Raw genomic sequence first — 57671 nt, forward strand, 5'->3', positions numbered from 1 at the left:
CGGCTCCTGGCCCCGTCCCGGGTCCCACCCCGAGCTCGCGAGGGGTGGGGAGGACGGGGTCACCCTCGGCTCCTGGCCCCGTCCCGGGTCCCACCCCGAGCTCGCGAGGGGTGGGGAGGACGGGGTCACCCTCGGCTCCTGGCCCCGTCCCGGGTCCCACCCCGAGCTCGCGAGGGGTGGGGAGGACGGGGTCCTTCTAGGCTGATCGCCGTGGCCTCCGAACCGTTCCCCGTGCGCTGCCACGTCGTGACCGGCAAGGGCGGGACCGGCAAGACGACGGTGGCCGCCGCCCTCGCCCTCGCCCTGGCCGCCGACGGCCGGCACGTGCTGCTCGTCGAGACCGAGGGCCGGCAGGGCATCGCGCAGCTGTTCGACACCCCTCCGCTGCCCTACGAGGAGCGCCGGGTGGCGGTGACCCGCGGTGGCGGCGAGGTGAAGGCGCTGGCCATCGACGTCGAGGAGGCGCTGCTCGAGTACCTCGAGATGTTCTACAACCTCAAGCGGGCCGGCCGGGCACTGCGCAAGATGGGCGCCATCGACTTCGCCACCACGATCGCCCCGGGCCTGCGCGACGTGCTGCTCACCGGCAAGATCAAGGAGGCGGTGACCCGCCGCCGCGACGGCCGCCGGGTCTACGACGCCGTGGTGGTCGACGCCCCGCCGACGGGCCGGATCACCCGGTTCCTCGGCGTCACCGCCGAGGTCGCCGGTCTGGCGCGATCCGGGCCCATCAAGACCCAGAGCGACGGCGTGATGGCGGTGCTCAAGTCGCCGCAGACCGCGGTGCACCTGGTGACCCTGCTGGAGGACATGCCCGTGCAGGAGACCGCCGACGCCATCGCAGAGCTGACCGAGGCCGGCCTCCCCGTCGGCTCGGTGATCGTCAACATGGCCACGGAGCCGCTGCTGCCGGAGGGGCATCTGGAGCGTGCGGCCACGGCCGGGTTGACCGGCGCGGACCTCGCCCCCGCCCTCACCGCCGCGCACGTGCACGACGGCAGCGCGCTGGCCGACGCGCTGGCGGCCGAGGCGGTCGAGCACGCGCGGCGCTGGGCGGCGCAGGACGATCTGCGTGACGAGGTGGAGGCCCTGGGCCGGCCCACCGTGGAGCTGCCCCTGCTGCCCGGTCCCATCGACGTCGGGGCGCTGTTCGAGCTGGCCGGCCGGCTGGAGGAGCACCTGCGGGCCGAGGTGGCGGCGTGAGCGAGGCCGCCGGGACGACGACCGGCGAGCGGCACCGCCACCCGCGCCCCACCGCACCGCCGCCGCCCGAGGCGCTCCCCCTCGACCTGGCCGAGCTGATCGCCGACCCGGCCACCCGGATCGTGGTCTGCTGCGGCGCCGGCGGCGTGGGCAAGACGACGACGTCGGCCGCGCTGGCCCTGGCCGCGGCCGAGTCCGGTCGCAGCGTCGTCGTCCTCACCATCGACCCGGCCCGCCGGCTGGCGCAGTCCCTGGGGCTGGTGGAGCTGGACAACGAGCCGCGGCGGGTCGACGTCCCGGGGGCCAAGGGCGAGCTGCACGCGATGATGCTGGACATGAAGCGCACGTTCGACGACGTCGTGTGCGCGCACTCCACGCCGGAGCGGGCCGAGCAGATCCTGGCCAACCCCTTCTACCAGGCGCTGTCGTCCTCCTTCGCCGGCACGCAGGAGTACATGGCGATGGAGAAGCTGGGCCAGCTGCGGGCCAGCGAGCAGTGGGACCTCATCGTCGTCGACACCCCGCCGTCGCGGTCGGCGCTGGACTTCCTCGACGCCCCGAACCGGATGAGCCGGTTCCTCGACGGCACGATGATCCGGCTGCTGACCGCGCCCGCCCGCGCCGGCGGCCGGGCCGGCATGCGGCTGGTGGGCGCCGGCTTCCTGGTGTTCAGCCGGATCATCAGCAAGGTCCTCGGCGGGCAGCTGCTGCGCGACATCTCCGCCTTCGTCTCCGCGCTGGACACCATGTTCGGTGGGTTCCGCGAGCGCGCCACCGCCACCTACGAGCTGCTGCGCCGGCCGGGCACCTGGTTCGTCGTCGTCGCGACGCCGGAGCCCGACGCCCTGCGCGAGGCCTCCTACTTCGTCGACCGGCTGTCCTCCGAGCAGATGCCCCTGGCCGGGCTGGTGCTCAACCGCACCCACCCGCCGGCCACCACCGGGCTGACCGCCACCCGCGCCGACGCGGCCGCCGAGGAGGTGCTGGAGGCCGGCGGGGAGGGCGCCGAGCTGGCCGCCGGGGCGCTGCGCGTGCACGCCGACCGCATGAGCGCCGCGGCCCGCGAGCAGCGGCTGGCCGACCGGTTCACCAGCGCCCACCCGCAGGTCGCCGTCCGCACCGTACCGGCCGCCGCCGGCGACGTGCACGACCTCGACGGGCTGCGGGTCATGGCCGACGCGCTGACCGGTCCGGACGCCGACACGCCGACCGGCGTCCCCCGTAGCAGAGTGCTGCCCGCGCGCCGTCGCTGACGGCGACGTCAGGAGCACGTCGGCACGTACATTTGCTCGCGATGTCTCCCGCCGCCCCCGCCCGCGCCCGGGTCCTCGCGAAGCTCGCCGCGACGATCGTCCTCGCCGGAGCACTGCTCGCCGGCATGCTGCTGCCCTTCGTCGGCGGTGGCGGTGTGGTGGCGCGGAACTCCGCGTCGCTGCTCGACGCCCTCCCGGTCGAGCTCACCGACGCCGCCCCGGCCGGCAACACCCGGGTGCTCGCCGCCGACGGGTCGCTGATCACGACCTTCTACACCAACAACCGGACGCCGGTGGAGCCCGACCAGATCGCCGACGTGATGAAGCAGGCGCTGGTCGACATCGAGGACTCCCGCTTCCAGCAGCACAACGGCCTGGACGTGCAGGGCACGCTGCGGGCGCTGGTGACCAACGTGGCCGCCGGGTCGGTGCGGGAGGGCGGCTCGACGCTGACCCAGCAGCTGGTCAAGCAGACCCTCGCCGAGACCGCCGCGACCCCCGAGGAGCGCCAGGCGGCCACCGAGGAGAGCCTGGGCCGCAAGCTCAAGGAGGCCCGGCTGGCCCTCGCCCTGGAGGAGAAGTACTCCAAGGACGAGATCCTCACCCGCTACCTGAACATCGCCTACTTCGGGCAGGGCGCCTACGGCATCCAGGCCGCGGCGCAGAAGTACTTCAGCGTGGACGCCGCCGACCTGACCCTGCCGCAGGCGGCGATGCTCGCCGGACTGGTGCAGAGCCCGGCCAACGACGACCCGATCGCCAACCCGGAGAACGCGCAGGTCCGCCGCAACCAGGTGCTCCAGCGCATGTTCGACCTCGGGCACATCAGCCAGCAGGAGCTCGACGAGATCTCCGCCTCGCCGGTCGACGTCCAGGAGGGCGTGTCGCCGCCCAACGGGTGCGTCAACGCCGCGCTCGGCGGCTTCTTCTGCGACTACCTGTACGGCTACCTGACCGGGGTCCTCGGCCTCGGGGACACCGAGATCCGCAACGGCGGCTGGACGATCCAGACGACGCTGCGCCCGGACATGCAGGCCGCCGGCGACCAGGCCGTGCTCAACACCCTCGCCATGGGCGACGAGCTGGTCGGCACCTACACCGCGGTGGAGCCCGGCACCGGCCACGTGCTGGCCATGTCGGTCAACCGCCGGTACGGGTGCGGGGAGGCCGACTGCGAGTCGGTGAACTTCAACGTCGTCCCGAGCAAGGGCGCGGGGTCGACGTTCAAGGTGTTCACCGCCGCCGCCGCGCTGGAGGAGGGCTACTCCAAGCACTACACGATCACCACCGGCGACCGGTACACCTCGCGCGTCTACAAGGACGGACGCCGGCCCTACTCGGTGCCCAACGCCGGCCGCTACCCGGCGACGCTGGACATGACCCGGGCGCTGTACATGTCCTCCAACACCTACTTCCTCGCCCTGGAGGACGCGCTCGGCAGCGTCGAGGGCCCGGTGCGGATGGCCGAGCGGATGGGCATGCACTTCGACGCGCCCAACCAGTTCCCGGCCGAGACGATCATCGCCGAGAACCGCGGCTCGTTCACCTTCGGCGCCGACGCCGTGAGCCCGCTGGACCTCGCCAGCGCCTACAGCACCCTCGCGGCCAGCGGCACCCGCTGCGACCCGACGCCGGTCACCGCGATCCTCGACCGCCACGGGCAGCCGCTGACCCGCGACGGCGAGCCGGTGGTGCAGGACGACAACTGCACCGAGGGCGCGGTCCCCACCGGCGTCGCCAACACCCTGAACCAGATGCTGCGCGGCGACGTCGAGCCCGGGCACCCCGGCCAGACCGCCGAGCGGGCCTACATCCCGGGGCACCAGATCGCCGGCAAGACCGGGACGATCAACAACAACGCCTCGGTGACGTTCGTCGGATACACCCCCGAGTACGCCGCCAGCGTGATGGTGTTCAACTCGGTGGCCGACCGCAGCGTCGGCGGCTTCGGTGGCGGCAAGGGCGCGACGATCTGGCACGACGCGATGCAGCCGATCCTGAGCGGCCGGCCGGCGGCGGAGTTCCCGCCGGAGGACGCCGTCGTCGCCAACGGCAACACCCGCGAGGTGCCCGCCTGCTCGTCGGAGGACGAGTGCCGCGGTGCGTTGCAGGCCGCGGGCCTGGACGCCACCACCGTCGCCGTGGACAGCGACCAGCCGGCCGGCACGCTGCTGGGCACCGATCCCGGCGCCGGGAGCCGGATCACGCCCGAGCAGGTCGTCTCCATCCTGGTGAGCAACGGCTCCGGGCCCGTCGCCCCGGCACCGGACGCCGGGGGCGCCGCGCCGCCCGCACCGGACGGGGCGGCCCCGCCGGCCGGCGGGGCTCCGCCCGGCAACTGACCGCCCCATGACGTCCCCGGCGACCGCTCCCGGCCCGGGGACGTCGCACGTCCGGGGCCGGCCGCGGTGCGCGGCGGCCCCAGCGGGTCGGCCGGGCCGTTCAGCCCAGCTGGCGGCGGACCTCGGCGGCCACCCGGCCACCCTCCGCCCGCCCGGCCACCTGGCCCTGCACGGCGCCCATCACCCGGCCCATGTCCTTCATCCCGGTTGCCCCGGTGCGGGTGATGACGTCGGCGACGAGGGCGGCGAGGTCGGCGTCCTCCAGCTGGGCGGGCAGGTAGGCGCCGACGATGTCGCCCTCGGCCCGCTCCCGCTCGGCCTGCTCGGTGCGGCCGGCCGCGGCGAAGGCCTCCGCGGCCTCCCGCCGCTTCTTCGCCTCCCGGCGCAGCACGGCCTGGACCTCGTCGTCGGTGAGCTCGCGGGCCTCCTTGCCCGCCACCTCCTCCGCGGTCACGGCGGTCAGCACCATGCGCAGGGTCGCGGTGCGCAGCTCGTCGCGGGACTTCATCGCGGTGGTCAGGTCGGCGCGCAGCTGTTCCTTGAGGTCGGGCACGACCTCAGCCTGGCACGGCGGTCGCCGCGGCCGCGCCCGTACCCTGGACTCCCGTGCGCGCGACCACCGTCGTCCCCTCCGCCGTCCTCGCGTCGGCGACCGCGGGGATCGCCTACGCCTCCCTGTACGAGCGCAACCGCTGGACGCTGCGCCGCTTCGACGTCCCGGTGCTCGCGCCGGGGTCCGAGCCGCTGCGGGTGCTGCACCTGTCCGACCTGCACATGACCGCCGGGCAGCGGTCCAAGCAGGCCTGGGTGGCCTCGCTGGCCGACCTGGAGCCGGACCTCGTGGTCGACACCGGGGACAACCTGGCCGGGCACGACGCCGTCCCCGGCACGCTGCGCGCGCTGGAGCCGCTGCTGGAGCTGCCCGGCGCCTTCGTCCTGGGCAGCAACGACTACTACGCGCCGAGGCCGAAGAACCCGCTCAAGTACTTCAAGCGGCACCACAAGCGGGTGCACGGCGACCCGCTGCCGTGGCGGGACCTGCGCGAGGGCATGACCCGGCGCGGCTGGCTGGACCTCACCAACGCCACCGGCGAGCTCGTCGTGCGGGGACGCCGGATCGTGTTCGGTGGCGTGGACGACTCGCACATCCGGCGGGACCGCTACGACCGGATCGCCGGGCCCGCCGACACCGGCGCCGACCTGCGGCTCGGGCTGGCCCACTCCCCCGAGCCGCGCGTGCTGGACCGGTTCGCCACCGACGGCTACGACCTGCTGCTGTGCGGCCACACGCACGGCGGGCAGCTGCGCATCCCCTTCTACGGCGCGCTGGTCACCAACTGCGGCATCGACCGCGACCGGGTGCGCTGGCTGCACCGGTGGGCCGAGCCGGCGCCGGACCACCCCGCCGGGACCTGGCTGCACGTCTCCGCGGGGCTGGGCACGAGCCCCTACGCACCCGCCCGGTTCGCCTGTCCGCCGGAGGCGACGCTCCTCACGCTGACCGCCCGTCAGAGCTGAGGACGGCGTCGGTTAGACTTCTCGGGTACCTCGGGGTGTGGCGCAGCTTGGTAGCGCGCGTCGTTCGGGACGACGAGGTCGCAGGTTCAAATCCTGTCACCCCGACCAGTGCTCAGGGGCCGCCGCGAGGCGGCCTCTGAGTCGTTCCCGGGGCCGGTTCCCCGGCGCCGGGGGTTCGGCAGCCCACCCCCGGGGCACCGGGGGTGGCGATGACCGAGTGGCTGCTCCTCCTCGCCGCGGTGGCGCTGACCGCGCTGACCGGCTTCTTCGTGGCCGCCGAGTTCTCCCTCACCACGGTCGACCGTGGCAGGGCGGAGGAGGCGGCGGCCGGTGGCGACCGCCGGGCGCGCGGGGTGGTGACGGCGCTGCGCTCGCTGTCCACCCAGCTGTCGGCCGCCCAGCTCGGGATCACCCTGACCACGCTGGTCGTCGGCTACCTCGCCGAGCCGGCACTGGGCCACCTGCTGCGCGGCCCGCTGGAGACCGTCGGCCTGCCCGCCGGTGCGGTCACCGGCGTCTCCTACGGCGTGGCCCTCGCCCTGGCCACCGTGCTGCAGATGCTGCTCGGTGAGCTCGGGCCCAAGAACCTCGCGATCGCCAACCCGCTGGCCGTGGCCGCCTTCGTCGCCCCGGGCATGCGCGCGTTCACCCGTGTCTCGGGCGTGGTGGTCACGGGCCTGCAGGGCCTGGCCAACGCCATCGTGCGCCGGCTCGGCATCGAGCCCCGCGAGGAGCTGGACTCCGCCCGCGGGGCCGACGAGCTGGCCGCCGTGGCCCGCCGCTCCGCCGAGGAGGGCGACCTGTCCCCCGTGGCGGCCCGCCTGCTGCAGCGGTCGCTGGGGCTGCGGCAGAAGCTGGCCACCGACGTCATGACCCCGCGCACCCGCCTGTGGAGCCTGCCGGCCCGCGCCACCGCGGCGGACGTGATCGCCGCGTCGGTGGAGTCGGGCAACTCCCGCTTCCCGGTGTACGGCAGCGACCTGGACGAGGTCGTCGGCGTCGTGCACGTCAAGCACGCCGTCGCGGTCCCCGAGGCGGAGCGGAGCACCCGCACCGCCGGTGAGCTCGCCTCCCCGGTGCTCGCCGTCCCCTCGTCGCTGCAGCTGGAGCGGCTGCTGGACCTCCTGCGCGAGCAGGGCCTGCAGATCGCCCTGGTCGTCGACGAGTGGGGCGCCACCCACGGCGTGGTCACCCTGGAGGACATCGTGGAGGAGCTGGTCGGCGAGATCTCCGACGAGACCGACCGGCCGCTGCGCACCCTCCGCCGGGCCGACGACGAGACCTGGCTGCTGTCCGGGCTGCTGCGGCCCGACGAGGTGCGCGACCGCACGGGGGTGCCGGTGCCGGAGGGCCGCTACGAGACGCTGGCCGGGTTCCTCGCCGAGCGGCTGCAACGACTGCCCGAGGTGGGCGACACCGTGGCGCTGGAGGGCGCCCGGCTCACCGTGGAGACCCTGGACGGACGGCGGGTGGCGCGGGTGCGCGCCGAGCGGGTCGAGGCGCCCGTCGAGGGGATCGCGGCATGAGCGACGTCGTCAGCCTGCTGGTCCTCGTCGCGCTGCTGCTGGGCAACGCGTTCTTCGTCGCCGCGGAGTTCGCGCTGGTCTCCGCCCGCGTCGACCAGATCGAGCCGCGCGCCGCGGCCGGCTCGCCCCGGGCGCGCAAGACCCTCGCCGCGATGCGCAACGTCTCCCGGATGATGGCCGGCGCCCAGCTGGGCATCACCCTGTGCTCGCTGGGGCTCGGTGCCGTCGGCGAGCCGGCGGTGGCCCACCTCATCGAGCGGCCCATGGCGGCCCTCGGCGTCCCCGAGGGTCTGCTGCACCCGATCGCGCTGGTGATCGCCCTGTCGATCGTCACCGTGCTGCACATGGTGCTCGGCGAGATGGTGCCCAAGAACATCACCATCGCCGGCCCCGACCGCGCCGCGCTCGTGCTGGGCCCGCCGCTGGCCACCCTCGTCCGGCTCCTCGCGCCGTTCATCTGGTTCTTCAACACCGTGGCCAACGGGTTCGTCCGGCTCTTCGGCGTCCAGCCGACCGACGAGGTGACCGCCAGCTTCGACGAGGCCGAGATCCGCTCGATGATCACCCAGTCGCGCAAGGAGGGCCGTCTGGGCGACGAGGTCGGCGAGCTCGCCGCCGGCGCGCTGACCTTCGAGCAGCACGACGTCGAGTCGGTGCTGCTGCCCCTGGACCGCGTGGTCACCGTGCCGCGGTCGACGACGCCGCGGCAGCTGGAGGCGGTCGTCGCCGAGCACGGCTTCAGCCGCTACCCGGTGCGCGGCGAGGACGGCGCCCTGCGCGGCTTCGTGCACGTGAAGGACGTGCTGGGGGTCGACGGCGACCACCGCGACCGGCCGATCGACGAGGAGCACATCACCCCGCTCGTGCCGCTGGTGGCGCACTCGGGGCTGCCGGACGTGCTCTCCGAGATGCGCACCCAGGGCGCGCACCTCGGCCACGTCGTCCGGGACGGCGCCACCGTCGGCGTGGTCGCCCTGGAGGACGTCCTCGAGCAGCTGATCGGCGACGTCCGGGACGCGGCGGTGGACCACCCGGGTGTCGGCGCGGGAGCCGGTGCCGGGGGAAGATGACGCGGTGAGTGCCCAGCCCGCCGAGTCCGGCGTGATCACCCCCGCGACGCCGACGCCCTACGCGGCGGCCCTCCCGCCGGAGGTCACCGCCCGGTGGCAGGCCCGCTTCCGCGCCCCGCGGGTCAGCCTCCCCGACTGGGCCCGCGACGCGCCGCACCGCTGCCTGTACTCCTCCGACGTGAGCGGCGTGGTCGAGCAGTACGCCTGGGACCGCACCACCGACGCCCACCGGCAGGCCACCGACCGGGCCAACGGCACGCTCATCGGCACGATCAGCCCCGACGGCGAGACCATCTGGTGGTTCGCCGACACCGACGGCGACGAGTTCGGCGTCTGGATGGTGCAGCCCTTCGCCGGTGGCGACGACCGGGTCGCCGTCCCCGAGGTGGGGCCGGCCTACCCGGCGGGGCTGGAGATCGGCACCCGGCTGGTCGCGGTCGGCCGCTCCACCGACGACGGCTCGGAGCTGTGGCTGGCCCCCGCCGGCGGGTCGCCGCGGGTGGTCTACCGGCACGAGGACCCCGCCTCGGTCGACGCGCTCACCCACGACGAGGACCTGCTGGTCGTCTCGCACTCCGAGCACGGCGACCCGCGCTACCCGGCGCTGCGGGTGCTGCGCACCGCCGACACCACGCTCGAGGCCCCCGCGGTCGTCGCGGAGAAGTGGGACGGCGAGGGCCGCGGTCTGCACGCCCTGGAGTTCGCCCCGCTCCCCGGCGACCGGCGGCTGCTGGTCGGCCACGAGCGGCGCGGGCGGGAGGAGCTGCTGATCTGGGACGTCGGCACCGACACCGAGACCGAGATCGTGCTCGACCTGCCCGGCGACGTGACCGCCGGCTGGTACCCCGACGGCTCGGCGCTCCTGGTGGGCCACGACCACGCCGCCCGCAGCGAGCTGTACCGCTACGACCTGGCCACCGGGTCGCTGGAACGCCTGGACACCCCGCGCGGCGTCGTCCGCGGCGCCACGGCCCGCCCCGACGGCACCGTGGAGCTGGCGTGGTCCAACGCCGAGCTGCCGCCGGTGATCCGGCGGGCCGACGGGCCGGTCGTCCTCGCCGCGCCCGGGGAGGAGCCACCGGCGGCCTACCCCGTGGAGGACCGCTGGGTGCCCGGGCCGGGCGGCGACATCCACGCGCTGGTGGTCCGGCCGGCCGGCGAGCCGCCCCACGCCACGGCGTTCCTCGTGCACGGCGGCCCGGAGGCCGCCGACGACGACTCCTACCGTGCCCGCCGCGCCGCCTACGTCGACGCCGGCTACGCGGTCGTGCACGTGAACTACCGCGGCTCCACCGGCTACGGCAGCACCTGGCGGGACGCGCTCACCGGCCGCCCGGGCCTCACCGAGCTCGAGGACGTCGCCGCGGTCTACGACGCCCTGGTCGCCGAGGGGGTCGTGGACCCCGCGCGGGCCCTGCTGTCCGGCGGGTCGTGGGGCGGCTTCCTCACCCTGCTCGGGCTGGGCACGCAGCCGGAGCGCTGGGCCGCCGGGATCGCCGAGGTGCCGGTCGCGGACTACCTGGCCGCCTACGAGGACGAGATGGAGGGGCTGCGGGCCTACGACCGGGCGCTGTTCGGCGGGTCACCGGAGGAGGTGCGCGACGTCTACGTCCGCTCCTCGCCGATCACCTACGTCGACGCCGTCCGCGCTCCGGTGCTCGTGGTGGCCGGCGCCAACGACCCGCGCTGCCCCATCCGGCAGATCGACAACTACCTGACCCGCCTCGAGGAGCTGGGCAAGCCGCACGAGGTGTACCGGTTCGACGCCGGCCACGGCTCGCTGGTCATCGAGGAGACCATCCGCCAGGTCGAGGTCGCGCTCAGCTTCGCCCTGCGCAACGTGCGGCCGTAGGCGCCCGCCGGCCGATCACCGCGGTCACGCCGACGGGAGGACGGAGTCCTCCCCGAGGTGGGACGGGAGCCGGCTCAGCGCAGGCGGGGGACGGCACGTGGCCGCGGTGTGACCCGGAGGGTCACCGTGATGCAGCGATGAGCTCGGCGATCTGGACGGTGTTGAGGGCGGCGCCCTTGCGCAGGTTGTCGTTGCTCACGAACAGCGCGAGGCCCCGGCCGTCGTCCACACCCGGGTCCTGCCGGATGCGGCCGACGTAGCTGGGGTCCTGCCCGGCCGCCTGCTGCGGGTTGGGGACGGCGGTCAGCTCCACGCCCGGCGCGCCGGTCAGCAGCTCGGTGGCCCGCTCGACCGACAGCGGCCGGGCGAACTCGACGTTGAGCGACAGCGAGTGCCCGGTGAAGACCGGCACCCGCACGCATGTGCCCGACACCCGCAGGTCCGGGATCTCGAGGATCTTGCGGCTCTCGTTGCGGAGCTTCTGCTCCTCGTCGGTCTCGAACGTGCCGTCGTCGACCAGCGAGCCGGCCATCGGGAGCACGTTGAACGCGATCGGCCGCACGTACTTGACCGGCTCGGGGAAGGTCACCGCCGCGCCGTCGTGGGTCAGCTCGGCGGCCTTGTCGACGACCGCCTTGACCTGGGTGTCGAGCTCCTCGACGCCGGCCAGCCCGCTGCCGGAGACCGCCTGGTAGGTGCTGGCCACGATGCGCACCAGCTGGGCCTCGGCGTGCAGCGGCTTGAGGACCGGCATCGCGGCCATCGTGGTGCAGTTCGGGTTGGCGATGATCCCCTTGCGCATCTCGCCGAGGGCGTGCGGGTTCACCTCGGCGACGATCAGCGGGACGTCGGGGTCGCGCCGCCACGCCGAGCTGTTGTCGATCACCGTCACGCCGGCCTCGGTGAACCGCGGCGCCTGCACGCGGGAGGTCGTGGCCCCGGCGGAGAACAGTGCGACGTCCAGCCCGGTGGGGTCGGCGGTGGCGGCGTCCTCGACGGTGATCTCGCCGTCGCCCCACGGCAGGGTGCTGCCGGCGGAGCGGGCGGAGGCGAAGAAGCGCAGCTCGCTGATCGGGAACTGCCGCTCGGCGAGGATCTGGCGCATGACGCCGCCGACCTGGCCGGTGGCGCCGACGACGCCGACCCGCAGGCCGTCGCCCGTGCCGAGTCCGCTGGACAGCGTGCTCATCGTCCCGTCCCTCCGTAGACGACGGCCTCGGCCTCGTCGGTGCCGAGGTCGAAGGCGTCGTGCACCGCGCGGACGGCGAGGTCCACGTCGGTGTCGCGGCACACCACGGAGATGCGGATCTCCGAGGTGCTGATCAGCTCCAGGTTGACCCCGGCGTCGGCGAGCGCGCCGAAGAACCGCGCCGACACCCCGGGGTGCGAGCGCATGCCCGCGCCGACCAGGGACACCTTGCCGATGTGCTGGTCGAAGCGGATGTCGGTGTAGCCGACGGTGTGCTTGACCTTCTCCAGCGCCGCCAGCGCGGCGGGGCCGTCGCTCTTGGGGAGCGTGAAGGAGATGTCGGCGAGCTTGCTGGCCTCGGCCGACACGTTCTGCACGATCATGTCGATGTTGACCTCGGCGTCGGCGAGCACGCGGAACAGCTGCGCGGCCTCGCCGGGCCGGTCAGGGACCCCGTAGACGGTGACCTTGCCCTCGGAGCGGTCGTGCGCGACGCCGGTGATGATGGCCTGTTCCACCGTGAGGTCCTCCATCGAGCCGGTCACGATCGTGCCGGGGAGCTGGGAGTAGGAGCTGCGGACGTGCACCGGGATGCCGTAGCGGCGGGCGTACTCGACGCAGCGGAGCATGAGCACCTTGGCGCCGGAGGCGGCCAGCTCGAGCATCTCCTCGTACGTCACGGTGTCCAGCCGCTTGGCGTTGGGGACGATCCGCGGGTCGGCGGTGAAGACACCGTCGACGTCGGTGTAGATCTCGCAGACGTCGGCCTGCAGCGCGGCGGCGACGGCCACCGCGGTGGTGTCGGACCCGCCGCGGCCGAGCGTCGTGACGTCCTTGGTGTCCTGGCTGACGCCCTGGAACCCGGCGACGATGACGATCGCGCCCTCGTCGAGGGCGTCGCGCAGCCGGCCCGGCGTGACGTCGATGATCCGCGCCTTGCCGTGGCTGGAGGTGGTCAGCACCCCCGCCTGCGAGCCGGTGAACGACCGCGCCTCGTACCCGTGGGTGTTGATGGCGATGGCCAGCAGGGCCATGGAGATGCGCTCACCGGCGGTGAGCAGCATGTCGAGCTCGCGACCGGCCGGGTCGTCGGTGATCTGCGCCGCGAGGTCGAGGAGCTCGTCGGTCGTGTCGCCCATCGCGGAGACCACGACGACGACGTCGTCGCCCGCCTTCTTGGCCGCCACGATGCGCTCGGCGACGCGCTTGATGTGCGCGGCGGAGGCGACGGATGATCCGCCGTACTTCTGGACGACGAGGGCCACGGGTCCACAGGCTACCGACGTCCGTGTCCGGTGTGGTTGCGTGCCCCGGGACGGCGGGATGTGATCACCGCGTGGACGATCCCGAGCAGTGGCTGCTCACGGCCGAGGAGCGGGGCAACCCGGCCACGACCCTGCCCGCGTACACCGAGGGCAACCTCGCCGTGCCGCTCGTGCACGGGGCGGCCTACTTCGACCGGCTCGTCGAGTGCGTGGAGGCCCTCGACGAGGGTGACCACCTGTTCTTCACCGACTGGCGCGGCGACCCGGACGAGCAGCTGCGCCCGGGCGGCCCGACCGTCGCGCAGCTGTTCACCGAGGCCGTGCGCCGGGGGGTGACGGTGCGCGGGCTGGTGTGGCGCTCGCACATGGACCGGCTGTCGTTCAGCAAGGAGGAGAACCGCGCCCTCGACGCCGAGGTCGAGCACGGGGGCGGTGAGGTGATCCTCGACCAGCGGGTGCGCCGCTTCGGCAGCCACCACCAGAAGTTCGTCGTCCTCCGCCACGACCAGGACCCGACCCGCGACGTCGCCTTCATCGGCGGCATCGACCTCTGCCACGGCCGCCGGGACGACGCCACGCACGCCGGCGACCCGCAGCCGCTGCCGATGGCCGCCGCCTACGGTCCCCGGCCACCGTGGCACGACGTGCAGCTGATGCTGCGCGGGCCGGCCGTCGCGGTCCTGGACACGGTGTTCCGGGAGCGCTGGGACGACCCGACCAGCCCCGACGCCGACCACCCGATCGCCTGGGTGCGCGACAAGCTCCACCACGCCCGGCTCAAGGGGGACCCCCTCCCGCCGCAGCTGCCCCCGCCGCCACCGTGCGGGCCGGCGATAGTGCAGAACCTCCGCACGTACCCGGCCATCCGGCCGCCCTACGCCTTCGCGCCGGCCGGCGAGCGGTCGGTGGCCCGCGGCTACTCCAAGGCGATCAAGCGGGCCCGGCGGCTGGTCTACCTGGAGGACCAGTACATGTGGTCCGCGGAGGTGGCCCGGCTGTTCGCCCAGGCACTGGCCGACAACCCGCGGCTGCACCTGGTGGTGGTGGTGCCGCGGGTGCCCGACCAGGACGGCGCGGTCGCCCAGCGGTCGCAGTACGTGGGCCGCTGGCAGGCCCTGGAGATGTGCCGCCGGGCCGGCCGCCACCGGGTGCACGTCTTCGACGTGGAGAACCACGACGGGACGCCGGTCTACGTGCACGCGAAGGTCTGCGTGGTGGACGACGTGTGGGCCAGCGTGGGCAGCGACAACTTCAACCGGCGGTCGTGGACCCACGACAGCGAGCTGTCCTCCGCCGTCCTCGACACCACCCGCGACCCCCGGGAGCCGCGGGACCCGGCCGGCACCGGCGACGGCGCCCGCGTGTTCGCCCGGGACCTGCGGCTGGAGCTGGCCCGGGAGCACCTGGACCGCGCCCCCGACGGCAGCGCGGACGCCGACCTGCTCGACCCCGAGGACTTCGTGGCGGCGCTGGAGTCCTCGGCGGCGGCGCTGGACGCCTGGCACGCCGGTGGCCGGCGGGGCCCGCGCCCGCCCGGCCGGCTGCGTCCGCACCGGACCGACCGGCTGTCGCTGCCGACCCGGCTGTGGGCCACGCCGGTCTACCGCCTCGTCGACGACCCCGACGGCCGTCCCCTGCGGATGCGCCTGACCAAGCGCTTCTGACCCGTCTCCCGGCCCTCGCCGACCGACTCCGGCCGGCCCGGCCGTCGGACCCCGCGCCGCCGGCCGACCGCGGCTCGGGAGCCGACCACTTCCTCCCCGGGAGCTCGTGCTCTGCCCAGGACCGCGGGCAGAGCACGAGTGGCGACCCCGTAGTCGACCCCTCCCGGGGCTCGTGCTCTGCCCAGCAGCGTGGGCAGAGCACGATGGGCGACCCCGTAGTGCACCTCTCCCGGTGCTCGCGCTCTGCCCAGGCCTGTGGGCAGAGCACGAGCTTCCACAGACGGAGGTGTCCGCTCCCCCGCGAGGCGCGGCGCGGCGAGGCTCGCGTCCATGAGCGGGACCGACCTCGGCGGCCTGCTGCGCCGCATCCGCCGTCTGGCCGACCTCTCGCAACGTGAGCTGGCGGCCCGGATCGGCGTCTCGAAGTCCGCGGTGGCCGCAGCCGAGAGCGGCCGCTCCGGCCTCGACGCCCGCGTCCTGGCGCGCGCGGCCGAGGCCACGGGGCTGCGCCTGGTGCTCCTCGACGCGCAGGGGCGGGAGGTGCCGGGCATGGACCCCGACGCCGTCCGGGACACGGCCGGTCGGTTCTACCCGGCGCACCTCGACACGCGGTACGGCGACGAGGGCTGGTGGCACGACGAGCACCGCTACGGCCGCGACCGGGTCTGGTACACGTTCGACCGCACCTGGGACCGGCGCGACGTCCGCCGTGGGCGCAGCGGCACGCCCGACGACCACCAGCTCCCGCGGGCCGGCGACGCGCCGTGGGTGCGCGCGGCGGCGCGGCGGCAGGCGCAGTGGGAGGAGCGGGCGGCCGAGCGGCAGCGGAGGTTCCTCGCCGGTGGGCTGAGCAGCATCGACGTGGGCTTCGACTGCACCTGCCCGCCGGAGTGCGACGAGGTCGACGACGGCCACGGCACGCCGGTGCACGCTCCGGACTGTCCGTGTGGCTGCGACCTGGCCTGACCCGCTGCTACCGTGGGGGCGTGCGCGGCTGCCTCCTGCTTACCCGCCGCGGCGAGGCCCTCTCCTAGGTCGGCCCCCTCGCCGCGGAGTCCGCGCGTCCCCGGCGCCTGCTGACCGCCCCACCGGAGCTGAGTCCAGCCCGCGCCAGAGGAGCGAACCCCGTGAGCAGGAGCATGAGCGACAACCACCCGCACGTCCGGCACCCCCAGCAGCCCTCGGGCATGCCGATCCACCGCTACGCGCCGTTCACCCCGGTCGTGCTGCCCGACCGCACGTGGCCCGACACGGTCACCACCGTGGCGCCCCGCTGGTGCGCCGTCGACCTGCGGGACGGCAACCAGGCGCTGATCGACCCCATGACGCCCGACCGCAAGCGGCGGATGTTCGAGCTGCTGGTCCGCATGGGCTACAAGGAGATCGAGGTCGGCTTCCCGGCGGCCAGCCAGACCGACTTCGACTTCGTCCGCCAGCTCATCGAGGACGACCTGGTACCCGACGACGTCACCATCCAGGTGCTGACCCAGGCCCGCGACGAGCTGATCGAGCGGACCTACGAGTCGCTGCGCGGCGCCAAGCAGGCGATCGTCCACCTGTACAACTCGACCTCCACCCTGCAGCGGCGGGTGGTGTTCGGCTCCGACCGCGCCGGCATCGTCGACATCGCCGTCCACGGCGCGCAGGTGGTCCGCAAGCTGGCCGAGCAGATGACCGGCACCGAGATCTTCTTCGAGTACTCGCCGGAGTCGTTCACCGGCACCGAGCTGGACTTCGCCGTCGAGGTCTGCAACGCCGTCACCGACGTCTGGGAGCCCACCCCCGACCGGCCGACGATCATCAACCTGCCGGCGACGGTGGAGATGGCCGAGCCGACCGTCTACGCCGACCAGATCGAGTGGATGCACCGCAACCTGGGCCGCCGCGACGCCGTCGTGCTCAGCCTGCACCCGCACAACGACCGCGGCACCGCCGTCGCCGCCGCCGAGCTGGGCTACCGCGCCGGCGCCGACCGCATCGAGGGCTGCCTGTTCGGCAACGGCGAGCGCACCGGCAACGTCGACCTGGTCACCCTGGGCCTGAACATGTTCAGCCAGGGCATCGACCCGCAGATCGACTTCTCCGACATCGACGAGATCCGCCGCACCGTCGAGTACTGCAACCAGCTGGGCGTCCACGAGCGACACCCCTACGGCGGCGACCTGGTCTACACGGCCTTCTCCGGCTCGCACCAGGACGCGATCAACAAGGGCTTCAAGGCGCTGGAGGCCGACGCGCGCGCGGCGGAGAAGCCGGTCGAGGACATGCCCTGGGCGGTGCCGTACCTGCCGATCGACCCCAAGGACGTCGGCCGCAGCTACGAGGCCGTGATCCGGGTGAACAGCCAGTCCGGCAAGGGCGGCGTCGCCTACATCATGAAGACCGAGAACCACCTCGACCTGCCCCGCCGGCTGCAGATCGAGTTCAGCGCGGTCATCCAGCGGCACACCGACGACGAGGGCGGCGAGGTGACCGCCCAGCAGATGTGGACCGCCTTCTCCAGCGAGTACCTGCCCGACCCCGACGCGCCGTGGGGCCGCTTCGCCCTGGCCGGCCACCGGCACACCGCACACGGTGAGCAGCTGGACGACATGGTCGTCGAGCTGGTCGACAACGGCGTCCCGGTGACCGTCGAGGGCCGCGGCAACGGCCCGATCGCCGCGTTCGTCGACGCGCTGCGGTCGGTCGACGTCGACGTCCGGGTGCTCGACTACGCCGAGCACGCCATGTCCGCCGGCGGCGACGCCCGCGCCGCCGCGTACGTCGAGTGCGCCGTGGGCGACCGGGTGCTGTGGGGCGTGGGCATCGACCCGAACATCGTCAGCGCGTCGCTGCGTGCGGTGGTCTCGGCGGTGAACCGGGCCCAGCGGTAGCAGGAGGGTCCGGGTGGGGGCGTCGGAGAACGCCGCGCCCGGACGACGGAGGGGTGTGAGCAGCAGCCCGAGGTCGCGCGCGGGGACACCACCGCCCGGTCCCGGGCTGCTGTCGCTCTACGACCGCGCGCTGCCGGAGGTCTACGGCTACCTGCTGGCCCGGTGCGGGCAACGGGCCCTGGCCGAGGACCTCACCGCGGAGACCTTCCTCGCCGCCGTCCGTGCGGAGGCCGCAGGCGGTGGGCCCACCACCGTGCCGTGGCTGATCGGCACCGCCCGGCACAAGCTGGTCGACCACTGGCGGCGGCAGGAGCGCGAGCAGCGCAGCCTGCACCTGCTCTCCGGGGAGGAACGGGCCGAGGACCCCTGGGACGCCCGGCTCGACGCGCTGCGGGCCCAGCAGGTGCTCGAGCAGCTCAGCCTCCAGCACCGGGCCGCGCTCACCCTCCGCTACGTCGACGACCTGCCCGTGCCGCGGGTCGCCGCCCTCCTCGGCCGGACCGTGCACGCCACCGAGGCGCTGCTGGTCCGCGCCCGCACCGCCTTCCGCCGCGCCTACGAGTCCACGGGAGGGCCCGGTGACCGACCCCGAGCGGCCCTTCCGCGCCCTGCACCGGCCGTGGACCCCGGTCGACCCCGATCCGCGCTTCGCCGCCGAGCTGCGCGACCGGCTGCGCCGCGCCCTGCTCGCGCAGCGGCCGGCCGACGTCCCGTCCCGAACCGCCGACCCAGCAGGAGGTGCCCCGATGGCCCAGCTGACCCCCTACCTCGTCGTGCGCGACGCCCGAGCGGCGATGTCGTGGTACGCCGACGCGCTCGGCGCCCGCGTGGTGGGCGACCCCCACGTCTCCGACGACGACCGCATCGGCCACGCCGAGCTCGACGTCGGCGGCGCTCCGGTCTACCTGGCCGACGAGCACCCGGAGCTCGGCCTCACCGGGCCCGACACCGGCCGCGTCAGCGTGTCGCTGCACCTGGCGGTGCCCGACGTGGACGGCGCCGTCGCCCGCGCGGCCGCCGCCGGCGCGACCGTCGAGCGGGAGCCGGCCGACGCCCCGTACGGGCGCACCGGTGTCGTCGTCGACCCCTTCGGCCACCGCTGGATGCTGCAGACCCCCGCCGGGGCACCGGCCGCCTCGCGGCCCCCGGTGCGCTCCGGCGACACCGTGTACCTGACCCTGCGCGTGCCCGACGGCGCCCGTGCCCGCGACTTCTACGAGGCCGTCCTCGGCTGGTCGATGAGCCCGGGACGGGTCGAGGACGGCTGGGAGGACCAGGCGGTCACCCCCATGGTCGGCATCGGCGGCGGCGCCACGCACGACGTCGGCGCGGTGCCGATGTACGCCGTCGACGACATCGAGGTCGCCGTCGCCGCGGTGCGCACCGCCGGTGGGCAGGCCGGGGAGGTCGAGCGCCAGTCCTACGGGCTGTCCGCGTACTGCCGCGACGACCAGGGCCTGCCGTTCTGGCTGGGCCAGATGGGCTGACTCACCCGCCGGGGACCGACCGCGGCGGGTCCTCCGGCGGGGCGTCGCCGGGCTCGTCCCCGCGGTACACGCGGTCCTGGTGCCGCCCGTCGGCGAGCTCGTCGACCAGCAGCAGGTCGCGGCGCACGTGCCGGCGGCGGTAGGCCACGCGGCTGATCATGTGCGCGCTGACCGGGGCGGTGAGCAGCTGGAACGCGGCGACCAGCAGCAGCATCCAGGTGGCCGACCAGCCGTTGAGCCGGATCGCGCCGCCGACCATGACCAGCAGCACGCCGAGCACCTGCGGCTTGGTGCCGGCGTGCATCCGGGTCAGGACGTCGGGGAAGCGCACCAGCCCCAGCCCGGCGGTGAGGCAGAGGAAGGCACCGGCCAGCAGGCAGGCGACCGCGACGACGTCGGCGAAGCCGCTCACGCGCGCCCCTCCCTCTCCTCGGCGGCGATCGGCAGGCCCAGGTCGCGGCCGTCGTCGGTGCGGGCGCGCACCAGCATCCCGCCCACGTAGCGGGCCACCGACACCGACCCGACGAACGCCAGGAGCGAGACGACCACCAGCACCGGCACCACCGTGGGGTTGCGCGCGAGCGCGGCGTACACCGCCAGGCCGGCGGAGATGATCACCAGCAGGGTGTCGGTGGCGACCACGCGGTCCAGCAGGGACGGGCCGAGGACCAGGCGGACCAGGGCCAGCAAGGCACCGCCGCCGATGAGCGCGTACAGCACGTACGCCACGACGGTCACCGGCCGGACTCCAGCGACGCGAGGTCCTCCGCGGAACCGAACGCCCGGACCAGCCGGGTCTCGGTGCGCAGGACGTCCTCCTTCTCGCGGGCCACGGCCTCGTGGTCGCGCGCGTACAGCAGGTGCACGGTGATCCGCCGTTCCTCCCGGTCCAGGTCGAGCACCAGCGAGCCGGGGACCAGTGACGTCGCCTCGGCGACCATCGTCAGCAGCAGGTCGGAGTCGACGCGCAGCTGCACCCGCACGATCGCCGACCGGTGCACGCCGCCGGGCCGCAGGGCCAGCCAGGCGACCTGTGCACCCGAGACGACGAGGTCGACGGCGAAGTGGCCGAGGAACACCAGCAGGGGCAGCGGCCGCACCCGGACGCCACCGACGACGTGCGGCAGCGGCAGCAGCACGAGGACGGCCAGTGCCACCACCAGCCCGCTGACCACGTTGGCCCAGGACCACGTGCCCCACAGCAGGATCCAGACCAGCACCAGCCACGCGACGAGCGGGATCTGGTGGCGCAGCCGCATCGCGGCCGGTTCGACGCTCATGGGGTCCGCTCCGGGCCGAGGACCGTGGAGATGTACGGGGTGCGGTCCAGGAGGTCCTCGGCGGCGCGGTCGGCGATGCCGTACAGCGGGCCGGCCAGCCCGGTGAGCGCGACGGTGACCGCGGCCAGCGCGGCGGTCGCCGCCACCATCGTCGCCGGCAGCGGGCGCAGGGCTCGGACGCTGGCGGCCGGCGGGGGGAGGTCCGGCTCGGCGGCGGTCGCCACCCGCGTGTGCCGGCGCCACGCGACCTGGAAGGGGGTGCGGTCCGGGTCGCCGTCGGGGACCGGGCCACCGTCCGGGGTGCTGCCCCCGCCGGAACCGGCGTCGGCCGCGGCGGCGGCCGCGGTGTCGTCGGCCGGCGCCTGTGTCGGGGGCCGCCAGAAGGCGCGGGTCCACACGCGGGCTATCGCCAGGAGGGTCAGCAGGCTGGTGACCACCCCGCCGGTGACCAGCACCATCGCCAGCGAGCTGCCCTGGGCGACGCCGGCCTGCAGCAGGCCCAGCTTGCCGATGAAGCCCGACAGCGGGGGGATGCCGGCCAGGTTCATCGCCGGCACGAAGAACAGCACCGCCAGCAGCGGCGACCGCCGGGCCAGCCCGCCCAGCTTGTTCACCGACGTCGTCCCGCCCTGCCGTTCGACCAGGCCCGCGACGAGGAACAGCGTGGTCTGGATGGCGATGTGGTGGGCGACGTAGAAGACCGCGCCGGCCAGCCCGGCCGCCGTCCCCAGGGCGATGCCGAACACCATGTACCCGATGTGGCTGACCAGCGTGAACGACAGCATCCGCCGCAGGTCGGTCTGCGCCACCGCACCGAGGATGCCGATGACCATGGTGGCCAGCGCTGCCCACATCAGCAGGTCGTCGAGGGCGCCGCCGGGGAACAGCAGGGTCTGGGTGCGGATGATCGCGTAGACGCCGACCTTGGTGAGCAGGCCTGCGAACACCGCGGTGACCGGCGCCGGTGCGGTCGGGTAGCTGTCGGGCAGCCAGGCCGACAGCGGGAACACCGCGGCCTTGATGCCGAAGGCGATGAGCAGCATCGACTGCAGCAGCAGCTGGGTGCCCTCGGGCAGCTCGGCCAGCCGCACCGCGAGGTCGGCCATGTTCACCGTGCCGGTCGCGGCGTAGACCAGGCCGATCCCGGCGAGGAAGACCAGCGAGCTGGTCAGGCTGACGATCACGTAGGTGATGCCGCCCCGGATGCGCGGGGCCGTGCCCCCGAGGGTCAGCAGCACGTACGAGGCCATGAGCAGGATCTCGAAGCCGACGTAGAGGTTGAACAGGTCACCGGCGAGGAAGGCGTTGCTCACGCCGGCCACCAGCACGAGGAACGTCGGGTGGAAGATCGACAGCGGGGTGTCCTCCTGCCGGTCGGCCGCGCCCTGGCCGACGGCGAAGACGAGGACGCCGAGGGCCACGGTGGAGGCGACCACCAGCATCAGCGCCGACAGCCGGTCGACGACCAGCACGATGCCCAGCGGGACGGGCCAGCCCCCGACGGAGACGGAGGTGGCGCCGTCGGCGTCCGCGATGAGCAGCAGGGTCACCGAGACCGCCAGCACCGCGGTCAGGACGGCGGTGCTGAGGACGCGCTGCGTCCGGGGGTTCCCCGAGGCCAGCAGCGCGCAGGCCGCACCGAGCAGGGGCAGCAGGACCGGCAGCGGCGCGAGGACGCCGGTCACCGGGCTCCCGTCCCGGCGGGCAGGTCGACGTCGTCGGCGAGCAGGTCGTCGTCGGGGGTGTGCAGGCTGTCGGCGTGCCCGGCCGCGCGGTCCTCCGGGTCCAGCTCGTCGGGGTCGAGCTCGTCGGCGTCGGTGCCCGAGCGGGCGGCGACGCGGCGGTCCTCCTCGTCGGTGCCGACGACCTCCTGGTGCACCAGCCTCCAGGAGCGGTGGATCATCGCCAGCACGAACGCGGAGACGCCGAAGGTGATGACGATCGCGGTCAGGATCAGTGCCTGCGGCAGGGGGTCGTTCATCTCCCCCGGCTCGGAGTAGCCCAGGATCGGCGCCAGCCCGGCCGCACCGCCGGCCGACAGCAGCAGCAGGTTGGTGGCGTTGCCCAGCAGCAGGAAACCCAGCAGCACGCGGGTGAGGCTGCGGTCCAGCAGCAGGTACACGCCCGCGGCGTAGAGGCCGCCGATGATCACCGGCAGCACGATCGTCGGGGTCATCGGACCACCACCTCTCCGGGGGTCAGTTCGATCGGGTCCTCCTCGTCCTCCTGCCGGTCCAGCTCGGCACCGAGGCTGCGCAGGACGTCCAGGGCCAGCCCGACGACGATGAGGTAGACGCCGATGTCGAAGAACAGCGAGGTCACGAGCTTGATGTGGCCGAGCACCGGCAGATCGGTCTCGAGGATCGCCGTCTGCAGCACCTCGGCACCCAGCAGCAGGCCGCCCACGCCGGTGCCGCCGGCGAACAGCAGCCCGGCGCCCAGCAGCAGGCCCGGGGCGACCGGCGCGGCCTCGCCCAGCTCGTAGCGGCCACCGGCGAGGTAGCGCAGCACGAGCGCCAGCCCCGCGACCAGGCCCCCGGCGAACCCGCCGCCGGGCTCGTTGTGCCCGGAGAAGAGCAGGTAGAGCGAGAAGACCATGATCGTGTGGAACAGGATCCGGGTGATCACCTCGAGCACCACGGAGCGGCGGGCCGGGTCGAGGATCGCGGTGGCGGCCAGCCAGCTGTCGCGGGGGGCCCGGCCACTGCGCCGGCGCCGGGCGGTGAGCGCCGAGTCGCTGATGCGCTCGACCCCGCCGGTGCGCCCGCGCAGGAAGACCAGGCTGGCCACCCCGGTCGCGGCGACGACGAGCAGGGAGATCTCGCCGAGGGTGTCCCAGGCGCGGATGTCGACCAGGGTGACGTTGACGATGTTCTTGCCCCCGCCGAAGTCGAAGGCCTCTTCGGGGTAGTCCGCCGACACCGGCGTCGCGGTGCGCGCGGACAGCGCCACGGCGCCCACGGCGGCCATGAACGCCCCGACGGCGACCGCGATCACCCCGCGGACGGCGCGCTCCCGGGGCCGGTGCCGCTCGGTGATGTCCTTGGGCAGCTTGCGCAGCACGAGGACGAAGACGACGAGGGTGAGGGTCTCGACGAGGAACTGGGTGAGCGCGAGGTCCGGCGCCCCCTGCAGCACGAACAGGACGGCGGCCCCGTACCCGGTGGCGCCGACGACGAGGACCGCCGAGAGCCGCTGCCGGATGCGCAGGGCCAGCAGCGCCGCGGTGATGACGACGACGCCGACCATCGCCTGCACGGGGGTGTCCCAGGCCCGCCACTCCCCCGGCCACGGCGCCCGGGTCAGCAGGATCGTGCCCGGCAGCGCCACGACGACGACCAGGATCGTGCCGAGGTAGGCCGGCAGGGAGCCGCGCTGGGTGGTGCCGGTGACCAGCACGGAGAGCCGGTCGATGCCCTGGACGACGTTCCAGTACCCCTCGTCGGCCGACGCCCCGACCGCGATCCGCCGCTGCAGCCGGTTCAGCGGCGCGCGGACGGCGAACAGCGCGGCGCCGCCGAGCAGGGTGATCGCGGTCAGGGCGAGGGCGGGCTGCCAGCCGTGCCACAGCGCCAGCTCCTCGTACTCGGGGGCGAGGAGCGGCAGCTCCTCGGCGTAGCCCCCGACCACCGGCTCCAGCAGCGGGCTGCCCGGCCCGGCGACCAGCCCGGCCAGGGCCAGCACGACGGGCGCGGCGAGGAACAGCGGCCCCGGCGGGTGCCCGGGCACGGTGTCGTCGACGCCGGGCTTGCGGGCGAAGGCGCCCCACAGGAAGCGGAAGGTGTAGGCGGCGGTGAGCACCGAGCCGACGACCAGCCCGGTCAGCTCGAACGCGGCCGCGGTGCGCGACGGCAGGCCGCCCTCCCAGAGCGCGGTGAACGCCGCCTCCTTGCCGACGAAGCCGAGCAGTGGTGGCACGCCGGCCATGGAGGCACCGGCGAGCACGCCGGCGGCGGTGAGCACCGGGAGCCGCCGGCCCAGCCCGGACAGCTTGCGCAGGTCGCGGGTGCCGGTGGCGTGGTCGATGACGCCGACGGTGAGGAACAGCGCCGACTTGAACAGGGCGTGCGCGACGGTCATCGCCAGCCCCGCCGCGGCCAGCTCCCGGCTGCCGGCGCCCACCAGCACCATGAGGAAGCCCAGCTGGCTGACGGTGCCGAAGGCCAGCAGCAGCTTGAGGTCGTTCTGCCGCAGCGACCGGTAGCCGCCGACCAGCATCGTGGCCAGCCCGAGCCCGAGCACGACCGGCCGCCACCCGGGGACCTCGGCGAACCCCGGGGCCAGCCGCGCGACCAGGTAGATGCCGGCCTTCACCATCGCCGCGGCGTGCAGGTAGGCGCTGACCGGCGTCGGTGCCTCCATCGCGGCGGGCAGCCAGAAGTGGAACGGGACCATCGCCGACTTGGTCACCGCCCCGGCCAGCACCAGCGCCGTCCCGGCGACCATGCCGCTGCCGCTGCCGGGGTCGGCGACGACCTCCGACAGCAGGAACGAGCCGCTGGCCTGCCCGATCATGATCAGCCCGACCAGCATGGCCAGCCCGCCGGCGGTGGTGAGGACGAGCGCCTGCGACGCCGCCCGTCGCGCGGCCAGCCGCCGGCCGGAGCCGCCGATCAGCAGGAAGGAGAAGACGGTGGTCAGCTCCCAGAAGACGTACAGGAGCAGCAGGTCGTCGGCGAGGACGAGGCCGAGCATCGAGCCCGCGAACGCGGTCAGCGACCCGGCGAACCGGCCGCTGCCCTCGTCGTCGGGCTCGAAGTAGCGGGCGCAGTACACGAGCACCAGCGCACCGACCCCCGTGACCAGCGCGGCGAAGGTCAGCGCGAGGGCGTCCAGGCGCAGGGCGACGTCGAGGTCGAGGGTGGGGATCCACGGCACGGTCTCGCGGACGTCGCCCCCGCCGATGACGGTGCCCAGCTGGGCGAGGGTCCAGACGAACCCGGCTGCGGGTACCAGGGCCAGGACCAGGAACGCCTGCCGCCCCCACCACCGGACGACCACGGGCGCGAGCACGCCGGCGAGCAGGTGGAGGAGCAGCAGAGCTAGCACGGGTCTCCCGGGAGTCGGAGGGGCGGCTCGGGGACCACAGACGTCGGTCGTCGACGGCCGGCGGTGCCCAGGAGTCTACCCGGAGGGCGTTCCGCCCCGGCCCCGCTGCAGGGACCCGGCGCGAGCGTGCGAGCGCCGGGGGGCAGCGGGGTCCTCCCCTTACCGTCCGGGCGTGACCAGGCCGCTCTCGTAGGCGAAGGCGACCGCCTGGACCCGGTCGCGCAGTCCCAGCTTCAGCAGTACCCGGCTCACGTGGGTCTTGACCGTCGCCTCGCCCAGGAACAGCCGCGCGGCGATCTCGGCGTTGGTCAGCCCGGCCGCGACCAGCGCGAGGACGTCGGTCTCCCGGTCGGTCAGCCGGTCGAGCGCGGCGGCGCGGTCCGGGTCGGGGGCGGGCGCCGCGGCGAACCGCTCGATGACCCGCAGGGTCACCGCCGGGTCGAGCAGCCCGTGCCCGGCGGCGACGGTGCGCACCGCGGCGACGAGGTCCTCCGGCGGCGCGACCTTGAGCAGGAAGCCGCTGACCCCGGCCCGGAGGGCGGCGGCCACGTACTCGTCCTCGTCGAACGTGGTCAGCACGATGATCCGGGTCGGCAGGTCGGCGGCGGCCAGCCGGCGGGCGGCCTCGAGGCCGTCCATGCCCGGCATGCGGACGTCGAGCAGGACGACGTCCGGCCGGGTCCCGGTCACCACGCGGACGCCGGCCGCGCCGTCCGCCGCCTCGCCGACCACCTCGATGTCGGGCTCGGCGGCGAGCACCATGCGCAGTCCGGTGCGGACCATGGCCTGGTCGTCGACGAGCACCACGCGGATCGTCACGTTCCCACCTCCGCCGGGGTGGCCGGCACCGCGACGGGGAAGGTGGCCCGCACCCGGTAGCCGCCACCGCGCACCGGCCCGACCTCCAGGCGCCCGCCGGCGACCGCGACCCGCTCGCGCATGTGCAGCTGCCCGTGCCCGCCGGTGCCGGTGGGGGGTTCGGCGCCCACCACCCGGGGCCGGCCGTCGTCGGTGACCGTGACCGTGACCGCGCCCGGCGCGTAGCCGACCGACACCCGGGTCGCCGCGGCGCCGGCGTGCCGGACCACGTTGGACAGCGCCTCCTGCACCACGCGGACGGCGGAGACGTCGACCAGCTGCGGCAGCTCGACCGGCTCCCCGGTGACGGTGAGCTCGACCGGCATGCCGGCGGTGCGGAGCTCGTCGAGGACGGCGTCGAGGCGGGAGAGCGACGGCTGCGGTGCGGGCGCGCCGTCGGACCGCTCGCGGAGGATGCCGACCACCCGGCGCATCTCGTCGACGGAGTCCCGGCCCAGGCGTTCCAGGCCGAGCAGCACCTCCTGGGCCTCGGGGTGGTCGGGCAGCAGCCGGCGCAGCCCGCCCATCTGCAGCACCATCACGCTGACGGAGTGGGCGACGGAGTCGTGCACCTCGCGGGCGATGCGGGCCCTCTCCGCGGTGGTGGCGGCGGCGGCGACCGTCTCCTGCTGCTCGGCGAGGCGGGCGGCGAGCACCTGCAGCTCCTCGGCGCGCCGGCGGGACTGCGCGACCAGCGCGCCCACGGTGGCGGCGGCGCCGAGGACCAGCAGGTAGAAGACCGACTCCCACGGGTTGGGCGCGAAGACCGAGCCGAACACGGTCGCGAGCACCATCGAGGCCCCGGCCGACCGGACGGCCACGCGGGCCGGGAGGACGGCCACCGCGTGGCCGACCAGCAGGCCCATGCCGACCAGCTGGGACCCGCCCGGGCCGGGCGCGCCGCCCAGGAGGTTGAGCAGGACGGTGAGCGCGCCCAGGACGGGGGCGGTCGCCGGCCACCGCGGGCAGAGGGCCAGCAGGACGCCGACCAGGAGGCCCGGCGCGGCGAGCGCGGTCTGGCTGCGCTCGAACCCCTCGGCGAACCACTCGAACACCGACAGCGCACCCAGCAGCGCGCCCACGGCCGGCCAGAAGAGGCGGCGCGTGCGCGGGTCGACCGGCCAACGGGGCATGCGAGCACGCTAGGGGCCCTGCGGCGCCCCGGGGATCCCCCGCGCGGCCGAACGCGACCGTGTCGGGCTCCGCCGTACGGCGGAGCCGGGTCGGTCCGCCGCGACGGACGCGCAGGTCAGGCGCTCGTTCCTAGCTTTCTCGTCGACACCGCACGAGGCGGTGCACCCGACCCGACGAGGAACGATGACCACCGACGTCCGCACTGCCCCCACCCCCACGACCGCCGAGACCCCCGGCCGGAGCGCCGGCTCGCTGCTGCTGCCGATCGCCGGTGGCGCGCTCGTCGTCGGCTCGCTGCTGTACGTGACCGGCATGGTGACCTCGCCGCCGCAGGACTCCATGGCCGACGCCGACTACATCGCCGCCCTCGCCCGGGACGAGGGGCAGACCACCCTCTCGGCGGTCCTGCTGCACTACGGCAACCTGCTCACGGGCCTGGCCTGGCTGGCCGCCCCGGCGCTGGTCCGCGGCCGGCGCGGCCGGGTGCCCACCCTCGTCGGCGCGCTCCTGTCCGCGCTCGGCATGGTGACCGTGGCCGGGTTCGTGCTCTACGACCACTGGACGGCGGCCATCGGCCGGGAGCTGGCGCCCGACACCGCGCTCGGTCTCTTCGAGGCCGTCTCCGCCAACCCGGCGGTGGCCACCGTGGGCGTCGTGACGCTGTTCGGCCTGCTGGGCCCCCTGGTCGCCCTCGTCGGCCTGGCCCGGGCCGGGGTGACGAGCTGGTGGCTGATCGCCCCCGTCGTCGCGGCGCTCGTCGCCTCCGCGGCGCTGCCCTTCTCCCCGCTGGCCCACGGCGCCCTCGCCGTGGTGGGGGCCGTCCCGGTGGTCGTGGTCGGGCTGCGGCTGCTCGCCCGCAACCGCGCCGAGCGCTCCGCCGCCTGACCCGCACACCCTCTCCCCGGGAGCTCGTGCTCTGCCCACCACCGTGGGCAGAGCACGAGGCGGTCTTCGTGCTCTGCCCAGCGGCGTGGGCAGAGCACGAGCGTGCGTGAGCGGGGCTGCCCCGGGGGTCGGCGCCGGGGTCAGCCCCGCTCGGCCGCGGTCGCGATGTCGTCCAGGTCCTGCCGCAGCGCCTTGCCGACCATGCGCCGGCCCAGCGGTGCCGTGACCGCCCCCAGGACCCGCGCCACCGTGGTCGTCGGCCGACCACCGAACGTCGTCGTCACGTCCGTCCCGCCGTCGGCGGACGGCGCGAAGGCGAACGTCGACACGTAGCGGGCGCCCCGGCTCTCCGCCTCGACGGTGTAGGACCGCTGGGGCTCGACCGAGGTCACGGTCATCTCCTCGGTGGCCGACCGGCCCATCATCGTGCGCGTCTCCCGCCAGCGCGTCCCGACGGCGAAGGGCCCGGGGGTGAGCACCTCCACCGCGTCGATCGCCCGGACCACCCGCGGTGCGCCCACCAGGTCGGTGGCCACCTCCCACACCCGCTGCACCGGCGCCGCCACGTGCCGGCGGACCTCCACGTCCTGCATGCTGCCTCGCTCCGTCGATCCCACGCGCCGCCGTCCGGCGGCACCGTCACCCTGTCACCGGGGGACGACAGCGCGGGCCCCTCAGCCCTCGGCGACCTCGGCCGCCTCCAGCCAGTCGAGCTCGACCTGCTCCTTCTCGGCGAGCACCGCCCGAAGCCGCTCGTCGAGCTCCAGCACCCGGGTGTGGTCGGTGGCCGCGGCGGCGAGCTGACCGTGCAGCCGCTCCTCCTCGGCGGCGAGCTTCTCCAGGCGCCGCTCCAGGCGGGCCGCCTCCTTGCGGGCGGCGCGCACGTCACCGGCGGAGCGGGCCGGGGCGGCGTCCGGAGGAGGCGCCGGTGCCGCCGTCCCGGCGGAGGACGACGACAGCTGGGCCTCCCCCGCCGCCCGGCGGGCCAGGTACTCCTCCACCCCGCCCGGCAGGGCGGCCAGCGTGCCGTCGCCCATGAGCGCGACCACCGAGTCGCACACCCGGTCGACGAAGTACCGGTCGTGGCTGACCACCAGCACCGTGCCGGGGAAGCCGTCGAGCAGGTCCTCGAGTGCGGTGAGCGTGTCGATGTCGAGGTCGTTGGTCGGCTCGTCGAGCAGCAGCACGTTCGGCTCGGCCATGAGCAGGCGCAGCAGCTGCAGCCGCCGCCGCTCGCCGCCGGAGAGGTCGCCGACCGGCGTCCACTGCCGGGACGCCGGGAAGCCGAACCGCTCGGCCAGCGAGGACGCCGAGATCTCCTGGTTGCCGATCCGCGCGATGCGGGCGACCTCCTGCACCGCCTCGAGGACCCGCAGCCGGCCGGGCAGCTCGGTCACGTGCTGGGAGAGGTACGCCGGCGCGACGGTCTGGCCGCGCACGACCCGCCCGCGGTCGGGCTCGGTCTCGCCGACCAGCAGCCGCAGCAGCGAGGTCTTGCCCGCGCCGTTGACCCCGACGATGCCGATGCGGTCGCCGGGGCCCACGTGCCAGGTCAGGTCGTCGAAGAGGGTGCGCGGCGGTGTGCCGGTCACCGGGTCGCCGGGGACGGCGTAGTCGACGTCCTCCACGTCGTAGACGGTCTTGCCCAGGCGGCGGGCGGCGAAGCCGGCCAGCGCCATGGAGTCCCGCGCCGGTGGCTCGTCGGCGATCAGCGCCTGCGCGGCCTCGATGCGGAACCGGGGCTTGCTGGTGCGCGCGGGCGGTCCGCGGCGCAGCCAGGCCAGTTCCTTGCGGACCAGGTTGAGCCGGCGCTCCTCGGTGACCGCGGCGATCCGCGCCCGTTCGGCGCGGGCCAGTGTGTACGCCGCGTAGCCGCCCTCGTAGGCGTGCACCGCGCCGTCGGCGACCTCCCACGTCGTGGTGCACACCTCGTCGAGGAACCAGCGGTCGTGGGTGACGACGACCAGCGCGCCGACCCGGCGCTTCACGTAGTCGGCGAGCCAGGCGACCCCCTCGACGTCGAGGTGGTTGGTCGGCTCGTCGAGCACCAGCAGGTCCAGCGGGCGGACCAGCTGCGCGGCCAGCGCCACCCGGCGGCGCTCGCCGCCGGACATCGGGGCCACCGGCGAGTCCAGGCCGAGGCGGTCGAGCTCCAGGCCGGTCAGCACGCTGCGCACCGCGGGGTCGGCGGCCCACTCGTGCTCGGCGGCGAACAGGCTCGGGGGGAGGACGACGTCGCGGATCGTCGCGCCCGGCGGCAGCGTGCCGGACTGGTCGAGCACGCCCAGCGCGAGGTCGCCGCGGCGGGTGACGCGACCGGTGTCGGGCTCCTCGCGCCCGGTGAGGACGCCGAGCAGCGTGGACTTGCCGCTGCCGTTGCGGCCCACCACGCCGATCCGCTCACCGGCCGCGATGCCGAGGGAGACGTCGTCGAGCAGCACGGTGGTGCCGTGTGCCTTGTGCACCCGCTCGAGGTTGACCAGGTTGAGGGGTGCGCTCATCACCGCCCAGTATCCCGCAGCCCGCAGGGCCCGGGGACCGGGGACCGGGTGCTCAGCGCAGGAAGGCCGCCGCCGTCCGCGCGAACGCCACCGGGTCGTCGAGCCAGGGCGTGTGGCCCGCACCCGGCTGCACGGAGAGCTCCGCGGAGCCGAACAGGTCCGCGTACGCGGCGGCCCGCGCGGGTGGCAGCGCGACGTCGTACTCCCCGGCCACCAGCAGGACCGGCGCCTCGAGGCGGGCGACGGCCGACCGCACCGCCCCGGCGTCGACGGCGCCGTCCGCGTAGTAGGCGGCCGCGGCGGCGTCGTCCCGCGTGGCCGCCTCGGCGGTCACGGCGGCCCGGCGGTCGGCGTCCCACCGTCCGTGGGTGAACGGGGTGATCGCGTCCCAGTCCTCCGCGTGGCCCGGCCGGCCCAGACCCGCTCGAACGCGGCGAACGCCCCGGGGAACCACGGCTCCCCCCGGCGCAGCTCGGCGACCTCGCGGCGGTCGCCGTCGGTGACCTCCAGCCCGACCGGCCGCGGGCTGGGCGCGACCAGCAGCAGGCGCCCGACGCGGTCGGGGTGCCGGGCGGCGTACAGCAGGGCCAGGGCGGCCCCCGCCGAGTGCGCGAGCAGGTCCATCCGGTCGAGGCCGAGGTGGACGCGCAGCGCCTCGACGTCCGGGACCTGACGGTCGCAGCGGGCGGCGGTCGGGTCCGGCGGCGCCGCGGAGTCCCCGGTGCCGCGCAGGTCCAGCCGCACCAGGGTGCGGGCGGCGGCCAGCCCGCCGAGGTCCCCCAGGTAGGCGGAGGCCTGCATGGGGCCACCGGGGAGGCAGACGAGCGGACGGCCCGCGCCGGCCCGGTGGTAGGCCAGCCGCAGGCCGTCGGGGCTGTCGAAGGTCGGCACGGGCGCAGCCTCGCACCCGAGGGCGACCGGCACCGCCACAAGTGCTCCGCAAGGACCTCGCAAGCCCGGCCCCGGAGGCTCTGCCCATCGACCCGCGCCGCCCTGACGGCGCGCTGACCTGGAGGTGGGCAGATGACCACGGCGGCAGTCCTCGCCCGAGGGACCACGCACCCGGCACGCGGTGCGCAGCAGACGGCCCGGGCGACGCTGCTCGCCGTCCGCCGGGCGTCGCGGGGGACGTCGGGCGCCGCGGCGCCGGTCTGGTGGGCGCGGCTGGCCGAGCACGGTGCGGCGTCGGCCGAGCACTCGCTGGTCGCCGTCGGCTCCGCGCGGTTCCCGGACGGCACCCCGGTCGACCTCACCGCCGTCCACTCCCGGGGACGGCGGCCGGCGGGCTGGCTGGTCGACGTCCGGTACCGGGTCACCGACGGGTCCGTGGTCCGGGTGGAGCTCGCCGCGGAGCCGGTCGACCGGTGCCCGCCGCTCTGGTTCGCCGAGGTGCACTCCGCCACCAGCGGCATCCCCTCGGTGTCGCTGTTGGCCTTCCGGGGTGGCGACGTCCGGCCGGGTTCGCTGCTCGGCCCGCACGAGGTGGCCGCCGCGGGCCTGCGGCGGGACGACGCCGTCGGCGAGGTCCGGTGGTGGACCCGTTCCGGCGTCGTCGACACGGTGACCGTGGCCGCCGGTCTGCGGCGCCGTGGCGTGGGCCGGGCGCTGGTGACCGTGGCCGAGGCGCTGCGGGTGCTGCGTGGCTGGGCGCCGCTGCGCTCCGACGGCCGGCTGACCGACGCCGGCGCGGCGTGGCTGGCCGCGGCCCCGGCGCACTGGGCACCGCGGCTGGCCACCCGCACCGAGCGGCTCCCTGCCCAGCGGGCCTAGGCCAGGCGGGTGACCTCGACGGTGACGGTGTGCCCCTCGCTGCCGGGCCCGGAGAAGATGCCCTTGAACGGCGGGACGTCGCCGTAGTCGCGGCCCCGCCCGAGGGTGACGTGCCGGTGGGCGACCTCGACGGCGTTGGTGGGGTCGAACCCGCACCAGCCGCCGTCCCACCACTCCACCCAGGCGTGGCTCTCCCCCGTCACCGTCTGCCCGACCCCGGCCTCCCGCCGGGGGTGCAGGTAGCCGGACACGTACCGCGCCGGCAGCCCGAGCGCGCGCAGCAGGCCGACGGTGACGTGCGAGATGTCCTGGCAGACCCCCTGGCCGGTGCGCCACGCCTGCATGGCGTTGGTCTTCACGTTGGTGGAGCCGGACAGGTACTCCATGCGCTCGCGGACCAGTCGGCAGACCGCGGCACCGGTCTCGTGCGGGTCGGCGTCCCCGACCGCGGCCCGGACCTCGGCCACGACGTCCTCGTCGATGGCGGTGAGCGCGGTGGGGGCGAGCAGTTCACCGAACCGGTCGCGCACCTCCGGCCCCTGCAGCTGCGCCCAGCCGGCGTGCTCGTGCTCGGCGGGCTCCGGCCCGGCCTCGACGATCGACGTCCCGGTCACCACCAGCTCGGTGTGCGGGGTGTGCAGGTCGAAGGCGGTGACCGTCGAGCCCCAGTAGTCGCGGTAGGCGAAGGCGGTGGCGCCGGGCTCGATCTCCACCCGGGAGCGCAGCGTGGTCTGCCGGGTGCTGTTCTCCGGGGTCAGCCGGGCCTCGTTGTAGGAGGACCGCACCGGCCCGCCGTACCGGAAGCGGGTGCGGTGCACGACCTGCAGCCGCCAGCGGTCACCCGGGGGCCGCGGGCCGGACCGCTGGGTCTGGGACAGCCCGCCCAGGGTCTGGGTCTGGCCGCCGGGCGTCTGGCTCTGCGTCTGGCTCACGCCACCCCCTCCGGGACCCACACCTGCGGCGCCTGCTCGGTGAAGAACCGGTTGGTCACCGCGGCGCTGGCCAGCGAGCAGGTCCGCTGCAGCTCCTCCAGCCGCGCCGGCAGCTGGCCCAGGAGCTCGGGGGTGCTCATGAACTCGAGCATGGTGCGCGCCCGCCCCACGATGCGGTGCGCCTCGCCGGCGACCCCGATGCGCGTGGCGTCGCGGACCGGGGAGCGCTCCAGCTCGGCCAGGCACGCCTCGGCCTGCTCCAGCGCGGCGAACACCGAGCGGGGGAACAGCCGGTCCAGCAGCAGGAACTCCGAGGCGCGGCTGGAGTCGACCATCCCCCGGTAGGTGCGCAGGTAGGGCTCGTAGGCACCGGTGGAGCGCAGCACGAGGGTCCAGGACGGCGCGGCGTCACCGGCCAGCACGCGGGTGGAGATGATCCGGGCGGTCATGTCCACCCGCTCCAGCGAGCGGCCGAGGATGAGGAACAGCCAGCTCTCGTCGCGGCTCATCGTGGCGTCGGCCAGCCCGAACACCATCGCCGAGCGCTCCCGGACGAACCGGAACAGCGAGTGCGGGCCGTACCGGCGGGCCATCGTCCGCTGCTGCGGCAGCGCGTTGTGGGTGACGTTGAGCGACTCCCAGATCTCGGCCGAGAGCACCTCACGGGCGCCGCGGGCGTTCTCCCGCGCCGCCGAGAGCGCCCCGACGATGGAGCTGGGGCTGCCCCGCTCGAACGCGAGGGTGGCCAGCACCCGCTCGGTGTCGGCCTCGTCGTCGGGCACCTGCGCGCCCATGAGGGACAGCAGGGTGGCGCAGGCGCTGCGCTCGTCGATCCACGGGTCCTCGACCAGCCGCTGGGTGTGGACGTCGAGGATGCGGGCGGTGTCGTCGGCCCGCTCGACGTAGCGGCCGATCCAGAACAGGGACTCCGCGATCCGGCTCAGCACGGCACCGTCCTCCCCCGAGCGGCCAAAGTGGCCACAAAGGCCGTTTGCTGCTGCTGCTGGGACTGGTCGACCAGGACGTCGCCGGCCGGACCGGGGTCGGGAGCCGGCGACTCCTCGGCCAGGTCGGCGGTGGTGAACTCGATCCGGGTGAGCCCGGTCGCGGGCTCGTCGGCCTCGGCGGCCGGCCGGGGCGGGCTGAGCACCCAGGTGTCCTTGGAGCCCCCGCCCTGGCTGGAGTTGACCACCAGCTCGCCCTCGGGCAGCGCCACGCGGGTGAGTCCGCCGGGCAGCACCCACACCCGGTCGCCGTCGTTGACCGCGAACGGCCGCAGGTCCACGTGCCGGGGGGCGATCCGGCCGCCGACCAGCGTCGGGCAGGTCGACAGGCCGATCGGTTTCTGTGCGATCCAGTCCCGCGGGCGGGCGCGCACCTTGACCGCCAGCTCCTCGATGGTCCGCTCGTCGGCGCGCGGGCCGATGACGATGCCCTTGCCGCCGGAGCCGTCGACCGGCTTGAGCACCAGCTGGTCCAGCGACTCCAGCACCCACCGGACGACGTCCGGGTCGTCCAGGCGGTAGGTGTCGGCGTTGGCCAGCAGCGGCTCCTCGGCCAGGTAGTAGCGGACGAGGTCGGGCACCCAGGTGTAGAGCAGCTTGTCGTCGGCGACGCCGTTGCCCACGGCGTTGGCGATGGTGACCCGGCCGGCGCGGGCGGCGTTGAGCAGGCCGGCGCAGCCGATCACGGAGTCGGGGCGGAAGTGCACCGGGTCGAGGAACTCGTCGTCGATCCGGCGGTAGATGACGTCGACGCGGCGCTGGCCGTCCGTCGTCCGCATGCTGACCTGGTTGCCCGCGCAGACCAGGTCGCGGCCCTCGACCAGCTCGACGCCCATCTGCCGGGCCAGCAGCGCGTGCTCGAAGTACGCGGAGTTGTAGACCCCCGGCGTCAGGACGACGACGTCGGGTCGGGGACGGTGGACGGCGCCGAGGCCTTGAGCGCGGCCAGCAGCCGGGTCGGGTAGTCGGCGACCGGCTGGATGCGGTGGTCGGCGAACAGCTCCGGCAGCACCTGGCTCATCGCCGCCCGGTTGGTGATGACGTAGCTGACCCCCGACGGCGAGCGCAGGTTGTCCTCGAGCACGCGGAAGTCGCCGGCCTCGTCGCGGACCAGGTCGATGCCGGACACGTGCACACGCACCCCGTTGGGCGGCACCAGCCCGTGCGCCTGCCGGTGGAAGTGGGCGCTGGTGGTGACCACGCTGCGCGGCACCACCCCGTCGGCGAACACCTGGCCCGCCCCGTAGACGTCGGCCAGGAAGGCCTCCAGCGCCAGGACCCGCTGGGCCACGCCCCGCTCGATGAGCGACCACTCCTCGGCGCCGATGACCCGCGGGACGATGTCGAGGGGGAACGGCTGCTCCTCACCGGCGTGCGCGAAGGTGACCCCGGCGTCGCGGTAGGTCTGGGAGAGCAGGTCGGCGCGGGCGGAGAGCTCCTCCCCCGCCATCGGCTGCAGGGAGGTGTGCAGCCCGGAGTACGCCGGCCGCGGCTGGCCGACCTCTCCGAACATCTCGTCCCACTGCTGCCCGAGGGGGTAGCCGTCGAAGAGGTCCGCCATGGCGACGAACCTAGTTCTGCGGCGTGTCCTGCGCGTTTCGGCGCAGGTCGGGACGGGGTTGCGCCACGGCCACGCCCAGCCACGGCCGCAGGGCGCCGTCGGAGAGCAGCCGGCCGACCCGGCGGGACTGCTCCTGCGCCTCGGCCCAGCGGGGGTCGGCCCCGTGGCGGCGGGCCACCACGGCGTCCACCGCGTCGGCGCGCTCCGACCACTCCGCCGGGCTGTCGCCGAGGTCGGCGGTGGCGGTCTCCTCCAGTCGCAGCCCGGCCGCGTCCAGCAAGCCGAGCAGCTCCTGCTCGGCGGGGAACTCGTTGCCCTCGGGCAGCGGCGGGGGCAGGGCGCGCTCGGCGACGAAGACCAGCAGGCCCAGCCGCCCGCCGTCGCGCAGCACCCGCCGCAGCTCGGCCAGCGCCGCCGCCTTGTCCGAGGTGGTGCACAGCACGCCCAGGCACCACGCGGCGTCGAACGCGCCGTCGGCGAAGGGGAGCTGCTGGGCCACCGCGGTCACCGACGGCAGGCCGAAGAGCCGGGCTGCGGCACCCGCGGCGGCGTGCATCGGCTCGGCGCAGACCGCCCGGACCCCCCGCTCGGCCGCCAGCCACCCGGCCGGCCCACCGACACCGGCGCCGTCGTCGAGCACCCGGCTGCCCGGGGCGAGGTCCAGCCGGTCGGCCAGCCAGCGCAGCCCGCCCTCGCTGCCGCTGCCCCGGCAGCCGGCCGGGACCGCGTGGTCGGGCCCGAGCTCGCGGACCGCCTCCTCGGTCCACCGCGCGACGGTGCCGAACTCGGCCTCCATCGCCTCGCTCTCCAGCTCGCTCACGCGGCCTCCTTGATCGTGGCGGCCACCTCGGCCTTGACCTGCGCACCCGCGTCCTCGCCGTCGGCCGACGCCAGGCCGGAGAGGTTCACCCCCACCACCCCGGGGACGGCGAGCAGCGCCCGCGCCTCCGCGACGGCCGTGGCGATCCCCGCCGCCCGCGGGTCGGCCGCGGCGAGGACCCGCTCCACGGCGTCGTCGTCCACCTGCAGGCCGGGGAAGCGCTGGAAGATCCCGGCCGAGCGCTCGTCGGTGTAGACCGCGACCGCGGCGACGAAGGGCAGGGTGGCCCCCGCGGCGCGGGCGGCGGCGACGAACCGCGCCACCTGCGCGGGGGTCCGGACGTGGTTGAGCACGCACACCTGCGCCCCGGCCCGCTGCTTGTCGGCGACCCGCGAGGGGCGCAGGTGCACCGGCGGCGCGGCCGGCGACTCCGGGACGGCGACCGGCAGCCCCGCGGCCGCGGCCAGCGCGGTCAGCCGGGGGCCGTCGAGGTCGAAGACCTGGGTGGCCCCGGGCCGGACGTCGGGGCCGCGGGCGTCCCCGGTCACGCAGAGGACGGCGTCGACGCCGACCGCCGCCAGCCCGGCCAGCTCCTGCTCCAGCACCACGCGGTTGCGGTCGCGGCAGGCCAGCGTCGTCCACGGCCGGCCGCCGGCCGCGAGCACCTCGGCGGCGAGCAGGCTGGGCGGGAGGTCGGGGCGGTTGGCGTGCTCACCGGCCAGCAGCCCGTCGGAGACCGGCCCCAGCACCTCCACGACGCGGCGCAGCGCCGGCCGGTCGAACGGCGGCACGGTCAGGTCGCTGAGGACGACCGGGTCGGCGCCGGCGCGGTCCAGCAGGCTGCCGGGCGCGGGCGGTGCGGGCTGCGGCGGCGACCCGGGCCAGGCCGGCGCGGGCTCGTGGAGGAAGACGCAGCGGTGCTCGGCGACCTCGCAGCGCTCGTCGGCCCGCACCCCGCCGCACGGCCCGAAGACCATGCGCTTGGGGCAGCCCGGCCGGCGGGCGACGTCGTCCACGGTCGCAGGCTGACCGCCGTCGCCGTCGTCCAAACGCCGGCGAGATCCCGTGATCTCGCACGGCTGCGCCCCCGGACCGGTGCGAGATCCGCTGATCTCGCACGCCTGCGCCCCCGGACCGGTGCGAGATCCCCTGATCTCGCCGCGGGACGACCCGCGCGGGCGGGGGAAGACATCCGCCTCCCGCGGCGCTACAGTGGCCGCTAGTTGAGCCCTCAACCAAGGAGGCCGGCATGCCTGCCGTGACCGTCGAGGACACCACCACCCTGCCCCGCGTCCCCGTGCCCGCCCCCGGCACGGTGCGCCGCCGGGTCCGCTCGGTGACCACCGCACCGTCCGGGTTCGAGGGCGAGGGCTTCCCCGTCCGGCGCGCCTTCGCCGGCGTGGACCTGCGCGACCTGGACCCGTTCATCCACATGGACCAGATGGGCGAGGTCGAGTACGCACCGGGTGAGCCCAAGGGCACCTCGTGGCACCCGCACCGCGGCTTCGAGACCGTCACCTACATCATCGACGGCACCTTCGAGCACGCCGACTCCCACGGTGGCGGCGGCACGATCAGCAACGGCGACACCCAGTGGATGACCGCCGGCGGCGGCGTCCTGCACATCGAGCGGCCGCCGGAGCACCTGGTGGTCAGCGGCGGGCTCTTCCACGGCCTGCAGCTGTGGGTGAACCTGCCCCGGGCGCAGAAGTGGGTCGAGCCGCGCTACCAGGACCTGCGGGCGGAGCAGTCGGTGCTGCTGGCCAGCCCGGACGCCGGCGCCTTCCTGCGGGTCATCGCCGGTGACGTGGCGGGCCACCGCGGGCCCGGTGCCACGTACACGCCGATGGCGATGGTGCACGCGACGATCGCGCCCGGCGCCACCCTCGACCTGCCGTGGCGCCCGGACTTCAACGCGCTGGTCTACGTGCTCTCCGGCGCGGGGTCGGTCGGCGTCGACGCGCACCCGGTGCGCACCGGCCAGCTCGCCGTCTTCGGCCCGGGCGACACGATCACGGTCTCCGGGGCGGTCGCGCAGGAGTCCCGGACGCCGGCGCTGGACGTCGTCGTCCTCGGCGGGGCGCCGATCCGCGAGCCGATCGCGATGTACGGGCCGTTCGTCATGAACACCCGCCAGGAGGTCATGGACGCCTTCACCGACTTCCAGGCCGGCCGGCTCGGCAGCATCCCGGCACAGCGTGTCCCGCACGCCGACGTCCGGGGCGAGAGCGGCCAGTGACACCGTCCCCGGTGGCGGCTACCGCGCCGCCACCGGGGGCTGCATGCTGGCTGCCACCCGGAACCGACGAGGAGGGGCCGTGCCCGTCTTCCCACCCGTGCCGCTCGCCGAGTGGGCCGACACCAAGGAGACCCTGCACCGGTTCCTGCAGGTCGTCGGCAAGCTGCGCCTGGCCAACGCGCCCCGGCGCAACCACTGGTGGCACATCCCGTTCCACCTCACCGGACGGGGCCTGACCACCAGGCCGATGGGCTTCGACCCGGTCTTCGCCGTCGACCTCGACCTGGTCGACCACCGGCTGGAGATCGCCGGGCGCAGCTACGCCAAGACCAGCCCGGTGCACCACTTCTGGCACACCTTCGACCTCGCCGTCACCCGCTTCTCCGACCGGCGGGTCGCCCAGCCCGCGGACGTCGACCCGGTCACCCGCGAGGCCTACTCGCACGAGGTGATCAGCGCCGGCTTCTGGTTCGGTGACGACCAGGTGCCCGAGCCGGCCTTCTACTCCTACACCGCACCGGAGCCGGCCGGGCTGGCCGAGGAACCCCTGCGCCCGGCCGCGGCCCGGTGGATCGACAGCCGCGGAGCCCACCTGGCCCTGCTGCCCTACGAGGAGGTGCGGACGGCGGCCGACCCGCGCGGGGTGGTCCTGGACTTCCTGGACAGCGCCTACGTGGCCGGCGCCCGCCGCGCCGGCTGGGACCTCGCCGCCCTGCGCTGCCCGACCGCCCCCGAGTACCGATGACCCGCCCGTCCCCCGCCGTCCGGAGGTCCCGGCCATGAGCAACCTCGACCGCCGCCCACCCGCCCGCGAGCTGGGCGGGCTGGACGCCACCCCGGCCGGCCCGGTGCTGGACCTGCTGCCCGGCAAGGAGGTGCTGCTGGGCGAGAGCACCCGGGTTCGCCGGCTGCTGCCGACGCTGGGCCGCCGCCTGGTCGGCGCCTGGGCCTTCGTGGACCACTACGGCCCCGACGACATCGCCACCTCCGCCGGGATGCAGGTGGCGCCGCACCCGCACACGGGGCTGCAGACGGTGTCCTGGCTGCTGGAGGGGGAGATCCACCACATGGACTCCCTCGGCAGCGACGCCGTGGTCCGGCCGGGCGAGCTGGCGCTCATGACCGCCGGCCACGGCATCGCGCACTCCGAGCAGTCGCCCCCCGTGCACCCGCGGTTCCTGCACGGCGCCCAGCTGTGGGTGGCGCTGCCCGATGCCGCCCGCGAGGTCGCACCGGCCTTCGCCCACCACCGCGACCTGCCCGGGTTCACCTCCGACGGGCTGACCACCACCGTGCTCATGGGCTCCCTCGGCGGCGCGACGTCCCCGGGCACCGCGCACACCCCGCTGGTCGGCGCGGACCTCGACCTCGCCGCCGGCGCCGACGTCGAGCTCCCGCTCGAGCCGGACTTCGAGTACGCGCTGCTCGCCTCGTCCGGCTCGGCCTCGGTCGAGGAGGCCCCGCTGGAGCGGGGCGCGATGCTCTACCTCGGCACCGGACGGCGGTCGGTGCGGGTGCGGGCCACCGAGGCCAGCCGCCTGCTGCTGCTCGGTGGGGAGCCCTTCGAGGAGCGGATCGTCATGTGGTGGAACTTCGTCGGGCGCACCGGCGAGGAGATCGCCGAGTACGCCGAGCGCTGGAACGCCGAGGACGAGCGCTTCGGCGCGGTGCTCGGCTACGACGGCGAGCGGCTGCCGGCCCCGCCGCTGCCGCCGGTGTCCCTGAAGGCGCGTGGCCGGGTCCGCTGAGCCCGGGTGCGCCTGACGGCCGGGGCGCAACCGGCCGGGGCCAGCCGGCCGGGGGGCTCAGCGCACCGGTGGGATGACGCGTTCGGCCGCGAGCCGGTCGAAGAGCTCGAGGAAGCGGTCCTCGGTGTCGAGGCAGTCGGCGAAGCCGGCCTGACGCAGCTTGATCGTGGAGCTGACGTTGTCGAAGCCGGACCGGAAGATGAACTCGCCGAACTCCCAGCGCACGAGGTCCTCGTAGGGCGTGGGCACCAGGTCGTGGCGGGCGGCCAGCCGCTCCCACACCTCGCGCCGGTCGGCCATGGCCTCGGCCAGCGGAACCGGCTGCGGCTCGGCGTACTCGATGCCGAAGTGGCGCGCGAACGCCGGGAACAGGTGCCGCCACCGCACCTGGTCGCCGTTGGTGACGTTGTAGACCTCACCGTCGGCGCGCGGCTCGCCGCCGGCCCACACGGTGGCGCGGGCGAGCAGCTCGGCGTCGGTGACCTGGTAGAGCGCGTCGTAGGCGGCCAGGCTGCCGGGGAAGCGCAGGGGCTGCCCCAGCTCGCGGGTGATCGCGGCGTAGACCGCGATCACCATGAGCAGGTTCATCGGGTTGCCCACGGCGTAGCCGATGACCCCCTCGGGGCGGAACACGGTGAGCCGGAACCCCCGCTCCGCGGCGACCTCGCGGAGGAGGTCCTCCTGGTCGTAGTAGAAGTTCGGCTGGATGATCCGCGGGTCACGCTCCCTGGCCGGGGTGTTGAAGAAGCCCATGTGCGCGCCGTAGGCCTTGCCGCCCTGGTAGAGCGTCACGTGCTCCAGCGGCGCACCGGCGGCGGCCAGGCCGTCGAGGGTGTTGCGCAGCAGCGCGACGTTGACCTCCGACAGCTCCCGCGCCGTCGGCCGCTCGGCGTAGGCGCCGAACACCAGGTGGGTCGTGTCGCCGAGGCCGGCCAGCCCCGTCCGCGCGGTGTCGGCGTCCCCGAGGTCGACCGGGAGGTGCTCCCAGGTGGCCTGCCGTGGCGTGCGGCGGCTGACGCCCCGGACCCGCCACCCCGGCCGCCGCGCGTAGTCGGCCGCCGCGTGCGCGCCGATCACCCCGCCCGCCCCGGTCACCAGGACACTGCCCACCTGCTCCGCACCGGTCACCGCCCTCCACTCCCCCACGGGCGCCGCGTCCACACCAGGACGCCGCTCACCCCGGCTCCGGGACACGGCGACGGGCCGGCGGCGGGCACAACCGGCGCCGGGACGGCGTTCCCGCCGACATGGCTGCTCCCGTCGACCCCCGCATGCTCGCCTTCGTCGCCGAGAACCGCTGGGGGGTGCTCGCGACCGTCAAGCGGGACGGCCGCCCCCAGCTGTCCAACGTCGGCTACACCTACGACCCGGAGTCGCAGCTGGTCCGGGTGTCGGTGACCGCCGACCGGGCCAAGACGCGCAACCTGCAGGCCGACCCGCGGGTGACGCTGCACGTCTCCTCGCAGGACTTCTGGACCTGGGTCGCCGTCGAGGGCACCGCGGAGCTGACCCCGGTGGCCGCCGACCCGCACGACGCCACGGTCGAGGAGCTCATCACCTACTACCGCGGCATCTCCGGCGAGCACGAGGACTGGGACGACTACCGCGCGGCGATGGTCGCCGACCGCCGGCTGGTCGTCCGGTTCCGGCCGGACCACGCCTACGGCCAGCTCCGCGGGTGACGGCGGCGCGAACGGTGGCGGGCGCGTCGCAGGCACCCGCCACCGGCCCCGTCCAGGGCACCGCCGCGAGCTCGCGAGCGGCAGGGAGGACGGGGCCCTCTCCCGGCGCCTCGCTCAGCTCCCGGCCGGCTCCTGCATGACGGAGAACGGCGCGCCCCACGGGTCCTCCACCACGGCGAACCGGCCGTACTCGGTGTCCGTCGGCGCCATCGTCACCTTGCCGCCGCCGGCCTCCACGGTGGCCACGGCGTCGTCGGCGGAGGCGACCGAGAAGCACACCGTCCAGCCCTTCGGTGAGCCGGGCTGGTGCCCGCCGAGCCCACCGAGCGGGTTCCCGCCGGTGGCGAAGGTCGAGTACTCCACCTCGCCGTCCATGGGCACGTCCTCGAAGCTGAAGCCGAACACCGCCGAGTAGAACTCCCGCGCCGCCGCCGGGTCGTCGACGGCCGCCTCGTTCCAGACCAGCGCGCCGGGCTCGTTGTAGATCCGCGCCCCGGTGTGCGTGCCGGACTGCCACAGGCCGAAGGCGTTGCCCTGCGGGTCGAGGGCGATGGCCATGGTGCCCATCGGCCCGATCTCCATCGGCTCGACGACGACGGTGCCGCCGGCGTCGCGGATGCGGGTGGCGGTCGCCTGCGCGTCGTCCGTGGCGAAGTACGTCGTCCAGGCCGGCGAGTCACCCGGGTCCATCAGCGGGCCCAGACCGGCCGCCGGCTCACCGTTGCGGTGCGCGTTCAGGTAGCCGCCGTACTCCGGGTCGCCGCCGGTGTACTCCCAGCCGAGCAGCCGGGCGTAGAACTCCTTCGCGCCCTCGACGTCCGAGGCGCCGTAGTCGATCCAGCACGGGGTGCCGGCCGGCCAGGGGGTGTTCCGAGTGGGCATCGCTCCTCCTCCGGGTGTGGGGAGGGTCACCGTGCCACCGACCTCCGACAGTTCGGAGGCCCCGGCGAGCGGCTCGTGCGGGACGGTCAGAACTCCCCGCCGCCGAAGTCACCGCCGAAGTCGCCGCCGCCGAAGTCCGAGGCGCCCCAGTCGCCGCCCCCGAGGTCGCCCCCGTCGTGGTCGCCGAAGATCAGCCCGCCCAGCAGCAGCCCACCGAGGCCGGCGCCGACCGGCCCGATGCCACCGCGCCGGGGGGCGCCCCAGCCGCCGCCGTACCCGCCGCCCCAGTTCGAGCCGTAGCCCCCGTAGCCGCCGTACCCGGTCTGCTGCGACCAGCGCTGCACGTCGGCCTCGGCCTCGGCGAGCGCCTGCTGGGCGAGCCGGTCGGCGGTCTGCGCCGCCCGCAGGGCGGCCGCCGGGTCCGAGCCGGCCTGCCGCTCGGCCGCCGCCAGGTGCCGCTCCGCCTCGGCCAGGCGGGTCCGGGCCGTGCTGCCCACCGCGCCGCGGCGGGTGCTGATGAAGTCGCCGCCCGCGGCGACCGCCGCCCGGGCGGTGAGCAGCGCCTGGTCCAGCGCCTCGGCGGCCCGTCGGGCCCGCGTGCGCTCGTCGCGGGCGGTCTGCAGCGCCTGTTCCAGCGCGGCGTCGGCCTCCTCCAGCCGGCGCAGTGCGGCGAGGGGGTCCGGGCCCGTGCCGTCCCCACCGGAGAGGGCGGCGTCGGCGGAGGCGAGCGCGGACTCCGCGCGGGCGATCTGCGGGCGCAGGTCGCTGCGGCTGCCCGCCGCGAGCAGGGCCCGCGCCTCGGCGAGGTCCTCCTGGATGTCGGCGCGGGCCGCCGGCACCCGCTGCTCGGCGGCGGCGAGGTCCGCGCCGAGGCGGGCGATGGCGTCGAGCAGCGTGGCGCTCTGCCCCACGGCGTTCTCCGCGCCCCGCAGCCGGCCCACCGAGCGGCCGCCCTGGCCGGCCGCCTGGTCCTCGCGGGCCAGCTCCACCTCCCGGGTGGCCGCCGCCAGCCGCACCCCGGCCTCGGCGACGTTCTCGGCGACCGGCGCCACGGCTGCCGCGGCGTACCGGCCCTGCAGGTCGGCGAGCCGGCGCTCCTCGTCGGGCAGCCGCCGCTGCAGCTGCTCGATCCGCCGCGCCAGCTCGTCGGCGGCCTGGCCCGCCGTCCGCTCCCGCTCCCGCAGCTCCTCGAGCGCCGCCGCCTGGGCGCGCAGCCGCTCCCCCGCCGCATCGGCGAGCGCGAGCAGCTCGGTGAGCATCCGCCGCTGGGTGGGCTCGTCCTCGGGGATCTCGTCGTCGAGCTCCTGCCGGATGGTGAAGGCCCGCGCCAGCTCGGCCCGCGACCGGTCCAGCGCCTCGGGCAGGCCCGGCACCGCCTCCTCCCCGAAGTGGGAGCGGGCGTAGTCGAGGTCCAGCTGGGCGCCACGCACCTGCTCGTCGAGCTCCAGCAGCGCGGTGCTGCCGCGGTAGTTGAGCTGCTCGGTGGGCGTCCCGGCGTGCGGGTCGACCTCACGCCGCTGCGCCGGCGCGGCGGCCAGCTCGCGCTGCGGGGCCCGCGTGCGACGGCGGGTGAACAGGTAGGCGGCACCGGCCGCGGCGAGCAGGGCGAGGACGACGAGCAGCGCCGTCCCCCCGCCGCCCCCCGACGGGTCACCCGCCGCGGTGGACCCGCCGGCGTCGGCGGACAGGCCCTCGGCCAGCGCGACCGACGCCCCGGCCCAGTCGCCCTGGGACAGCAGCGCCTCGACGTCGCCGGACAGCACGTCCTGCAGCTCCGAGGGGTCGATCTGGTCGCCGTAGTGCACGCCGTAGACGTTGTCCTCGACGGCGACGGCCATGAGCACGTCGTCGTCGTCCAGACCGGTCTGCTCGGCGCTGGAGCGGGCCCACTCCGTCCGGTTGGTCCCGTCGAAGCTGTCGACGTAGACGACGTACAGCTCGGTGCCGGTCTCGGTGCTGAGGTCGTCCATCGCCGCCTGGACGTCGGCCTCCTCGCCGGCGTCCATGACGTCGGCCTGGTCGCTGACCTGGCTGGTCACCCCGGAGGGCGGCTCGGCCTGGGCTGGGACGGCGACGGCCAGCAGGGCGGTCAGGAAGGCCAGGACGATCGTCAGCCGGCGCACGGGTGGACCTCCGAGGTACGAGGACGCCCGTCGGGGCGTCCGGACTGTAGGCACGCGCGGCGGTCGCGCACAGTTCCCCGCCGGCCGGCCGGCGGGGCACGTCTCGCGCCACCGGCCGGTCAGAAGCGGCCACCGCCGCCGCGGCGGCCCCCACCCGAGGAGCGCCGCCCGCCGGAGGGCCGTCCGCCGCCGGACCGGCGGCCCCCACCGCCGAAGCCGCTGCTGCGGTAGCCGCCGCGCGACCCGCCGCCGCCCCCGCCGAAGAGGATGCCGCCGAGCACCAGGCTGCCCAGGTCGACGCCGCCGCCCCGACCCGGGTACCCGCCGGCGAAGCCGCCCGATCCGAAGCCGCCCGGCCCGAAGCCGCCCGGGCCGGGACCGGGGCCGCCGCCGGCCCACGAGCCGACGTCGCGCCGGGCGGCGCCGAGCGCCTGGCGGGCCAGCGCGTCGGCCTGCTGCGCCTCGCGCAGCGCACCGACCGGGTCGGATCGCCCCTGCGCCACGGCCGCGTCCAGGTGGCGCTGCGCCTCGGCGAGCCGGGTGCGGGCCTCCGGGCCGACGGCGCCCCGCCGGGTGCTGACGAAGTCGCCGGCCGCCGTGACCGCCGAGCGGGCGGCCAGCAGCGCCGGGTCCAGCGCGGCCGCCGCACGCCGGGCCTGGGCCGAGGCGTCGCGGGCACCGCCGAGGGCCTGCTCGAGGGCGGCGTCGGCCTCCTCCAGCCGGCGCAGGGCGGCCAGCGGGTCGGGCCGCCCGTCCGCGGGGGCGAGCGCCGCCGCGGCCGAGGCCAGCGCTGCCTCCGCGCGGGCCACCTGCGGCGCCAGCCCGGTGCGGTCCCCGGCGGCGACGAGCGCCCGCGCCTCGGCGAGGTCCTGCTCCGTCTCGGTGCGGACCGCCGCCACCCGCCCGGCCGCGGCGTCCAGGTCCGCGGCCAGCCGGCCGACCGCGTCGAGCAGGGTGCCGGTCTGGGCGACGGCGTCCTCGGCGGCCCGGACGTCGGTCACCGCCGCGCCCGGCTGCCCTGCGGCGAGGTCGCCCCGGGCCTCGGCGACCTCCTGCTCGGCCGCGGCCAGGCGGGCCCGTGCCTCGGACGGGTTGTCGGCGACCGGCGCCAGGGCCGTCTCGGCGTAGCGGCCGCGCAGCTCCTGCAGCCGCTGCTCCTCGGCGGGCACGCGGGCGCGCAGCTCGGCGATCCGCGGCTCGAGGGCGTCGAGCACCTGCGGTGCGGTGTGCTCGAGGTCCCGCAGCTGCGCGAAGGCCTCGGCCTGGTCGTCGAGCCGGGCGTCGGCGGTCGCGACCAGCGCGAGCAACTCGGTCAGCAGCCGCCGCCTCGCCGCGTCGTCCTCGGGCACCTCGTCGTCGAGCTGCTGGCGCAGCGCGAAGGCGCGCGCGAGCTCGGCCTCGGACTCCGCCAGCGCGGTGTCGAACCCGGTCACCGCCTCCGGGCCGTACTGGGCGCGGGCGAAGTCGAGGTCGATCCGCGAGGTCTGCACCTGCTCGTCGAGCTCCAGCAGCGCCGTGCCCGCCCGGTTCTGCAGCTCCTGCGTGGGCACCCCGGCGTGCGGGTCGGCCGGGCCCGCGCCCGGCCGCTGCACCGACCGGCCGCGCCGGCGGGAGCGGGCGACCAGCCACGCCCCGCCCCCGACCACGGCCAGGCCCCCGACGACCAGCAGCGCGGTAGCACCCCCGCCGCCTCCGCCCCCGCCGCGCAGGCCGTTGGCCAGGGCGACCACGGCGCCGGCCCAGTCCCCCTCGGAGAGCGCCGGCTCGACGTCCTCGGCCAGCAGCGCGTCGACCTCCTGGTCGGAGAGCCGGAAGCCCTCGTCGACCGAGACGCCGTAGGCGCGGTCGTCGACGGCCACGGCGAGGAGCACGTCGGTGCTGCCCAGCTGGGAGGCCCGGGCGGCGTCGATGGCCCACTGCCGGCCGGGGACGCCGTCGAACCCGGGGACGAACGCGACCCACAGCTGGGTGCCGTCCTCGGCGCGCAGCGCGTCGAGCGCCTCCTCGACGCGGGCCTCCTCGCCGGAGAGGGCCCCGACCTGGTCGACCACCTGCTCGTCGAGGCGGAAGGGCGGCACGGCCAGCGCCGGCCCACCCGCGACCAGCAGCACGGCCAGCACCCCCAGGACGACGACCAGCCGCCGCACGGGCACCTCCGGGGTGGGACGACGATCGCAGCGCCCGCGACCCTACCGACGCCGGAGGGGTCCGGGCGCGTCGCACGGGGTACGGGCGCCGGACGCCGTCCCGAGGAGGTCCCGTGTCCGAGCCCGACCGCATCCCCGCCGCCGACCTGCCACCCGGGGCGGTCCGCCGTGTCGGCGACTGGGCCGTGGGCAACCGCGACGGGGAGTACTTCGCCGTCTCCCGCCGCTGCCGCCACCAGCTGGCCGACCTGGCCGAGGGCAGCATCGACGCCGACGGCTGCCTGGTCTGCCCGTGGCACCAGAGCCGGTACGACGTGCGGACCGGGGAGATGGTGGCCGGGCCGCGCGGCTTCCTCGGCTACCACGGCCCGACCCCGGGCTACACGCAGTTCGTCCGCGCCTACGCCCGCGTGCTGCGGCTGCGGGTGCGTCGCGCGGTCCGCCGCGGCGCCGACGTCGTCCTGGAGTGAGCGGTGGCCCCGTCCCGGTCCCGCCCCGAGCCTGCGAGGGTGGGACCGGGACGGGGTCCCCCTACTCGCGGAGCTGCTGCCAGACCGCCCGGCGGCGGGCCTGCTCGTCGGGGTCCGGCACCGGCAGCGACGCCAGGAGCCGCTGGGTGTACGGGTGCTGCGGCGCCCCGAGCACCTCGGCACCCGTGCCCTCCTCGACCAGCCGGCCGCGGTAGAGCACGGCGATCCGGTCGGCCAGCAGGTCGACGACGGCCAGGTCGTGGCTGATGAACAGGCACGCGAAGCCCAGCTCCCGCTGCAGCTCGGCGAACAGCTCCAGCACCCGCGCCTGCACCGAGACGTCGAGGGCCGAGGTGGGCTCGTCGGCGATGAGCAGTTCGGGGTCCAGCGCCAGTGCCCGCGCCAGGCTGGCCCGCTGCCGCTGCCCGCCGGAGAGCTCGTGCGGGAAGCGGTCCCCGAAGGACCTCGGCAGCTGGACGGCCTCGAGCAGCTCGTCGACCCGGCCGCGCGCGGCCCGCGGGTCGTCGGCCCGGCCGTTGACCACCAGGGGCTCGGCGACCGCGTCGGCGATGGTCAGCAGCGGGTTGAAGCTCGACGCCGGGTCCTGGAAGACGAACCCGATGCGGGGGCGCACCGGGCGGAACGCCTTCTCCTTGACGCCCCGCATCTCGGTGCCGAGCACCTGCAGCGAGCCGCCGGTGACCCGGGTCAGCCCCGCGATCGCCCGCCCGATCGTCGTCTTGCCGCTGCCGCTCTCGCCCACCAGACCGAGGACCTCACCGGGCCGGATGGCGAGGCTGACGCCGTCCACCGCGACGAAGTCCGGCTGCCGCAGCCGCCCGGGGTAGACGATCCGCAGGTCACGGGCCTCCACCACCGGCGGTGCCGCGGCCCAGCCCGGCGGGCGGGTGGCCGCCCGCTCCTGGGCGCGCGCCCGGCCCTCACCCAGCCGCGGCACCGATCCCAGCAGCTGCCGGGTGTACTCGTCGCGCGGCGCGGAGAACAGCGTCCGGACGTCGGCCTGCTCGACGATCCGCCCCTGGTACATGACCGCGACCCGGTCGGCGAGGTCCGCGACGACACCCATGTTGTGGGTGATCAGCACGATCGCGGCGCCGAACTCGTCACGGCAGCGGCGCAGCAGGTCGAGGATCTCGGCCTGCACGGTGACGTCGAGGGCGGTGGTCGGCTCGTCGGCGATGATCACGCCGGGGTCGAGCACCAGGGCCTGGGCGATGACGATGCGCTGCTTCTGCCCGCCGGAGAACTGGTGCGGGTAGTGGTCGACCCGCACCTCGGGATCGGGGATGCCGACCCGGCGCAGGACCTCGACCGCCTGGGCGCGGGCCTCCTTGCGGCTGACCTTCCCGTGCGCCCGCAGCCCCTCGGCGATCTGCCAGCCCACCGGGTAGACCGGGTTGAGCGCGGTGGAGGGCTCCTGGAACACCATCGCGGCGTCCCGCCCGCGCACGTCACCCAGTTGCCGGCGGGACAGGGTGACGACGTCGTGCTCCGCCGTCCCGTCCTTGCTGCGCAGCACGACCGCGCCGCGGGTGGCCGCGGTCTCCGGCAGCAGGCCGAGGATGCTGCGCGCGGTCACGGTCTTGCCGCTGCCGCTCTCCCCCACGACGGCGAGCACCTCGCCGGCGGCCACCGACAGGCTCACGCCCTGGACGGCGGTGATCGTCCCGGCGTCGGTGGCGAAGGAGACCGAGAGGTCCTCGATGTCGACGACGTCGTCGCCGCGCATGCCCGTCACAGTGGGTTCCCCCCGGTCGCCTCGATGCCGGCCAGTCCACCCGGCCCGGCCCCCAGCGGGCCGCCGGGCACCACGGAGGTCTCCGCGGTCTCACCGGCCGCCGCCGCGCGCCGGCTGCGCAGCCGGGGGTCGGCCAGGTCGTTGAGGCTCTCCCCGACCAGCGTCAGGCCGAGGACGACCAGCACGATGGCCGAGCCGGGGAAGATCGACGTCCACCAGATGCCGCTGGTGACGTCGGACAGCGACTTGTTGAGGTCGAAGCCCCACTCGGCGGCCGCGGTCGGCTCGATGCCGAAGCCCAGGAAGCCCAGCCCGGCGAGGGTGAGGATGGCCTCGGAGGCGTTGAGCGTGAGGATCAGCGGCAGCGTGCGGGTTGCGTTGCGCAGCACGTGCCGGCTCATGATCCGCCAGTGCCCGGCGCCGACGACCCGGGCGGACTCGACGTAGGCCTCGCCCTTGATCCGCACCGTCTCGGCGCGGACCACCCGGAAGTACTGCGGGATGAACACGACGGTGATCGAGATGGCCGCGGCCAGGATGCCGCCGTACAGGCTGGACTGCCCACCGCTGATCACGATCGCCATCACGATCGCCAGCAGCAGCGACGGGAAGGCGTAGACCGCGTCGCAGACGACGACCAGCACCCGGTCCAGCCAGCCACCGAAGTAGCCGGAGACCAGGCCGAGCAGCACGCCGGCGAACAGCGACAGCACGATGGCCACCACGATGACCAGGAGCGCGGTGCGCGACCCGTAGACCACCCGGCTGAGCACGTCGTACCCGCCGACGGTGGTGCCGAGCCAGTGCTCGGCCGAGGGTGCCTGCTGGGCGCCGAAGGCGCCGTCGGCGTCCCGGAGCTGGTTGTAGCCGTAGGGCGCGAGCAGCGGGGCCAGCAGGGCGGTGAGCAGGAAGACCCCGGTCAGGACCAGCCCGACGACGAGCATCCCGCGCTGCAGGCCGACGCTCTGCCGCAGCTGGTGGACGACGGGCAGCCGGCGCCAGCCGCGGCGGGCCGGATCGGTGCCGGGGGTCTGCTCGGCGGGGGGAGCGACGGTGGCCATCAGTACCTCACCCGGGGGTCGATGAGCGCGGCGATGACGTCGACGACGAAGTTGGTGACCGCGACGATGACGGCGAGCATCGCGACGATGCCCTGGACGGCGACGAAGTCCCGCGCCTGCAGGTACTCGGCCAGCTGGAAGCCCAGGCCCTTCCACTCGAAGGTGGTCTCGGTGAGCACCGCGCCGCCCATGAGCAGGGCGACCTGCAGTCCGATGACGGTGATGATCGGGATCAGCGCGGGCCGGTAGGCGTGCTTGCGCAGCAGCCGGCGCTCGGCGACACCGCGGGAGCGGGCGGCCTCCACGTACCCCATGCCCAGGGTGCCGATGACGTTGGTGCGCACCAGCCGCAGGAAGACCCCGGCGGTGAGCAGGCCCAGCGCGATCGCCGGGAGCACCGCGTGCTCCAGGACGTCGCGGATGACCTCGCCGTTGCCCAGGCGGATCGCGTCGACGAGGTAGATCCCGGTCGGGTCGTCGAGGAACTGCAGCTCGATCTCGGCCCGGGTCGAGGCCCGGCCGGCCACCGGCAGCCAGCCCAGCCCGCTGGCGAAGACCAGCTTGAGCACCAGGCCGGCGAAGAAGACGGGGGTCGCGTAGCAGAGGATCGCGAAGACCCGGAGGACGGCGTCGGGCCACCTGTCGCGGGCGTAGGCGGCCAGCCGGCCCAGCGGGATGCCGACGACGAAGGCCACGACCAGCGCGTAGAAGGCCAGCTCGAGGGTCGCCGTCCCGAAGGTGGTGAGCACCTCGGTGACCGGGCGGCGGTCGGACAGCGTCGTCCCGAAGTCGCCGGTGAAGACGTTGCCGAGGTACTCGAGGTACTGCACGAGGATCGGCCGGTCGTACCCCGCCTCGCTCACCCGCTGCGCCAGCTCCGCGCCGGTCAGCCGGCCCCCGAGCGCGGCGGTGATCGGGTCACCGGTGGAGCGCATCAGGAAGAACACCGTCGTCACCAGGATGAAGACGGTCGGGAAGATCAGCAGGAAGCGGATCAGGATGTAGGTGCCCAGGCCACCCCCGCCGCCGCGACGTCTGCGCGCCGGCGCGTCCTCCTGGGCCGGCTCGCCGGGTGCGAGCTCGGGCGCTGCTGTGGTCATGACCTTCCTCCGTGCGTGCGTGGTCCGCACATGGGTGGCCCCGGGTGACCCCGCCGTGCGGCGGGGTCACCCGGGGCCGGTGTCGCCACCTCGTCAGGCCGGTCGTCAGCCCCGGCTCAGGGCGCCGTAGCGGAACTTGAACGACGCGTCGAGCGTGTCACCCGCGCCCTGGACGCCGGTCCGGACGACGGCGACCTGCGAGCCCTGCAGGTAGGGCACGGTGGACAGGTCCGCGGCGACGAGGTCCTGGATCTGCTCGATCAGGGCCGTCCGCTGGGCCGGGTCCGCCGTGGCCAGCTGCTGCAGGATCAGGTCGTTGACCTGCTGGTTCTCGTAGTGGTTGGAGAGGAAGTTCTCCAGCTTGAAGAACGGCGACAGGTAGTTGTCGGCGTCCGAGTAGTCCGGGAACCAGCCCAGCTGGTAGGCGGGGTACACGTCGGCGACGCGGTCCTCGGAGTACTGCACCCACTCGGTGGTCTGCAGGTCGACCTGGAACAGGCCGGTGGACTCCAGCTGGTCCTTGATCAGGGCGTACTCGTCACCGGAGGACGGCCCGTAGTGGTCGTTGGAGTACTGCAGGGACAGCTGCACCGGGGTCTGCACACCGGCGGCCTGCAGCACCTGCGCGGCCTTGTCGGCGTCCGGGCCGCCGTTGCCGTCGCCGTAGAGCTCGCGCAGCGACTCGGTGGCGCCGGTCAGGCCGTCGGCGACGTAGGAGTACAGCGGCGTGTAGGTGCCGCGGTAGACCTGGTCGGCGATCTCCTGCCGGTCGATCAGGTTGGCCACCGCCTGGCGGACGGCGAGCGCCTTGGCCGGGTCGGCGTCGGGCTGGGTGGCGCCGAAGGGCTGGGTGTTGAAGTTGAAGACGATGTAGCGGATCTCGCCACCGGGGCCGTCCACGACCTCGACCTCGTCGTTGCCGCGCAGGTCGTCGATGTCGGTCGCGCTGAGGCTGCGGAAGGCGACGTCGATGTTGCCCTCCTCGATGTCCAGCTTGAGGTTCGAGGCGTCGGCGTAGTAGCGGACGTTGACCCGGTCGGTCTTCGGCGCGCCCAGGAGGCCCTGGTAGTCGGGGTAGGCCTCGTAGGAGATCAGGTTGTTCTGGTCGTAGTTGGTGATCGTGTACGGGCCGTGGAAGGCCTCGCCGTCGACGATCTCCTGGTCGGTGGTCAGCTCGGTCGCCGAGAAGACGTCCTCGTCGACGATCGGCCCGACCGGGCTGGACAGCACCTGCGGGAAGGTCTGGTCGTTGGGCTGGGTGAGCCGGAAGACGACGGTGGTGTCGTCGACGACCTCGACGCTGCCCAGGTTGGCCAGCAGCGACGACGGGCCGTTGGGGTCGGCGATGGCGACCTGGCGGTCGAAGGAGAACTTGACGTCCGAGGCGGTCAGGTCGTTGCCGTTGGCCCACTTCAGGCCCGGCTTCAGGGTGACCGTGTAGTCGGTGGGGGAGGTGAACTCGGCCGACTCGGCGATGTCCGGCACGACGTCCGGGCTGCCGAAGTCGGTGTTCATGAGGAACGGGAACACCTGGTTCATGACGGCGAACGAGCCGTTGTCGTAGGAACCCGCGGGGTCCAGCGTCGTGATCTTGTCGGTGGTGCCGATCGTCAGCGCGTCCCCGCCGCCGCCGCCACCCGAACCACCGTCGTCGCCGTCGCTCCCGCCGCACGCGGTCAGCGCCAGCGCGGTGACCGCGAGGCCGGCCGTGGCCGCGCGCATGCGGCGGCCGGTCAGAACGGAACTCATCCGCCTACCTTCGTTCTTCCTGGGATCCCCCGCGGGCGCCGGACATCATCCGCGCCGCGGCGGGGTATGGGTGTTGGTTACCCATGCGTAGCACAAGGCGGTTCCGTCGCCGGAATCCGCTGGATGACTGTTATCGCCTCGTGACTGCGCCTCGCCGGCGCCCCCACGCGAGCCTGCGCACGGCGGGGGTCCTGCTCACGCGTCGATGCGGCGGCGACCCTCGAACGCCCGGCCGAGGGTGACCTCGTCGGCGTACTCCAGGTCACCGCCCACCGGCAGCCCGCTGGCCAGCCGGGAGACGGCCAGGCCCATCGGCCCGACCAGCCGGGCGAGGTAGGCGGCGGTCGCCTCCCCCTCGAGGTTGGGGTCGGTGGCGATGATCAGCTCGGTGACGGTGCCGTTCATCAGCCGGGTCATCAGCTCCTTGACCCGCAGGTCGTCGGGGCCGACACCCTCGATCGGGCTGATCGCGCCGCCGAGCACGTGGTAGCGGCCGCGGAACTCGCGGGTGCGCTCGATCGCGACGACGTCCTTGGGCTCCTCGACGACGCAGATGACGTCGTCACTGCGCCGCGGGTCGCGGCAGATGCGGCACTGCTCGCCCTCGGCGACGTTGTAGCAGGTCACGCAGAAGCGCACCTCGGCCTGGACCCGCTGCAGCGCCGCCACCAGGCGCCCGACGTCGGCGGACTCCGACGCGAGCAGGTGGAAGGCGATGCGCTGGGCACTCTTCGGCCCGACGCCGGGGAGCCGGCCGAGCTCGTCGATGAGGTCCTGGACGGCCCCCTCGTACACGGTGTTCCTCCAGTCGCGGAGGGGATGCTGCGGCTCAGAGGCCGGGCAGCCCCAGGCCGCCGCCGAGGCCGCCGGCGAGCGGCCCCATCCGGCTGGCGGTGAGTTCGTTGACCTGGCGCGAGGCGTCGCGCACGGCGGCGACGACGAGGTCCTGCAGGGTCTCGACGTCGGACGGGTCGACCGCCTCGGGGGCGATGGTGACCGCGGACAGCTCGCCCTGCCCGGTCATCGTCGCGGTGACGAGACCGCCGCCGGCCGAGCCGGTCACGGTCTCCTGCGCCAGCTGCTCCTGCGCGGCAGCCAGCTGCTGCTGCATCTGCTGCGCCTGCTCGAGCAGACGTGCCATGTCGGGCTGACCACCGGGGAACATGCCCCGAGAGTAGGCCGCGGGTACGACCGACGCCGGTACCGACGGGCCGAGCACCTTCTTCAACCAACGGGTTGACAACGCTCCGAGCAGAGGTCCACCCTCTTGTTCAACCGACTGGTTGAACAGGAGGGAGGTCTCCCGATGGCCGCCGATCCGCTCTCCCGGGTCTTCGCGGCCCTGGCCGATCCCACCCGACGCGACATGGTCGCCCGGCTCGCGGTGGCCGACGCCACCGTCGGCGAGCTCGCCGAGCCCTACGACGTGAGCGTCCAGGCCGTCTCCAAGCACCTGCGCGTGCTCGAGGACGCCGGCCTGGTCACCCGCAGCCGCGACGCCCAGCGCCGTCCGGTCCACCTGGAAGCGGAGGTCTTCGACCTCATGACGAAGTGGATCGAGCGCTACCGCCGTCAGGCCGAGGAGCGCTACCGCCGCCTCGACGACGTCCTCCGGTCCATGCCGGACGACGACACCCCCACCCGCACACCACCGGAAGGGAACCCGACATGACCACCGCCACGCACGAGACGCAGATCACCGCCGACACCGAGGTCCCGCTGATCCGGATCACCCGCGAGTTCGACGCCCCGCCGTCGAAGGTGTTCCGCGCCCACACCGACCCCGACCTGCCCGTCCAGTGGCTCGGACCGCGGGGGCTGGAGATGTCGATCGACCACTACGACTGCCGCACCGGAGGCTCCTACCGCTACGTGCACCGGCAGGACGGCGAGGAGTACGGCTTCCACGGCTGCTTCCACGAGGTGCGGCCCGACGAGCTGATCGTGCAGACCTTCACCTTCGAGGGGATGCCCGACGGCGTCGCGCTGGAGAAGCTCGTGCTCGAGGACCTCGGCGACGGCCGGACCCGGCTGACCTCGACGTCGCTGGTCGACTCCTTCGCCGACCGGGACGCCATGGTGGCCAGCGGCATGGAGGTCGGCATCCGCGAGGGCTACGAGCGCCTCGACGAGGTCCTCGCCCGCGGCTGACCCGCGTCCGGGACGTCACGCACGCTGCGGGCGGGCCCTGGAGGGGTCGTCAGTCGTCGATGGGGCGGGCGCCGAGCTGGGCCCGCAGCAGCGACAGCGCCGCCTGCTCGGGGTCGACCACCGGCTCCGGCTCGCGCTCCCCCGCCCCCTCCGCGGCCCGCTCGGCCATCAGCTCGCGGGCCTCAGCGACCTCCGCGGCCCGCGCCGCCTCACGCGCGGCCTCCGGGGCGACGGCGGGCCCGCCGCTGCGGGACGTGGCGCCCTCGACGACGACCTGCACCTTCCAGCGCACGCCGAGCAGCTCCTGCAGCGACTGCCGGACGACGTCCTTGTTCAGGTCGTCGCCGAGCATCTTGGCCAGCGCCGGCGAGGTGGCGGCGAGGGTCAGGGTGCCGTTGCCCAGGTCGTGCACCTGCGCGCTCTTGAGCAGCGCCTCGGTCGTGCGCTTGTGGCCGCGGACGACCTTCAGCAGCTCGGGCCACACCCGGCGGACGTCGGCGGTGGTGAGCTCGCCGTCGCCGGCCGGCTGCTCCGGCTCGGCCGAGACCACCGGGGTCGGCTCACCCCCGCGCGGCGCCGGCGAGGACTCCGCCGCGGCCCGGGGTGCGGTGTCGGCGGCCGGCCGGGGCTGCTCGAGGCGGGCCGCCGCCGCGGCCGCCGCGGCGGGGCGGGGCTGGTGCGGCCAGTCCTCGTCGTCGGTGGGCTCCGGCGGCAGGGGGATGTCCGGCTCGCCGTCGGCGACGCGGGGACGCCGCCGCTCCTCCGCCGGCGCGGGCGCCTGCTCCGGGGCCGCGGGCGGCGCGGGCCGGCGGGCGGGAGCAGCACCGGAGCCGGGCGGGGTCGTCGCCGGCCAGCCGTCGTCGGACACCGGCGCCGGGCGCGCAGCCGACGCGCCCGAGCCGGGCGGCGTGGTCGCGGGCCAGCCGTCGTCGGCGGCCGGGCGGGCCGGGGCCGGGGCAGCGGGCTGCGGCTCGGCCGCCGGCCGGGGCGGTGCCGCGGCCGCGGCCGGCGCGGTCGCGGCGGGCCCGGGTGCTGGGGTCGCGGACCGCTCCGCGGGCGGTGCGGCCGCGGGCGGTGCGGCGGCGGGCGGTGCAGCCGCGGGCCGCTCCACGGGCGCGGCCGTGGCGGCCTCGGCCACCTGCGACCTGCGCACGAACTCCCGCCGCGGCCCGCTGGGCTGCGCGGGCGCGGGCTCCGGCGGGGCGTCGTCCACCGGCGGACGACGGACCTCCGCGGGCGCCTCGGCGATCGCTCCCCCACCCGCCCGCCCGGCGTGCTCGCCGGCGATCGACATCCGGCGCTCGAGGCGCTCCAGCCGCTGGAGGGTGGCCACCGCCGAGTCGTCGGTGCCGGGCAGCAGCATGCGCGCGCAGACCAGCTCGAGCAGCAGGCGCGGCGCCGTCGTCCCCCGCATCTCGGTGAGGCCCTCGTGGACGGTGTCGGCCATCCGCGACAGCGTCGCCGAGCCCAGGGCCCGGGCCTGCGAGGTCATGAGGTCCAGCCGGTCGGGCGGGCAGTCCAGCA

At 75.1% G+C, this 57671-nt stretch carries 50 protein-coding genes, 1 tRNA gene and 2 pseudogenes (1 of these 53 running past the window's edge); 22 read left to right on the top strand and 31 right to left on the bottom strand.

All coding sequences use genetic code 11. From position 1 onward, the window contains the following. The first annotated feature begins 210 nt into the window (after positions 1-210). The 3 genes from ACI79E_RS06300 to ACI79E_RS06310 are packed head-to-tail and all read left to right on the top strand — an operon-like array spanning position 211 to position 4798. Positions 211-1203 carry an ArsA-related P-loop ATPase gene (locus ACI79E_RS06300; protein WP_456931673.1) on the top strand — a complete coding sequence of 331 codons (993 nt, stop codon included), beginning with the start codon at positions 211-213 and terminating at the stop codon, positions 1201-1203. Next, positions 1200-2456 (top strand): ArsA family ATPase, encoded by a 1257-nt coding sequence (locus tag ACI79E_RS06305; RefSeq protein ID WP_456931674.1) that lies wholly within the window; start codon positions 1200-1202, stop codon positions 2454-2456. The genes ACI79E_RS06300 and ACI79E_RS06305 overlap by 4 nt, the downstream gene beginning before the upstream one ends. Before the next feature lie 41 nt (positions 2457-2497). Next, positions 2498-4798: a penicillin-binding protein gene (locus tag ACI79E_RS06310; protein ID WP_456931675.1), complete on the top strand. Its 2301-nt coding sequence runs from the start codon at positions 2498-2500 to the stop codon at positions 4796-4798. A gap of 100 nt (positions 4799-4898) precedes the next feature. On the opposite strand, the gene ACI79E_RS06315 is transcribed toward ACI79E_RS06310, so the two are convergent. Further along, positions 4899-5351, bottom strand: a complete 453-nt coding sequence (locus ACI79E_RS06315) for a GatB/YqeY domain-containing protein (RefSeq protein ID WP_456931676.1) — start codon at positions 5349-5351, stop codon at positions 4899-4901. A gap of 53 nt (positions 5352-5404) precedes the next feature. On the opposite strand from ACI79E_RS06315, the gene ACI79E_RS06320 reads away from it, so the two are divergent. From ACI79E_RS06320 to ACI79E_RS06340, 5 genes are all read left to right on the top strand, one after another. After that, positions 5405-6316, top strand: coding sequence for a metallophosphoesterase (locus ACI79E_RS06320; protein WP_456931677.1), 912 nt, complete (start codon positions 5405-5407; stop codon positions 6314-6316). A 31-nt stretch (positions 6317-6347) separates the two neighbouring features. Then, a tRNA-Pro gene (locus ACI79E_RS06325) sits at positions 6348-6424 on the top strand. Between the two features lie 101 nt (positions 6425-6525). Next, the gene (locus tag ACI79E_RS06330; RefSeq protein ID WP_456931678.1) at positions 6526-7842 is read left to right on the top strand and encodes a hemolysin family protein; all 1317 of its coding nucleotides are present in this window, start codon (positions 6526-6528) and stop codon (positions 7840-7842) included. Then, positions 7839-8912: a hemolysin family protein gene (locus tag ACI79E_RS06335; protein ID WP_456931679.1), complete on the top strand. Its 1074-nt coding sequence runs from the start codon at positions 7839-7841 to the stop codon at positions 8910-8912. Before ACI79E_RS06330 ends, ACI79E_RS06335 begins: the two co-directional genes overlap by 4 nt. Before the next feature lie 4 nt (positions 8913-8916). Further along, entirely contained in the window at positions 8917-10764 is a 1848-nt protein-coding gene (locus tag ACI79E_RS06340) for a prolyl oligopeptidase family serine peptidase (protein ID WP_456931680.1), read from the top strand. 121 nt (positions 10765-10885) lie between these two features. On the opposite strand, the gene ACI79E_RS06345 is transcribed toward ACI79E_RS06340, so the two are convergent. Then, entirely contained in the window at positions 10886-11953 is a 1068-nt protein-coding gene (locus ACI79E_RS06345; RefSeq protein ID WP_456931681.1) for an aspartate-semialdehyde dehydrogenase, read from the bottom strand. Next, the gene (locus tag ACI79E_RS06350) at positions 11950-13218 is read right to left on the bottom strand and encodes an aspartate kinase (RefSeq protein ID WP_456931682.1); all 1269 of its coding nucleotides are present in this window, start codon (positions 13216-13218) and stop codon (positions 11950-11952) included. The genes ACI79E_RS06345 and ACI79E_RS06350 overlap by 4 nt, the downstream gene beginning before the upstream one ends. A gap of 71 nt (positions 13219-13289) precedes the next feature. Between ACI79E_RS06350 and ACI79E_RS06355 the strand changes: the two genes are divergently transcribed. The 5 genes and pseudogenes from ACI79E_RS06355 to ACI79E_RS06375 all read left to right on the top strand — a co-directional run bounded on the left by ACI79E_RS06355 (position 13290) and on the right by ACI79E_RS06375 (position 19242). Continuing rightward, positions 13290-14882, top strand: coding sequence for a phospholipase D family protein (locus ACI79E_RS06355; protein WP_456931683.1), 1593 nt, complete (start codon positions 13290-13292; stop codon positions 14880-14882). Positions 14883-15212: 330 nt separating this feature from the next. Then, complete coding sequence (locus tag ACI79E_RS06360; RefSeq protein ID WP_456931684.1) at positions 15213-15848, top strand: helix-turn-helix domain-containing protein; 636 nt, start codon at positions 15213-15215, stop codon at positions 15846-15848. A gap of 161 nt (positions 15849-16009) precedes the next feature. Then, the gene (gene leuA, locus ACI79E_RS06365; protein ID WP_456931685.1) at positions 16010-17755 is read left to right on the top strand and encodes a 2-isopropylmalate synthase; all 1746 of its coding nucleotides are present in this window, start codon (positions 16010-16012) and stop codon (positions 17753-17755) included. 55 nt (positions 17756-17810) lie between these two features. Further along, a pseudogene (locus ACI79E_RS06370) lies at positions 17811-18293 on the top strand (RNA polymerase sigma factor); the annotation flags it as partial. A gap of 40 nt (positions 18294-18333) precedes the next feature. Beyond that, positions 18334-19242 (top strand): VOC family protein, encoded by a 909-nt coding sequence (locus ACI79E_RS06375; RefSeq protein WP_456931686.1) that lies wholly within the window; start codon positions 18334-18336, stop codon positions 19240-19242. A 1-nt stretch (position 19243) separates the two neighbouring features. Here the strand turns inward: ACI79E_RS06375 and mnhG are convergent, their stop codons facing one another. The 8 genes from mnhG to ACI79E_RS06415 form a co-directional block, all read right to left on the bottom strand. After that, the gene (gene mnhG / locus ACI79E_RS06380; RefSeq protein WP_456931687.1) at positions 19244-19654 is read right to left on the bottom strand and encodes a monovalent cation/H(+) antiporter subunit G; all 411 of its coding nucleotides are present in this window, start codon (positions 19652-19654) and stop codon (positions 19244-19246) included. After that, a complete protein-coding gene (locus tag ACI79E_RS06385; RefSeq protein WP_456931688.1) occupies positions 19651-19980 on the bottom strand; it encodes a monovalent cation/H+ antiporter complex subunit F in 330 nt (109 codons plus the stop codon). The genes mnhG and ACI79E_RS06385 overlap by 4 nt, the downstream gene beginning before the upstream one ends. After that, complete coding sequence (locus ACI79E_RS06390) at positions 19977-20522, bottom strand: Na+/H+ antiporter subunit E (protein WP_456931689.1); 546 nt, start codon at positions 20520-20522, stop codon at positions 19977-19979. Before ACI79E_RS06390 ends, ACI79E_RS06385 begins: the two co-directional genes overlap by 4 nt. Beyond that, positions 20519-22207, bottom strand: coding sequence for a Na+/H+ antiporter subunit D (locus ACI79E_RS06395; RefSeq protein WP_456931690.1), 1689 nt, complete (start codon positions 22205-22207; stop codon positions 20519-20521). The genes ACI79E_RS06390 and ACI79E_RS06395 overlap by 4 nt, the downstream gene beginning before the upstream one ends. Then, entirely contained in the window at positions 22204-22698 is a 495-nt protein-coding gene (locus ACI79E_RS06400; protein ID WP_456931691.1) for a Na(+)/H(+) antiporter subunit C, read from the bottom strand. The genes ACI79E_RS06395 and ACI79E_RS06400 overlap by 4 nt, the downstream gene beginning before the upstream one ends. After that, on the bottom strand, positions 22695-25571 hold the full coding sequence (locus tag ACI79E_RS06405) for a Na+/H+ antiporter subunit A (protein ID WP_456931692.1): 2877 nt from the start codon (positions 25569-25571) through the stop codon (positions 22695-22697). Before ACI79E_RS06405 ends, ACI79E_RS06400 begins: the two co-directional genes overlap by 4 nt. A gap of 159 nt (positions 25572-25730) precedes the next feature. Continuing rightward, a complete protein-coding gene (locus tag ACI79E_RS06410) occupies positions 25731-26390 on the bottom strand; it encodes a response regulator (RefSeq protein ID WP_456931693.1) in 660 nt (219 codons plus the stop codon). Further along, positions 26387-27562 (bottom strand): sensor histidine kinase, encoded by a 1176-nt coding sequence (locus tag ACI79E_RS06415; RefSeq protein WP_456931694.1) that lies wholly within the window; start codon positions 27560-27562, stop codon positions 26387-26389. Before ACI79E_RS06415 ends, ACI79E_RS06410 begins: the two co-directional genes overlap by 4 nt. Positions 27563-27746: 184 nt before the next feature. Here ACI79E_RS06415 and ACI79E_RS06420 point away from each other — a divergent pair, with 184 nt between their 5' ends. After that, positions 27747-28448: a hypothetical protein gene (locus tag ACI79E_RS06420; protein ID WP_456931695.1), complete on the top strand. Its 702-nt coding sequence runs from the start codon at positions 27747-27749 to the stop codon at positions 28446-28448. A gap of 140 nt (positions 28449-28588) precedes the next feature. On the opposite strand, the gene ACI79E_RS06425 is transcribed toward ACI79E_RS06420, so the two are convergent. The 4 genes from ACI79E_RS06425 to ACI79E_RS06440 form a co-directional block, all read right to left on the bottom strand. Further along, positions 28589-29041, bottom strand: coding sequence for an SRPBCC family protein (locus ACI79E_RS06425; RefSeq protein WP_456931696.1), 453 nt, complete (start codon positions 29039-29041; stop codon positions 28589-28591). A gap of 81 nt (positions 29042-29122) precedes the next feature. Further along, positions 29123-30949, bottom strand: coding sequence for an ABC-F family ATP-binding cassette domain-containing protein (locus ACI79E_RS06430; RefSeq protein WP_456931697.1), 1827 nt, complete (start codon positions 30947-30949; stop codon positions 29123-29125). A gap of 52 nt (positions 30950-31001) precedes the next feature. After that, the gene (locus ACI79E_RS06435) at positions 31002-31283 is read right to left on the bottom strand and encodes an alpha/beta fold hydrolase (RefSeq protein WP_456931698.1); all 282 of its coding nucleotides are present in this window, start codon (positions 31281-31283) and stop codon (positions 31002-31004) included. After that, entirely contained in the window at positions 31280-31840 is a 561-nt protein-coding gene (locus tag ACI79E_RS06440) for an alpha/beta fold hydrolase (protein WP_456931699.1), read from the bottom strand. The genes ACI79E_RS06435 and ACI79E_RS06440 overlap by 4 nt, the downstream gene beginning before the upstream one ends. 132 nt (positions 31841-31972) lie before the next feature. Here ACI79E_RS06440 and ACI79E_RS06445 point away from each other — a divergent pair, with 132 nt between their 5' ends. Then, entirely contained in the window at positions 31973-32719 is a 747-nt protein-coding gene (locus tag ACI79E_RS06445) for a hypothetical protein (protein ID WP_456931700.1), read from the top strand. Here the strand turns inward: ACI79E_RS06445 and ACI79E_RS06450 are convergent. The 5 genes and pseudogenes from ACI79E_RS06450 to ACI79E_RS06470 all read right to left on the bottom strand — a co-directional run bounded on the left by ACI79E_RS06450 (position 32716) and on the right by ACI79E_RS06470 (position 38052). Next, positions 32716-33651 (bottom strand): transglutaminase family protein, encoded by a 936-nt coding sequence (locus ACI79E_RS06450; RefSeq protein ID WP_456931701.1) that lies wholly within the window; start codon positions 33649-33651, stop codon positions 32716-32718. The genes ACI79E_RS06445 and ACI79E_RS06450 overlap by 4 nt on opposite strands. Then, positions 33648-34598 carry an alpha-E domain-containing protein gene (locus ACI79E_RS06455; RefSeq protein WP_456931702.1) on the bottom strand — a complete coding sequence of 317 codons (951 nt, stop codon included), beginning with the start codon at positions 34596-34598 and terminating at the stop codon, positions 33648-33650. Before ACI79E_RS06455 ends, ACI79E_RS06450 begins: the two co-directional genes overlap by 4 nt. Then, positions 34592-36216: pseudogene (locus ACI79E_RS06460) on the bottom strand (circularly permuted type 2 ATP-grasp protein). The gene ACI79E_RS06455 and the pseudogene ACI79E_RS06460 overlap by 7 nt, the downstream one beginning before the upstream one ends. Before the next feature lie 10 nt (positions 36217-36226). Next, positions 36227-37036, bottom strand: coding sequence for a class I SAM-dependent methyltransferase (locus ACI79E_RS06465; protein WP_456931703.1), 810 nt, complete (start codon positions 37034-37036; stop codon positions 36227-36229). Then, complete coding sequence (locus ACI79E_RS06470) at positions 37033-38052, bottom strand: methylenetetrahydrofolate reductase C-terminal domain-containing protein (protein WP_456931704.1); 1020 nt, start codon at positions 38050-38052, stop codon at positions 37033-37035. The genes ACI79E_RS06465 and ACI79E_RS06470 overlap by 4 nt, the downstream gene beginning before the upstream one ends. Before the next feature lie 233 nt (positions 38053-38285). Here ACI79E_RS06470 and ACI79E_RS06475 point away from each other — a divergent pair, with 233 nt between their 5' ends. From ACI79E_RS06475 to ACI79E_RS06485, 3 genes are all read left to right on the top strand, one after another. Further along, complete coding sequence (locus ACI79E_RS06475) at positions 38286-39275, top strand: pirin family protein (RefSeq protein ID WP_456931705.1); 990 nt, start codon at positions 38286-38288, stop codon at positions 39273-39275. A gap of 79 nt (positions 39276-39354) precedes the next feature. Beyond that, a complete protein-coding gene (locus ACI79E_RS06480) occupies positions 39355-40020 on the top strand; it encodes a DUF5996 family protein (protein WP_456931706.1) in 666 nt (221 codons plus the stop codon). Positions 40021-40054: 34 nt separating this feature from the next. After that, complete coding sequence (locus ACI79E_RS06485; protein WP_456931707.1) at positions 40055-41023, top strand: pirin family protein; 969 nt, start codon at positions 40055-40057, stop codon at positions 41021-41023. 57 nt (positions 41024-41080) lie between these two features. On the opposite strand, the gene ACI79E_RS06490 is transcribed toward ACI79E_RS06485, so the two are convergent. Next, positions 41081-42151 (bottom strand): SDR family oxidoreductase, encoded by a 1071-nt coding sequence (locus ACI79E_RS06490; RefSeq protein ID WP_456931708.1) that lies wholly within the window; start codon positions 42149-42151, stop codon positions 41081-41083. A 119-nt stretch (positions 42152-42270) separates the two neighbouring features. Between ACI79E_RS06490 and ACI79E_RS06495 the strand changes: the two genes are divergently transcribed. After that, entirely contained in the window at positions 42271-42705 is a 435-nt protein-coding gene (locus ACI79E_RS06495) for a PPOX class F420-dependent oxidoreductase (RefSeq protein WP_456931709.1), read from the top strand. Positions 42706-42819: 114 nt separating this feature from the next. Here ACI79E_RS06495 and ACI79E_RS06500 read toward each other — a convergent pair whose 3' ends face one another. The 3 genes from ACI79E_RS06500 to ACI79E_RS06510 form a co-directional block, all read right to left on the bottom strand. After that, positions 42820-43587, bottom strand: a complete 768-nt coding sequence (locus ACI79E_RS06500; RefSeq protein WP_456931710.1) for a VOC family protein — start codon at positions 43585-43587, stop codon at positions 42820-42822. Between the two features lie 86 nt (positions 43588-43673). Next, complete coding sequence (locus ACI79E_RS06505; protein ID WP_456931711.1) at positions 43674-45710, bottom strand: TPM domain-containing protein; 2037 nt, start codon at positions 45708-45710, stop codon at positions 43674-43676. Between the two features lie 119 nt (positions 45711-45829). After that, the gene (locus ACI79E_RS06510) at positions 45830-47857 is read right to left on the bottom strand and encodes a TPM domain-containing protein (protein ID WP_456931712.1); all 2028 of its coding nucleotides are present in this window, start codon (positions 47855-47857) and stop codon (positions 45830-45832) included. A 113-nt stretch (positions 47858-47970) separates the two neighbouring features. Here ACI79E_RS06510 and ACI79E_RS06515 point away from each other — a divergent pair, with 113 nt between their 5' ends. Further along, entirely contained in the window at positions 47971-48327 is a 357-nt protein-coding gene (locus tag ACI79E_RS06515) for a Rieske (2Fe-2S) protein (protein ID WP_456931713.1), read from the top strand. 61 nt (positions 48328-48388) lie between these two features. Here the strand turns inward: ACI79E_RS06515 and ACI79E_RS06520 are convergent, their stop codons facing one another. The 6 genes from ACI79E_RS06520 to ACI79E_RS06545 form a co-directional block, all read right to left on the bottom strand. Beyond that, positions 48389-50077 (bottom strand): dipeptide ABC transporter ATP-binding protein, encoded by a 1689-nt coding sequence (locus ACI79E_RS06520; protein WP_456931714.1) that lies wholly within the window; start codon positions 50075-50077, stop codon positions 48389-48391. Between the two features lie 5 nt (positions 50078-50082). Then, complete coding sequence (locus tag ACI79E_RS06525; RefSeq protein ID WP_456931715.1) at positions 50083-51147, bottom strand: ABC transporter permease; 1065 nt, start codon at positions 51145-51147, stop codon at positions 50083-50085. Continuing rightward, the gene (locus ACI79E_RS06530) at positions 51147-52247 is read right to left on the bottom strand and encodes an ABC transporter permease (protein ID WP_456931716.1); all 1101 of its coding nucleotides are present in this window, start codon (positions 52245-52247) and stop codon (positions 51147-51149) included. The genes ACI79E_RS06525 and ACI79E_RS06530 overlap by 1 nt, the downstream gene beginning before the upstream one ends. A 105-nt stretch (positions 52248-52352) precedes the next feature. Continuing rightward, positions 52353-53996 carry an ABC transporter substrate-binding protein gene (locus ACI79E_RS06535; RefSeq protein WP_456931717.1) on the bottom strand — a complete coding sequence of 548 codons (1644 nt, stop codon included), beginning with the start codon at positions 53994-53996 and terminating at the stop codon, positions 52353-52355. Positions 53997-54191: 195 nt separating this feature from the next. Next, positions 54192-54791, bottom strand: coding sequence for a recombination mediator RecR (gene recR / locus ACI79E_RS06540; protein ID WP_456848721.1), 600 nt, complete (start codon positions 54789-54791; stop codon positions 54192-54194). 34 nt (positions 54792-54825) lie between these two features. Continuing rightward, positions 54826-55161, bottom strand: a complete 336-nt coding sequence (locus tag ACI79E_RS06545) for a YbaB/EbfC family nucleoid-associated protein (protein ID WP_419752098.1) — start codon at positions 55159-55161, stop codon at positions 54826-54828. Between the two features lie 141 nt (positions 55162-55302). Between ACI79E_RS06545 and ACI79E_RS06550 the strand changes: the two genes are divergently transcribed. Both ACI79E_RS06550 and ACI79E_RS06555 read left to right on the top strand, forming a co-directional pair. Beyond that, positions 55303-55668, top strand: coding sequence for a metalloregulator ArsR/SmtB family transcription factor (locus ACI79E_RS06550; RefSeq protein WP_456931718.1), 366 nt, complete (start codon positions 55303-55305; stop codon positions 55666-55668). Beyond that, positions 55665-56147, top strand: a complete 483-nt coding sequence (locus ACI79E_RS06555) for an SRPBCC family protein (RefSeq protein ID WP_456931719.1) — start codon at positions 55665-55667, stop codon at positions 56145-56147. Before ACI79E_RS06550 ends, ACI79E_RS06555 begins: the two co-directional genes overlap by 4 nt. Positions 56148-56196: 49 nt before the next feature. Here the strand turns inward: ACI79E_RS06555 and ACI79E_RS06560 are convergent, their stop codons facing one another. Beyond that, positions 56197-57671 carry the 3' portion of a DNA polymerase III subunit gamma and tau gene (locus ACI79E_RS06560; protein WP_456931720.1) on the bottom strand. The gene runs 922 nt beyond the window's last position, so the window shows 1475 of its 2397 coding nt (coding positions 923-2397); its start codon lies off the right edge, out of view — the gene reads right to left on this strand; it ends in the stop codon at positions 56197-56199.

The organism is Geodermatophilus sp. SYSU D00079 (assembly GCF_054050635.1).

Excerpts from the sequence above, each read along its gene's own strand:
- ACI79E_RS06310 (WP_456931675.1), top strand. The coding sequence starts at position 2,498 with ATGTCTCCCGCCGCCCCCGCCCGCGCCCGGGTCCTCGCGAAGCTCGCC.
- ACI79E_RS06330 (WP_456931678.1), top strand. The coding sequence starts at position 6,526 with ATGACCGAGTGGCTGCTCCTCCTCGCCGCGGTGGCGCTGACCGCGCTG.
- ACI79E_RS06335 (WP_456931679.1), top strand. The coding sequence starts at position 7,839 with ATGAGCGACGTCGTCAGCCTGCTGGTCCTCGTCGCGCTGCTGCTGGGC.
- ACI79E_RS06345 (WP_456931681.1), bottom strand. The coding sequence starts at position 11,953 with ATGAGCACGCTGTCCAGCGGACTCGGCACGGGCGACGGCCTGCGGGTC.
- ACI79E_RS06360 (WP_456931684.1), top strand. The coding sequence starts at position 15,213 with ATGAGCGGGACCGACCTCGGCGGCCTGCTGCGCCGCATCCGCCGTCTG.
- ACI79E_RS06390 (WP_456931689.1), bottom strand. The coding sequence starts at position 20,522 with ATGAGCGTCGAACCGGCCGCGATGCGGCTGCGCCACCAGATCCCGCTC.
- ACI79E_RS06400 (WP_456931691.1), bottom strand. The coding sequence starts at position 22,698 with ATGACCCCGACGATCGTGCTGCCGGTGATCATCGGCGGCCTCTACGCC.
- ACI79E_RS06415 (WP_456931694.1), bottom strand. The coding sequence starts at position 27,562 with ATGCCCCGTTGGCCGGTCGACCCGCGCACGCGCCGCCTCTTCTGGCCG.
- ACI79E_RS06420 (WP_456931695.1), top strand. The coding sequence starts at position 27,747 with ATGACCACCGACGTCCGCACTGCCCCCACCCCCACGACCGCCGAGACC.
- ACI79E_RS06425 (WP_456931696.1), bottom strand. The coding sequence starts at position 29,041 with ATGCAGGACGTGGAGGTCCGCCGGCACGTGGCGGCGCCGGTGCAGCGG.
- ACI79E_RS06430 (WP_456931697.1), bottom strand. The coding sequence starts at position 30,949 with ATGAGCGCACCCCTCAACCTGGTCAACCTCGAGCGGGTGCACAAGGCA.
- ACI79E_RS06445 (WP_456931700.1), top strand. The coding sequence starts at position 31,973 with ATGACCACGGCGGCAGTCCTCGCCCGAGGGACCACGCACCCGGCACGC.
- ACI79E_RS06475 (WP_456931705.1), top strand. The coding sequence starts at position 38,286 with ATGCCTGCCGTGACCGTCGAGGACACCACCACCCTGCCCCGCGTCCCC.
- ACI79E_RS06485 (WP_456931707.1), top strand. The coding sequence starts at position 40,055 with ATGAGCAACCTCGACCGCCGCCCACCCGCCCGCGAGCTGGGCGGGCTG.
- ACI79E_RS06495 (WP_456931709.1), top strand. The coding sequence starts at position 42,271 with ATGGCTGCTCCCGTCGACCCCCGCATGCTCGCCTTCGTCGCCGAGAAC.
- ACI79E_RS06500 (WP_456931710.1), bottom strand. The coding sequence starts at position 43,587 with ATGCCCACTCGGAACACCCCCTGGCCGGCCGGCACCCCGTGCTGGATC.
- ACI79E_RS06520 (WP_456931714.1), bottom strand. The coding sequence starts at position 50,077 with ATGCGCGGCGACGACGTCGTCGACATCGAGGACCTCTCGGTCTCCTTC.
- ACI79E_RS06525 (WP_456931715.1), bottom strand. The coding sequence starts at position 51,147 with ATGGCCACCGTCGCTCCCCCCGCCGAGCAGACCCCCGGCACCGATCCG.
- ACI79E_RS06530 (WP_456931716.1), bottom strand. The coding sequence starts at position 52,247 with ATGACCACAGCAGCGCCCGAGCTCGCACCCGGCGAGCCGGCCCAGGAG.
- ACI79E_RS06535 (WP_456931717.1), bottom strand. The coding sequence starts at position 53,996 with ATGAGTTCCGTTCTGACCGGCCGCCGCATGCGCGCGGCCACGGCCGGC.
- ACI79E_RS06545 (WP_419752098.1), bottom strand. The coding sequence starts at position 55,161 with ATGTTCCCCGGTGGTCAGCCCGACATGGCACGTCTGCTCGAGCAGGCG.
- ACI79E_RS06550 (WP_456931718.1), top strand. The coding sequence starts at position 55,303 with ATGGCCGCCGATCCGCTCTCCCGGGTCTTCGCGGCCCTGGCCGATCCC.
- ACI79E_RS06555 (WP_456931719.1), top strand. The coding sequence starts at position 55,665 with ATGACCACCGCCACGCACGAGACGCAGATCACCGCCGACACCGAGGTC.